A 55,292-nucleotide genomic window follows, 5' to 3' on the forward strand; every position below is an offset into this window, starting at 1 on the left:
CAATGCATCCGGTATCTGGCTGGTCGCCGAGCGTCTGCGCGATCCGGGCAATCTGGGGACCATCCTGCGCACCGGCGATGCGGTGGGGGCAGGAGGGCTGATCCTGATCGGCGAATGCGTCGATCCCTTTTCCGTCGAGGCAGTGCGCGCCAGCATGGGTGCGCTGTTCACCGTGCCGATCGTGCGGACCGAGTGGCAGCCCTTCCTGGACTGGCTGCGGCAGGGGCCGGGGCAGCTGGTCGGGCTCAGCCTCGATACCGACTCGGACTATCGCGCCGCGCGCTATACCGCGCCGACCTTCCTGCTGACCGGCAACGAGGCGCAGGGGATGCCGCCCGAATATGCCGAGGCCTGTGACACGCTGGTAAAGATTCCGATGCTGGGCAAGGCAGACAGCCTGAACGCGGCCGTGGCGACGGCAGTCATGGCCTATGAGGTGTTGGCGCAGCAGCGGGGCTGAGCGGCCGGTTAAACCTCGGGCTCGATCGGCTCGACGAGCAGCGTCCCGCCATCGACATGCGCGACTCTCAAACGCGTCCCGCTGACCGTATCGGGCCCGCGCACCGGCCATTCGCCGTCACCCAGCCGGGCGCGGCCCTCACCACCGATGATCGGGGTGGTGACGGTGACAATCTGCCCGCGCAGCCGCCGGGCGGGTTCGTTGAGGACGGGGGCGTCGCTTTCCACCGGAAAGTCGCGATACCAGCGCCGCCCGATGACAACGCACACCATGCTCCAGACCGCGAAATCGGCCAGTTGCAGCCCGACCGGCAAGTCTGGCAGCGCCCAGGTCGTCAGCGCGGTCACGCCCGCGGCCACGGCAAGAAAGACCAGGAATACACCCGGCACCAGCAATTCGGCGATCCCGAGCGCCAAGGCCCCCGCCAGCCAGAGTGCGGCGGGGTCGATGTCTCCGATCGTCATGACGGTGACTGGTCGAACGGCCCCTGCTTGGTGGTGACGCGTGGGGTAGCGGCGTCGGACTTGCCGCTGCCCAGCGCCTCCTTGGCCAGTTCGCCGATGCCGCCCAGCGTCCCGATCAGCTGGGTCGCCTCGACGGGGAACAGGATCGTCTTGGCATTGGGGCTGGTCGCGAACTTGCCGACCGCTTCGACATATTTTTGCGCGATGAAATAGTTGATGGCTTGGGTGCCGCCCGACTCGATCGCCTCGGACACGACACGCGTCGCCTTGGCCTCCGCCTCCGCTGCGCGCTCGCGAGCTTCGGAGTCGCGGTACGCCGACTCGCGACGGCCTTCGGCCTCCAGAATGCGCGCCTGCTTCTGGCCCTCGGCGCGAAGGATTTCCGAGGCGCGCGAGCCTTCCGCCTCCAGAATATTGGCGCGCTTCTCGCGCTCTGCCTTCATCTGGCGCGCCATGGCGTTGACGATATCGACCGGTGGGCGGATGTCCTTGATCTCGACGCGGGTGATCTTCACCCCCCAAGGCGTCGTCGCGTGATCGACGACGTTGAGCAGCCGGGCGTTGATCTCGTCACGCTTCGACAGCGTCTCGTCCAGATCCATCGAACCCATGACGGTCCGCAAATTCGTCGTGACCAGGTTCAGCAGCGCGACATAGAGGTCCGACACCTCATAGGCCGCCTTGGGCGCGTCCAGCACCTGAAAGAAGACGACCCCGTCGGTCGAGATCATCGCATTGTCTTTCGTGATGATCTCCTGCCCCGGAATGTCGATCACCTGCTCCATCATGTTAACCTTGCGGCCGACACGATAGAAAAAGGCGGGGTAGAAGTTGAAACCGGGGATCGCCGTGCCCGTATAGCGGCCGAAATGCTCGATGGTGTATTGATAGCCCTGGCGGACGATCTTGATCGACATCATCAGATACATCAGCACCAGCAGGACGGCGAGCGCGGCGATAATCAGGCCCATGGACGGCTTCCCCCATAATCGGTCCGCCGGTGTTCTAGCATGGCGATGCACCAAGGGCCTAGCGGGAACGGCTTGCTTTGGTTACATGGCCCGCCACTTGTTCCCTCCGCAGGATTTGGCAGCCCCATGGATATCCGCCTCGGCCTCACCTTCGACGACGTGCTCCTCATACCCCAGGAGTCCGACGTTTTGCCGAGCACCGCAGACACGCGGACGCAACTGACCCGCTCGATCGCGCTCAACATCCCCGTCCTGTCGGCGGCGATGGACACCGTGACAGAGGCCGACATGGCGATCGTCATGGCGCAGCTGGGCGGCATGGGTGTTCTCCACCGCAACCTGACCGTCGAGCAGCAGGTCGCCGCCGTCCGTCAGGTCAAGCGGTTCGAGAGCGGCATGGTCGTCAACCCGATCACCATCTCGCCGACCGCGACGCTGGCCGAGGCGCAGGCGCTGATGGCGCGGCACCGGATCAGCGGCATTCCCGTCGTCGAGTTCGACGGCCGCCTAGTCGGCATCCTGACCAACCGCGACGTGCGCTTCGCCGAGAACCCGCAGCAGCCCGTGTCCGAGCTGATGACCCATGAAGACCTGGCGACCGTCAAGGTCGGCGTCGGCCAGGACGAGGCGCGCCGCCTCCTCCATGCCCGTCGGATCGAGAAGCTGCTGGTCGTCGACGACAGCTATCGCTGCGTCGGCCTGATCACCGTCAAGGACATCGAAAAGGCCGTTACCTATCCGTCGGCCACCAAGGATGGCTCGGGCCGCCTGCGTGTCGCGGCGGCCTCGACGGTCGGCGAGAAGGGTTTCGAGCGCACCCGCGCCCTGATCGAGGCCGAGGTCGACTGTGTCATCATCGACACCGCACATGGCCATAACCGTGACGTTGCGCGCGCGGTCGAGGCCGCCAAGAAGCTGTCCGACACGGTGCAGGTGATTGCCGGTAACGTCGCGACCGCCGCCGCCACCCGCGCGCTGATCGATGCGGGTGCGGATGCGGTCAAGGTCGGCATCGGGCCGGGTTCGATCTGCACGACCCGCGTCGTCGCGGGTGTCGGCGTGCCGCAGCTGACCGCCGTCATGGACTGTGCCGAGGAAGGCTGGAAGGCCGGTGTACCGGTGATCGCCGATGGCGGTCTGCGCACCTCGGGCGATATCGCCAAGGCGCTGGCGGCGGGTGCTGGCGCCTGCATGGTCGGCTCGCTGCTGGCTGGCACCGAAGAGGCACCGGGCGAAACCTTCCTGTATCAGGGTCGCGCCTATAAGTCCTATCGCGGCATGGGCTCGGTCGGGGCGATGGGGCGCGGTTCGGCGGATCGCTATTTCCAGGGCGATATCAAGGACCAGATGAAGCTGGTGCCCGAAGGCATCGAGGGTCAGGTCGCTTACAAGGGCCCGGCGCGCGACGTCATCCATCAGCTGGTCGGCGGCATCAAGGCGGCGATGGGCTATACCGGTTCGGCGACGCTGAAAGATCTGCGCGAGCGGGCGCAGTTCGTCCAGATCACCGGCGCGGGCCTTAAGGAAAGCCACGTCCATGACGTGACGATCACGCGGGAAGCTCCCAATTACCCGACCCGCTAAGCTGACGGAGCGCTTCGCATGACCCCCGGCGCCCGCACCCAGGCGGCGATCGAGTTGCTGGACGAGATCGTCGCCGCGGCCGCCAGCGGCGGCGCAGCCGCCGATACACTGATCGCACGCTATTTCGCCACGCGCCGCTATGCCGGATCGAAGGATCGGCGTGCGGTGCGTGAGCTGGTCTATGCCGCCATCCGGCAGGCCGGGCCGGTGCCGTCGTCCGGACGTGCGGCCGTGCTCGCGGTGGCGGATCTGGATCCGTCGATTGCCGCAACGTTCGACGGGACGGGGCATGGGCCTGCGCCGATCACTCCTGACGAACCGCGCGCCGAGGGCGGCGTTGCTCCCGCCTGGTTGGTCGATGCTCTGACCGCCTCCGGGCTGGATGCCGCGCAGCAGGCCGCCCTGGTCGATCGGGCCCCGCTCGACCTGCGGGTCAACGGCCTGGCGACGACCCGGGACGCGGTTTTGGAGCAATGGCCCGACGCCACTGTGACGCCGCATGCGCCGATGGGCATCCGCCTGCCCAACGGAACGCCGGTCGAACAGTCCGACCTGTACCGCGCCGGGTTGGTCGAGGTGCAGGACGAAGGCAGCCAGCTGGTCGGCGAAGCGCTGGCGGCGAAGCCGGGTGAATGGCTGGTCGATCTTTGCGCCGGGGCTGGGGGCAAGACCCTTCAGCTGGCGGCGGCAATGAACAATCAGGGTGCGCTGCTCGCCTGCGACATCGACCGTGCCAGGCTGCAGAGACTGGCGCCGAGAGCCGAGCGGGCCGGGGCGACGATCATCGAGAGCCGCCTGCTCAACCCCGGTCGCGAAGCCGAGATGCTTTCGGACTGGGCGGCCAAGGCGGATGGCGTCCTGATCGACGCCCCCTGTTCCGGAACCGGGACCTGGCGGCGCAATCCCGAGGCGCGCTGGCGTCTGACTCCAGAGCGGCTGGCCCGGCTCGGTGCGATGCAGTCGCAGGTGCTGGAAATCGGCGCCGGTCTGGTCAAGCCCGGCGGACGGCTGGTCTATATCGTCTGTTCGCTGCTCGATGCAGAAGGGAGCGGGCAGGTCGTGGCCTTCCTGTTGCGCCATCCCGGCTGGTCAACCGCGCCGATTGAACCGGGGATCGGGACACCGCATGGCCTGGGCCAGCGGCTCGATCCGGCCACCCATGGCACGGACGGCTTTTTTGTCGCCTGCCTCCGGGCGCCATGCTAGCATTCGGCTTAGTGCCACGTCCGGAGTTCCTCATGCGTTTGTCGTCCCTGGCTGCTGCCGCCGCATTGGCGGTGGTCTCGCTTTCCACTTCGCTCAGCGGTCAGCGCCCGGACAGCCAGATCGATGCTCGCTCGATGCAGTTGCTCGAACAGGCGCGCGGGCTGAAGGCGGCGGGCAATCTGGACGGCGCGACCGACATGCTGGAGACGGCCGTGACGGTCGATCCGCGCAATCGGGCGGCGTTCATCCTGCTCGCCGAAGTCGCGGATGCGCGCGGCCTGCCGGGCAAGGCGATCCGCCTGTATCGGGAAGCCTTGTTGCTCGATCCCAACGACACGCGGGCGCTGCGGGGGCAGGGCGAGGCGTTGGTCCAGCGCGGCGCGGTGGCGCGTGCCAAGGACAATCTTGCCAAGATCAAGACGCTCTGCAAAACCGACTGTGCCGACGCGACCGCGCTCTCTGCGCAAATCGCCAAGGGGCCGCCCGCGCCGGTGACGACGGCGCAGGTCGACAGCAAGACGCCGCCGACACCGTAAGGCTATTACCCCTCACCAGTGGGGGGCTTAGATCGGGATGACATAGGGTTGACCCAAGTCGAGCCCCTCCCCTTCAGGGGAGGGGTTGGGGTGGGGCATCACCACAGGCACGGCGTTTGCGGAAGCGCCCCACCCCCGGCCCCTCCCCTAAAGGGGAGGGGTGGATCAACCTGACATCATCCTGCTCTCGCCCGCGTCATTGGGGTGAGCATTCCTCCCCGAAACGGGGAGGGTTGTTCACCCCAAAGCGCGGGCGAGAGCGACGAACTCGTCCACCGACAGCGTTTCGGCCCGACGGGCCGGGTCGAGGCCGATGGACTCCATCGCCTCCACGGCCCCGGCAACCGGCTTCAAACTCTGGCGCAGCATCTTGCGGCGCTGGCCGAAGGCGGCCGCCGTCAGGCGTTCCAGCGTGCGGAAGCTCACCCCCTCGGGCGCAGGCTTGGGCGTGATGTGCACGACCGCCGACATGACCTTGGGCGGTGGCGTGAAGGCCGAACGGTGGACCGGCATCGCGATCCGCGATTCGCTCCGCCATTGGGTCAGCACGGCCAGGCGTCCATAGGAGGACTGGTCGGGCGCGGCGACGATCCGCTCCGCCACTTCCTTCTGGAACATCAGCGTGCAGGACTGCCACCAGGGTAGCCACGCGCCCGACAACCAGCCGACCAGCAGCGGCGTGCCGACATTATAGGGCAGGTTGGAGACGATATGCGGCTTGGTCTCGAACAGCTCGGGCGCGTTGATTCGCAGCGCATCGCCCTCGATCACCTTGAGCCTATCCGGAAAGGCTTCCGCCAGTTCGGCCAGCGCCGGAATGCAGCGACGGTCGCGTTCGATCGCCGTGACCTTGGCTCCCGCCATCAACAGCGCGCGGGTCAGGCCGCCGGGGCCGGGGCCGATTTCCAGCACCGGCCTGTCGGTCAGGTCGCCAGGAATGGCGGCGATCCGGGCCAGCAACTGGCCGTCGAACAGGAAATTCTGACCCAGCGACTTGGCGGCGGACAGGCCGTGGCGCGCGATGACGTCCCGCAAGGGGGGAAGCGGCGTGATGGGATCCATGTCAGGCGGCCGCTTCGGCCCGACGCTGCGCGGCGTCACCGGCCATCGCGATGGCGGCGATCATCGCACCGGGATGCGCGGCATCCTGCCCCGCCAGGCCAAAGGCCGTGCCGTGATCGGGCGAGGTCCGCACGATCGGCAGACCCAGGGTGATGTTGACGCCTTCGTCGAAATGCAGCGTCTTGATCGGCACCAGCGCCTGGTCGTGATAGCAGCAAAGCGCGGCGTCGTAACAGGCACGGGCACGCGGATGGAACAGCGTGTCGGCCGCGAACGGGCCGGTCGCGTCGATCCCTTCGGCGCGAAGCTGCGCGATGGCGGGTTCCAGCAAGTCGATTTCCTCGCGCCCGATCGCGCCGCTCTCGCCCGCATGGGGGTTCAGCCCGGCAAAGACGAGCCGGGGTTCGCGAATGCCGAAATTCTTGCACAGCCCGCGCGCAGTGGCACGGCCTTTGGCGACGATCAGCTCCACCGACAACAGGCTCGATACCGCCGCCAGCGGGACATGGGTGGTGATCGGCACGACCCGCAAGGACGGGCCTGCCAGCATCATCACCGCATTCTCGCCCGCCACGCCGCAGCGTTCGGCGACGAACTCGGTCTGGCCGGGATGGGTGAAGCCGATATCATAGAGCTGCGACTTGCTGACCGGCCCGGTCACGAGCGCACTGGCCGCGTCCGAGCGTACCAGCCCGACCGCCAGCTCCAGCGCGTGAAGCGCGCACCGTGCGCCCTCGACATCGGGCTGGCCGGGGCGGATTTCGCCCGCATCGTCGACCGACAGGATCGGCAGTGCCTCGTCGAACGCGGCCACCGCGGCCGCCATGTCCGAGACACGGACGGTCGGGCCGTTCCAGACGCGCGCGATCGCACGCGAGTCCCCAACCGCGAGGAAGGGCGGCAGCCGTGCCTCCCGGCGCGCGGCCCAGGCCTTGGCGATGATCTCCGGCCCGATCCCGGCCGGGTCGCCCATCGAGATCGCAAGCGGCCGGATCATCTTAACGATATTCGATCACCGCGTCGCGACGAAGGTCGCGCATCTTCTGGTTCGCGCGCAGGTTCACCCGCTGCTGCTCGACCTGATTCTGGATCTGGTCGTTGGTCGGCAGGTTGCCCGAACGCGGTTCCTCGCGGCCGCACAGGACCAGCGAGCGGACGCCCTGTTCCGGCGAGCCGAAGGGCGGCGTCGCTTCACCGACCTGCAGCTTCAGCAGGATCTCCTGAAGTGGGGCGGGCAGCTGGCGGATCGTCACCTGATCGTTATCGACCACCTCGGCCTTCAGGGCGGTCGCGACACGCTGTACGTCGCCGCAGCCGCGGATCGCCTGGGTCGCCTTGGCAAACTCAGCCGCGCGGGCGCTGGCCTGGGCCTGGGTGGTGCCCGCCGGGAACTTGACTGTCAGCTGCTTGAGCGACAGGCGCGAATCGCGCGGATCGGCGGTCAGGACCTGACGCTTGTCGGTCAGATACAGGATCGAGAAGCCGCCCGGAATCTGGATCGGCCCGGCGACCTGGCCGACCTGCATCTGGCCCACGGCGGCCTGAAGCTCGGGCGGCAGCTGCGCCGCGCGGACCCAGCCCAGATCGCCGTTCACTGCGCGGGTCGAGGCCTCGGAAAAGCTGCGTGCGAAATATTCGAAAGGCTGCTGGCCCTTCTGGATTTCGCCGATGATCTGGCGGGCGTTGTTGAACACCTGCTGCCCGGTCGCCTCGTTGGCGGAGAGGAAGATTTCCTTGAGGTTATACTCCTCAGTGCCCTTGGCGGCTTCCAGGCGATTGCGGATCGCGGTCACTTCCTCGTCGCCGACATTGACGAACGGCTCGACCCGCTTGCGCAGATAACGGCTCCAGGCCAACTCGCCCTCGATCTGGCGGCGCATCGACTTTTCGGATGAGCCGACCTGACGGAGGAACGTGTTCATCGCCGCGGGCGTCTTGCCGAACTGCTGCGAGAAGCGGGCATAGGCCTGGTTGATTTCGTCCGGCGTGACGGTGATCTCGGCGGTCTTGGCCTCCTGGATCTGCAACGTCTCGTCGATCAGCTGGCGCAGGATCTGCATGCGCAGACGGTCGCGATCCTCGGCCGACAGATTGTTCACATTGTTCAGCGCCATGGCCAGTGCCATGCGCTGGTCGATATCGGTCTGGGTCAGCACCGTATCGTTGACGATCGCGGTCGGCTTGCGGACATTGGGGTCCAGCTTGCCGAACAGCTGCATGTTCGAGGGGATGTTCAGCCCGCCGGTGTCCGGTACGGCCTGATCCGGAACGGTCTGCGCCAGCGCGCCGGTTGCCAGTGCAACCAGCATCAGCGTTGCGCCCGCGCGGATGCCGCGGCCCTTGGTACGAATGTCGTGCTTCACCGTGTCTGTGATCCCCATCGCGCCTGACGAAGGCGCGTAACCGTCGCGATATGCTTCGCCCATGCTGAATACCGGCTTAGCGACCGAGATTGGTGAAGGCCAGAGTCAACAGAAAGCTGTTGCCCGCCCGTGCGTCGCCCGTCTGCACATAGTCGCGCCGCCAGGTGAAGCCGAGCCGCAGGCAATCATCCTCATATTGTACACCGACCCGGTGCCGAATCGGATCGAAGCCGTTCGACAGCGACAGTGCATCTTCCGACCGGTCGGTCAGGTCGATGACGGTCGATCCGAACGCCGACCAGAAGCGGGCGAACTGGACCCGGCCTGCCAGACGCACTTCCTCGCGGTCCTGCAAATCCTCGATCGAAGTGAAGATATTCCGCTTCAGGCGAAGATAGCCGATCTGACCATAGGTAGTGCGCGATCCGACCGTCGCGTCGATCTCGTTGCGACGGACCGCGAAGCTGTCCTTGTCGAGCCGGAAGCGATGGGTCAGCGAGACGAAGTCGCGGAACCGCATCTCCGTCCGCCCCACGATATCCGACCAGCGATCCGACAGGCCGGTGCCCGGATAGAGGATGGTCGGCCGGTCGTTCAGGCGGAAGCTCTGTCCGACGATCGTATCGAAGGTGAAGCCCGGCAGGGTCAGTGCCCATTGCGCGCCGTAGGTGATGCGCGTCGAATCCTCGAATCGATCGTAACCGGGGAAGCGGTTCAGCGCGAAGAGGTTGGAGTCCTCCAGATCGACCGAGCGCGCGTCTTCGTTGGGAATTTCGATATTCTTGATCTTCGGGCTGGCGACGATCTGCACACGCGGGGTGAAGCGCTGGCTACCGCCCCAGAGTTCGCCGACGAACGGCCATTTGACGTCCACTGCCAGCGCACCGATGCCGCGCCCCTGGAACCCGGCCAGTCCCTGATAGACCAACGGCGTCGAGGCGATGTTGTTGGCATTATAGGCGTCGGCGCGGCCATAGGCGGTGAAGGTCACCTCCTGGCCCCAGTTGGTCAGGCGGCGCAGGTCCCAACGCATGCTGGCAAAGGCGCGCTGCGTATCCTGTCCTGCCGTCCGGCTGATTGCCAGCGTGTTGAGCTGTACCTCGAACTTGCCGCCGAGCAGCCCGTCGTCGAACCGGCGACGATAGTCGAGTTCGGGCAGCGCGATCGGCTGCTGCCCCTGCGGATCGTTGACGCGCAGCGTTTCGACATACCAGCCGGTCAGCGAGAAATAGCTGTTGGCGTCGATATGCTCCAGGCTGGCGGTGGTGCGCAGCCGGTCGTCGCGTGAAATGTCATAACGACGCAGGAAGGTGCGGTCGGTGGTGATCCGCATCGATCCCGACAGGCTCCATTCCGGCGAGAACTGATAGCGGCCGACCGCATCCAGATAGCCGCGAAAGGCCTGGCTGGTATCGGTCGGGTTCAGTGTGTTCAGGTCGTCGCTACGGCGGCTGGCCGTGCCATAGCCGGTGATGCGGAATGCGCCCTTGGTGGTCAGCGCTTCATACTGCGCCTCCAGCATCGGCAGCACTGCCGTGAAGACGTGCGGCGTGACGGTCAGGCCCTTGTTGGGGGCCAGACGCCAGTAATAAGGAACCGCGACCTCGACCCCGTTCACCCGGTCCAGCCGGATGTCGGGCGTCAGGAACCCGCTGTCGCCGCCAGGGCCGACGGGCGCGGACAGGCGCGGCAGCGGAATGGTCGGCAGGCCGAACAGGTTGAGCTTGGCGCCGTTGAAATAGACGCGCTCGCGATCGGGGCGATAGGTGACGCGGACGGCGGTGATCTTCCAGGACGGCTCCTTGGGGCAGCCCTCCGACGTCTCGACCGCGCAAGGGGTATAGGCGGCGCGTTCCAGATTGACCGTACCGTCCTGCTGGCGGGTGCCGCGAACGGCGGCTAGGCGACCACCCTGTTCCAGCACGACGAGCATGTTGTCGACCACGCCGTCCTTCAGCGAATCGGTCAGCTCGATCTGGTCGCCATAGGCGATGTCGCCCTGTGGGTTGGTGACGGCGATGTTGCCGGTCGCCAGCACCTTTCCGGTCTTGCGGTTCCATGTGACCTTGTCGGCGCGCAGCCGCTCGCCCTCGCGCAGCATCCGGACTTCGCCGGTCGCCGTCACGATATCGGCGTTGATGTCATATTCCAGCTGGTCGGCGCTGAAGCGGACCTGATCGGGATTGGCCGGAGCCGGGCCTTCGCTGGGCGGCGGCGAGACGGGGCGATCCTGAAGGTCCTGTGCGACGGCAGGCATGGCCATGAACAGGGCGAAGGGCAGGGCGCTGCCGGTCAGAAGCGTCATTCTGCGCACGATGATAGCTGTTCCGTCCTTGCCGACACGATGATGAAGCCTCCCCCGGCAGGGCGACGCCTTGAAAGGCCTGCCTATCGCATCACCGGCGGCTTGCTGCAATCGCGCGCTTGCCACCACGGTCCAAGAGCCTAGATGATAGCAACTGTTACCAGTTCAGCAGAGGGTTTCCATGCAGATCGCCTTTACCTCCACCGTCGAAGCCGGTGACGTGCTCGTCCTTCCCTTCCCGAAGGATGCGGTCGATACCGGCCGGATCGAAGGGGAGGGTGCGGCCGCGCTCGCCAAGGTGGCGGTCGACGCCGCGCGCTTCAAGGGAGAGGCCGGTTCGATCGTCGAACTGTTCGCCGCAGTCGGCGGCACGCCGCGCCGCGTCCTGCTGCTGGGCGTCGGTGAAGGCAAGGAGGCCGATTGGCGCAAGGCGGGCGGGGCGGTGACCGCCAAGCTGCTGACCAACGCCTCCTCGGCGTCGGTCGACCTGAGCGGCCTGTCGACCAAGCCTGCCGCCGATGCGGTGGCGAGCTTTGCCGGTGCCGCCGTGCAGCGCGGCTGGCGGCATGACGTATACCGCACCAAGCTGCCCGAAACGTCGAAGCCGACCTTGACCCGTATCGCCATCGTCGGCGCGGGTGACGAGGCCGAGGCGGCCTATACGCGTATCCATGCGGTCAATGGCGGGCTGGAGCTGACCCGCACGCTCGTTTCCGAGCCGCCGAACAAGCTCTACCCGGAAACCTTCGTCGAACGCGTCCTGAACGACGTGGAAGGACTGGGCCTGGAAGTCACTGTGCTGGACGAGGCGCAGATGCGCGATCTGGGCATGGGCGCGCTGCTGGGCGTCAGCCAGGGTTCGGTACGCGAAGGGCGCCTGCTCGTCCTGAAGTGGAATGGCGGCGCGGCCGATGCGGAAACGTTGGCGCTGGTCGGCAAGGGTGTGACCTTCGACACCGGCGGCATCTCGATCAAGCCGGCCGCCGGCATGGAAGACATGAAGTGGGACATGGGCGGCGCTGGCGCGGTCGCGGGGGCGATGAAGGCCATCGCCGCGCGCAAGGCCAAGGCCAATGTCGTCGGCGTCATGGGCCTGGTCGAGAACATGCCCGACGGCAATGCGCAGCGTCCCGGTGACGTGGTCACCTCCATGTCGGGGCAGACGATCGAGGTCATCAACACCGATGCCGAAGGCCGCCTGGTCCTGTGCGATGCGCTGACCTGGGTCCAGAAGACGCATTCGCCCTCGACCATCGTCGATCTCGCCACGCTGACCGGCGCGATGATCATCAGCCTGGGCAGCGAGCATGGCGGTTTGTTCGCCAATGACGACACGCTGGCCGAATCGCTGCTGGCGGCGGGCACCGCGACGGGTGAGAAGCTGTGGCGCTTCCCGCTGGCCGATGCCTATGACAAGCTGATCGACAGCCAGATCGCGGACATGAAGAATGTCGGCCCGCGCGGCGCCGGTTCGATCACTGCGGCCCAGTTCCTGAAGCGTTACATCAACGAAGGCGTTGCCTGGGCGCATCTGGATATCGCGGGCATGGTCTGGTCGGACAAGCCGGGCGTCAATCACGACAAGGGCGCAACCGGTTACGGCGTTCGCCTGCTCGACCAGTTCGTCGCGGACCGGTTCGAGGCGTAACTCGGGTAAGGGGCGGCGCGATGCAGGTCGATTTCTATCATCTGACGATCGCGCCGCTCGACCGTCTGCTGCCCGTCATCGCAGATCGGGTGATGGCAGGCGGCGGCCGGTTGCTGATCGTCAGCGGTGACGCGGACCAGCGCGCCGCGCTGGACCGGCAGCTCTGGATGATCCCGGCGGATGGTTTCCTTCCCCATGCCCAGGCGGGTGAGGGCGACGATGCCGCCCAGCCGGTGCTGATCGCGGGCGAGGTTCAGCCGACCAATGGCGCCCGTCATGTCGCGCTGGCCGACGGCGTGTGGCGCGACGAGGCGCTGGCCTTCGACCGGGCGTTCCACTTCTTCGACGGCGATCGCATCGGTGAGGCGCGTACCGCATGGAAGGCATTGGCCGACCGGGAAGGCGTCGAGCGGCGATACTGGAAGCAGAACGACCAGGGCCGCTGGGAACAGGCGGCCTGATCCTCCCCGGTACAGGGAGGGGGACCAGCGAAGCTGGTGGAGGGGGTTAGCTGCAGGGGCGTCCTATGCGGAAGCCCCCCTCCGTCAGACCTGCGGTCTGCCACCTCCCCGTGCCGGGGAGGATCAGCTTACCATAAGACATTGCATTGGCGTTCCGCCCCGACTAGGGCGGCGCCACTTCCAGCCAACTCATTTATTCAGGAGCTGCGTGACCATCATGGCCGCGAACCGTACCTTTTCGATCATCAAGCCCGACGCGACCCGCCGCAACCTGACCGGCGCCGTCACCAAGATGCTGGAGGAAGCCGGCCTGCGCGTCGTCGCCTCGAAGCGCATCCAGATGACCCGCGAGCAGGCCGAGGGCTTCTATGCGGTCCACAAGGAGCGTCCCTTCTTCAACGATCTGGTCGAGTTCATGATCTCGGGTCCGGTCGTCGTGCAGGTGCTCGAGGGCGAGAACGCGATGCAGCGCAACCGCGACATCATGGGCGCGACCAACCCGGCGAACGCCGAGCCGGGCACGATCCGCAAGGAACTGGCCGAGTCGATCGAAGCCAACACGGTCCACGGTTCGGACTCGGACGAGAATGCCGAGATCGAGATCGCGTACTTCTTCAAGCCGGAAGAAATTGTCGGCTGATGGAATGGCGGCTGCGACGGGCCGGGCCGGGCGATGCGCCCGCGCTGTCGCTCGTCGCGGCCGCCACCTTCCTCGAGACGTTTGCTGGGACCATCGCCGGTCCCGACATGGTGCGTCATTGCACCCTGAACAGCTCGCCCACCAAGTTCGACGCCTGGATTCCGGATCCGGCCTGCGTGGCGACCCTGGCGGAGCATCCCGACGGCGCGGCGCCGGTCGGCTATACGCTGCTCACATCCCCTGATCTGCCGGTCGAGACGGATGCGCGGGATATCGAGCTTCGCCGCATCTATACACTGTCCCTGACGAGCGGCACCGGTCTTGGTCACAGGCTGATGACCATGGCGATCGATGACGCACGTGCCTTGGGCCGCCGCCGCATACTTCTGGGCGTACTCGGCATCAACGAACGCGCGCGTGGCTTTTACGAGCGGGAAGGCTTCAGGCTTGCCGGGACGCGGCAGTTCCGGGTCGGCGATACCGTCTTTGACGATGTTATTTATGCGCGGGAGTTGTAAAGGCGCGCCAGCCTCTCATTCCTCCCCTGCAAGGGGAGGGGGACCAGCGAAGCTGGTGGGGGGTGTCCGGCTATCGAGAGGGTGACACCCCTCCGTCAGGGCTGACGCCCTGCCACCGCCCCTGCAAGGGGAGGAATGTCGCGTCCTTAACCTCGGCGCGCCGCCCAGGCATTGTCGAGCTTGGTTTGCGTGCCGTTCCGGTCGCGCAGCCGCAATCCTTCCACTCGCAGCGTCCGCCCGCGTAGCAGGCGGCCATGGGTGCTCCAGATGATGTCGTAAAGGCCGGTGACGGTCCGTGAAGTATCGCCGTCCCAGTATCGCACGGTAATCAGCGCGGGCAGGCGACCCTCGCGAGTATCGGCTTTGCCGTCGGTCAGGGCGAGGATCGGCCCGGCGATCGGCTCCGCCTCGATGGCCGGATCGCCGACGGGAGCCTGACGTCCGATGCCCGACGCCTTGGGGAAGTCGATCACGACATCCTGAAGGTCATGATTCGGATCGCGCAGCAGCAGGCGGCGGCCATCCCCCTCGACCGTGGCGGTCAGGTCGAGCCGGGCGCGCTCCTGCCGCTGGGCGGTGGCGGAGGCGGCCTTATCCTCGGCATCGCTGCGCCGCTGCGACCAGTTCAGGTACAGCGTCAGCGCAGCCACCATCAACCCGGCGACCGCGACGAACTCCGCCAGCGTCAGCAGACGCCGCCGCGACTTGGCGCGCTCGGCGGCTTCGGTGCCCGCCGGTTCGCTCATCGCCCGCCCGCCTCCAGCAGCTCGGTCGGCGCGACCAGTTCCCAGCTGCGCGCGATACGATCCTCGATCAGCGTCCAGTCGCTGTCGGTCTCAAGCGCCACATCGCTCCAATGCGGTTCCTGTCCTTCATCGGCGACGCACAGATGGATGGCCGACGACGTGCCGCTCACCCGGAGGAAGGTCGAACCCTCGACCAGAAAGCGGGTTTCGCCGTGCCCAGCCTGCTCGGTCGTGCCGGGCAGCAGCAGTGCGATGTCGCGGATGCGGGACAGGAAATCGGTCATCGACGCACGAACTCCGTGAGTATTTGCGGGTACAATCGATGCTCTTCAACGAGCACCCGCGCCGCAAGTGCCGCTGCGTCGTCGCCGGACAGGATCGGAACCTCCGCCTGGCCCAGCACTTCGCCGTCATCCAGTTCCTCGGTCACGACATGGACCGAGCACCCCGCCTTGGCATCGCCCGCCGCGATGGCACGCTCGTGCGTGTCGAGGCCCTTGTAGAGCGGCAGCAGAGAGGGATGGATATTGAGGATTCGCCCCTGCCAGCGCGAGACGAAATCGCCGGACAGCAGCCGCATATAGCCCGCCAGTGCGATGACCTCGACACCCGCATCGCGCAGGGCCTGGTCGATCGCCGCCTCATAGGCGGGCTTGCCGATCCCCTTGGGCGACAGGGCGAAGGTGGCGATCCCCTGTTCCTGCGCCCAGGCCAGTCCGGCCGCCTCCGGCTTGTCGGAGGCAACCAGGGCGACGGTATAGGCAGTGTCTGCTTTTTGAGACGCCGCCACCAGCGACTGCATGTTGGAGCCGCGGCCGGAGATCAGGATGCCGACCTTGACCGGCTCCTTAGCCGACATGGGTCGCGGTCCAGTCCGCCTTGGCGCTCCACGTACCCGCGGAACCCTTGACGGTGCAACCGCGCTCGCCCGCTTCGACGCGGCCGATGGTGACGACCGTCTCACCCGCCGCGCGCAGCGTTTCGGCCAGTGCCTCCGCCTGCTCGGCTGCGACGATCACCGCCATGCCGATACCGCAGTTGAAGGTCCGTGCCATTTCCTCGGGCTCGATCCCGCCCTGCGCCTGGAGGAAGGCCATCAGGCGCGGCTGTTCCCAACCATCCGCATCGACCACGGCATGGGCACCCTTGGGCAGGACGCGCGGAATGTTTTCCAGCAGGCCGCCGCCGGTGATATGGGCGAGGCCCTTGATCGTGCCGGCCTTGAGCGAGGGAAGCAAAGAGCGGACATAGATCCGAGTCGGCGCCATCAGCGCCTCGATCAGTAGCACGTCCTGATCGAACAGCGCCGGGCGATCGAGCTTCCAGCCCTTGTCGGCGGCCAGGCGGCGAACCAGCGAGAAGCCGTTGGAATGCACGCCGGACGAGGCCAGACCCAGGATCACGTCGCCGTCGCCGATCGTCGCACCGGTCAGCACCTGGTCGCGCTCGACCGCCCCGACGCAGAAGCCCGCCAGGTCGTAGTCGCCCGGTGCATACATGCCCGGCATCTCGGCCGTTTCGCCGCCGATCAGGGCGCATCCGGCGATGCGGCATCCTTCCGCGATCGAGGCGATCACGCGCTCCGGCACATCGCCTTCCAGCTTGGCGGTGGCGTAATAGTCGAGGAAAAACAGCGGCTCGGCGCCCTGCACGACGAGGTCGTTGGCGCACATGGCGACGAGGTCGATGCCGACCCCGTCATGGCGGTCATGCTCGATCGCGAGCTTCAGCTTGGTGCCGACGCCGTCATTGGCCGCGACCAGCAGCGGATCGGTGAAACCGGCGGCCTTCAGGTCGAAGAAACCGCCAAAGCCGCCCAGGTCCGCATCCGCGCCCGGCCGCCGCGTCGCCTTGGCTAGTGGGCCGATCGCGCGGACCAGCGCGTTACCGGCGGCGATCGAAACGCCAGCATCGGCATAGGTGTAGGACGCGCCCTTTTCGGAGGGCGAAGGGCTGGCGGACGGCGTGCTGTTGTCGGTCATGTTTGCCCGTTAGCTATATCGCGCTTGGATTTCCACGCCTGCTTCGCCAAAAGGCCGCGATGCGTTTGCGATTGCCCTCCATCATGGCCGGTCTGGCCGCCCTTGCCGGGCTCGGCATCGGGGGCGGCGCGGTGCTCGCCCAGATCGAAGGGCAGACGCGCGGCGTCGCGCCGGTCGACAATGGCGGGTCCTACGAAGTCACCGGCGTCGCGGTCGACGTGTCGGGCAAGACGCCTGAGGCCGCGCGGCTCGGCGGCTGGCGGATCGCCCAGCGCAAGGCATGGGCGATATTGGCGCAGCGGCTGGGGCGCGGCGGCACCGCGGCGTCGGACGGGCTGCTCGATTCGCTGGTCAGCGGCATCGTGGTCGAGAATGAACAGATCGGCCCGACCCGCTATGTCGCCAAGCTGGGTGTGCTGTTCGACCGGGTTCGCGCCGCCTCGGTGCTGGGCGTGTCGGCCTATGCCGATCGCTCGCCGCCGATGCTGGTGATGCCGCTGCAAGTTTCGGGCGGCGTGTCGCAGATGTTCGAGGCGCGCACCCCCTGGCAACAGGCCTGGGCCCGGTTCCGCACCGGCAACAGCACGATCGATTATATCCGCCCCTCGGGCACCGGTGCAGAGCCGCTTTTGATGAATGCCGGGCAGATCGGGCGGCGCCCGCGGGGCTGGTGGCGCTCGATCCTCGACCAATATGGTGCGTCGGATATCCTGATCCCCGTCGTGCACCTCTATCGGCAATGGCCCGGCGGTCCGGTGATCGGTGTGTTCGAGGCCCGACATGGGCCCGACAATACACTGCTCGGCACGATCACCCTGCGGGTCGGCAGCACCGATGGACTGTCGCAGTTGCTGGATACCGGCGTCGCGCGGCTCGATGGGCTGTATCAGAAGGCGCTGGCCAGCGGTGCGCTGCACCCCGATGCGACGCTTGCCCCGCCGCCCAAGCCGCAGGCCGTGGTCATCGACGATACGACGCCGGGCGAGGAGCCGATTGCGGGGCTGGATGCCACCATTGCGTCGTCGCCGGGCGCGGGGATCGCCGTCACGCTGCAATATGATGCGCCGACCGCCAGCGCTGTCGCCAATGCCGAAAGTCTGATCCGGGGCATCCCGGGCGTGGTGCGCGCGGGCACGACCAGCCTGGCGCTGGGTGGCGTGTCGATCATGGCCGTCACCTATGACGGCGACCCCGATCAGCTTCGCCGCGCGCTTGAGCAGCGCGGTCTTCAGGTGTCCGGATCGGGCACCACCCTTCGCATCCGGCGCGCACCGCAAGTGCCCGCGCCGGTGCCTCCTGCGGATACTGTGATTACCGGATGAACCAGATGGCGTTGCCGCTGCAATGGCCGGCGGACCCCCGATCCGATGCGTTCCTGCTGACCGATTCCAACCGATTGGCGGCACGGATGCTCGAACAATGGGAAGCGTGGCCGACCATGGCCGCAATCCTCACCGGCCCGCGCAAGTCGGGACGGTCTCTGCTGGCGCGAATCTTTGCGGCCAAGAGCGGGGGCACGATCATCGACGATGCCGAGCGCGTCCCCGAGGTGCAGATCTTCCACGCCTGGAACCGGGCGCAGGCCGACCGGTTGCCGTTGCTGATCGTTGCCGATTCGCCGCCGCCGCGCTGGCAGGTGAAGCTGCCCGACCTCCGCTCGCGCCTGGCGAACAGCAGCCTGGCGGAGATCGGCGCGCCCGATGACGAACTGGTCGCCGGACTGTTCGAGCATCTGTTCGAGCGGCGTGGCCTGGATGCCCGCCCCGATCTGATCGAGTGGCTGACGCTTCGGATCGAACGGAGTCACCTTTCTGTCATCCGCGCAGTGGATATGCTGGACCAGGGGGCGATGGAACGGCGCGCGCGCTTGTCCATTCCCCTTGCACGATCCACTCTGATCGCGGCCGGTCTGATCGCCGAGCCGTAAGCCCTAAGCGAGACATGATGACCCGTCCTGCCCATATCGCGCAAATGTCAGAACCCGACGACGATCATTTCGCGACGGAGCCGAACGGGCGGTACTTCAACCGCGAGCTGTCATGGCTGGCCTTCAACCGCCGCGTGCTGGAAGAGGCGTGCAATACGGCGCACCCGCTGCTGGAGCGGTTGCGCTTCCTGTCGATTTCGGGATCGAACCTCGACGAGTTCTTCATGGTCCGCGTGGCGGGCCTGAAAGGGCAACAGGCGCAGGATGTCGAACAGCGGTCGGTCGATGGCCTGACACCGGGGCAGCAGCTGAGCGGCATCGTTGCCGAGGCGGATCGCCTGATGGCCAGCCAGCAGGAGGTCTGGGGCGACCTGCGCAACCTGCTCGACGAGGCGGGTATCTTCGTTCTGCGACGCGATGCCATCGACCAGGAGGCGAGCACCTGGCTGGAAACGCATGTCCGTGAACAGATTTTCCCGATCCTGACCCCGCAGGCGCTAGATCCGGCGCACCCGTTTCCGTTCATCCCGAACAAGGGTCTGTCGATGATCTTCGACCTGACCCGCGTGTCGGACAAGGCGCCGATTCGCGAGCTCGTCATGATCCCGTCGACCATGCCGCGCTTCGTCCGCCTGCCGGGCGAGGGCGCCCGCTATGTCTCGATCGAGACGATCCTGCGTCGCTTCTCCGGGCTGCTGTTTCCAGGGTATGTCGTCAATGGCGCCGCGACATTCCGCGTATTGCGCGACAGCGATATCGAGATCGAGGAAGAGGCGGAGGATCTGGTCCGCTATTTCGCCAACGCCATCAAGCGGCGGCGGCGCGGGCGGGTGATTCGGCTGGAGCTGGAGACCGGCATGCCCGACGAACTCGCCGATGTGCTGCGCGGGGAACTGGGCGGGTCCGATGCGATCATCACCGAGAGCGGCAACCTGCTGGGTATCGGCGATCTCGACATGTTGGTCGACGAGGATCGGCCGGACCTGAAATTCCCGCCTTATTCCCCCCGTTTCCCCGAGCGTATCCGCGAATTCGCGGGCGATTGCTTTGCCGCGATCAAGGCCAAGGACATCGTCGTCCATCACCCCTATGAGACGTTCGAGGTGGTGATCGCCTTCCTGAAACAGGCGGCGGTGGATCCCGATGTCGTGGCGATCAAACAGACGCTCTACCGCGCGGGCAAGCAGTCGGCGATCATCAACGCCCTGATTGCGGCGGCCGAGGCGGGCAAGTCGGTCACCGCGATCGTCGAACTGAAGGCGCGGTTCGACGAAGAGCAGAATCTGTACTGGGCCTCCGCGCTGGAGCGGGCGGGGGTGCAGGTCGTCTATGGCTTCATCGACTGGAAGACGCATGCCAAGGTGTCGATGGTCGTCCGGCGCGAGGGCAGCGACTTCCGCACCTACTGCCATTTCGGCACGGGCAATTATCACCCGATTACCGCGCGCATCTATACCGACCTGAGCTTCTTTACCGCCGACCCTCTGCTGGGGCGCGATGCGGCGCAGATGTTCAATTACATCACGGGCTATGTCGAACCCGTGGCCATGAACCGGGTCAGCCTGTCGCCGCGCGATCTGCGCCACAATCTGATGGCGCTGATCGATGCCGAGATCGCCCATGCCCGCGCCGGACGGACCGGCAGCCTGTGGGCGAAGGTCAACTCGCTGGTCGATCCGCAGGTCATCGAGAAGCTCTACGAGGCGAGCGGCGCAGGGGTCGAGATCGACCTGATTGTACGCGGCATCTGCTGCCTGCGCCCCGGCGTGCCCGGCATGTCGGAGAATATTCGGGTGAAGTCGGTCATCGGCCGCTTTCTGGAGCATAGCCGTATCTGGGCGTTCGGCGACGGCAAGGCGCTGCCCCATGACGCGGCCAAGGTTTTCATCTCCTCGGCCGACTGGATGCCGCGCAATTTCGACCGGCGGGTCGAATATATGCTGCCGATCCTCAACCCGACCGTCCATGACCAGATCCTCGACCAGGTGATGGTCGCCAATCTGCTCGACAACGAACAGAGCTGGGAATTGGAGCCGGACGGCAGCTATGTCCGCGATCAGCCCGGCGATCAGCGCCCCTTCAACCTGCATCGGTATTTCATGACCAATCCCTCGCTTTCGGGGCGCGGCGCCGCGCTCGACACCAGCAAGGCGGTGCCGACCCTGTCGCTCCGGCGGCAGCGTTGACGGGCGCGCGCTGAGAGATGGCAGGTTCCCGCTCGCCGCGCACGGCGATCATCGATATCGGCTCCAACTCGGTCCGTCTGGTCGTCTATCAGGGGCCACCGCGCCTCCCCGCGATCCTGTTCAACGAGAAGGTGATGGCGGGTCTGGGGCGCGGATTGGCGGCGACCGGGGCGATCGATCCGGCTTCGCTCGGCAAGGCGCAGGTCGCGCTGGCCCGTTTCGCCAGTCTCGCGCGCGAAATGGGCGTCACCACGCTCCGCACGGTCGCAACGGCGGCGGTGCGCGATGCGGCCAATGGCGGCGAACTGATCGCCTGTGCCGAGTCGCTGGGGCTGGAGGTCGAGCTTCTGTCCGGAGAACAGGAGGCTAAGGCGGCCGGGGAGGGTGTTCTCTCGGCCATTCCCGATGCCGATGGGATCGTCGGCGATCTGGGCGGCGGCAGCCTGGAACTGGTGCGGGTCCGGGACGGCGGCGTCGAGGACCGCGTATCCTTCCCGCTCGGCGTGTTGCGTATCCCGGCGCTGCGCGAAAAGGGCAGCAAGGCATTCGAGCGGCTGATCGGCCGCCTGATCGAGGAGGCCGGCTGGGAAGGGCGCGGGCGTGGTTTGCCCTTCTACCTCGTCGGCGGATCGTGGCGGGCGCTGGCGCGGCTGGACATGACGCTGGCCGATTATCCGCTGCCCATCATCCATCATTATGAACTGACGCCGCTCGACATTTTGCGCCTGTCGCGGACCATTCCGCATCTCAGCAAGGCCCGCCTGCGCGAGGTGAAGGGGCTGTCGTCCAGCCGCGCCGCAACGCTGGCGGACGCGACCGCGCTGCTCAGCGTGCTGCTCAAGCATCTGGGCAGCAGTACGACCGTGGTGTCCGCCTTTGGCCTTCGGGAGGGGCTTCTCTATGGCGGGCTGGATGCCAAGACGCGAGCGCTCGATCCGCTGATCGTCGCGGCGCGCGAGGAAGGGCGGCTGCTGGGTCGCTTCCCCGAGTATGGCGATCTGCTGGAAAGCTGGATCGCGCCGCTCTTCGCGGGCGAGGCGACGGCGGAGGCTAGGCTGCGTCACGCGGCCTGTCTGCTGGCCGATGTGGGCTGGCGGGCGAACCCGGAATTCCGCGCCGAACGCGGTGTCGAGATCGCGCTTCACGGCAATTGGGTCGGCATCGATGCGGAGGCGCGGGCGATGCTGGCGCAGGCACTCCACACCAGCCTGGGCGGCGGCCTGGACGTGCGGTCACCGCTCGCCGAACTCGCCAGCCCCGCGCAGTTGAAGTTGGCGACCAGCTGGGGTCTGGCGATCCGGCTGGGCCAGCGGCTCAGCGGCGGATTGGCCGGGCCGCTGGAACGGACGGGGCTCGTGCTGGACGACACCCGTCTCGGCCTGGAAATGCTGGAAGCAGATCGGGGCTTTTATGGCGAAGCCGTGGAGCGTCGCCATGCAACGCTCGCCACTGCCCTGGGCAAGACGCCGGTGCGGCTTACCCGCACTTGAGCCGAACGACCCGGCCCTCGGCATCGGTTTCGATGTTGAGCCGGTCGGGTCGATAATCCATCGTCACGGCATCGCCAGGCGCGATGACCCGGAGGTCCCGCGCACCGGTGCGCTTCTGCGTCGGCGCGCGGAGCGCCTCGGTCCAGCGTTTGCCGATCAGGTCGGCTGCCTTGCCGTCACCGCATCCCGACACATCGGCAGGCCCCTGGGCTTTCGGCGTCGTCACGCAGGCGGCGAGCGGCAGTATGGCGAGTAGGATAGCCCAGCGGGTCATGCCGGGTCCTCGGCGGTACGGACCATCTTCAACTTGCCGCCCTTTACGACGAAGCCGGTGCGGCCCTCGACCAGATCTAGCGCGTCGCGCCCGAACTGCTCGAACCGCCAGCCGTCGAGCACCGACAGGTCGGAGCGAACCCCCGCCGCCAGCATTTCCAGATCGTCGGCGCGGGCGAGCAGGCGCGGTGCCACATCGATGTCGCGCGCCCGGATCTTCAGCAGCAGCTTGAGCAGATCGGCGACCAGCGCACCCTCGCGCCCCAGTCCCGGCTTGCGATCGTCCCGAGCGGGCAGTTCGTCGGCGCTCAGCGGTTCGGCACCGTCCAGCGCGTCCATCAGGCGCGCGCCGATGTCGTTGCCCGCCCAGGTCGCGGACAGGCCACGGACCTTGGCCAGATCGGCCTGCTTGCGCGGCGGATGCCCGGCGAGGTCGGCCAGCGTCTCATCCTTGACGATGCGACCGCGCGGCAGGTCCTTGGCCTGCGCCTCTAACTCGCGCCAACGGGCCAGAGCCTTCAGGCGGCCGAGCATGTCGGGCTTACGGCCCGAGACGCGGACGCGCTTCCACGCTACATCGGGATCGTTGGCATAGTGCGCCGGGTCGGCCAGCCGCTCCATTTCCTGGTCCAGCCACGCCCCCCGCCCGGTCTTGCGCAGACGCTCCAGCATCTTGGGGAAGATCGCGGCGAGATGGGTAACGTCGCCGATCGCATAGTCGACCTGGCGCTGGTCGAGCGGGCGGCGCGACCAGTCGGTGAAGCGCGCGCCCTTGTCGACCGAAATGCCCAGCCAGCTGTCGACCAGATTGGAGTAACCGATCTGCTCGCCCTGGCCCAGCGCCATCGCCGCGATCTGCGTGTCGAACAGGGGATGCGGGGTCTTGCCGGTCAGGTTGTAGATGATCTCGATATCCTGGCCGCCCGCGTGGAAGACCTTCAGCACCTGATCATTGTTGACCAGCAGGTCGAGCAGCGGGGTCATGTCCAGCCCCGGCGCCTTGGGGTCGATCGCGGCGGCCTCTTCGGTATCGGCGATCTGGATCAGGCAAAGCTCGGGCCAATAGGTGCTTTCCCGCATGAACTCGGTATCGACCATCACATAGTCGGCCTGCGAGAGACGGGCGCAGAGATTGGCGAGCGTGGCGCTGTCGGTAATCAACGGATGAACGTGCATCGCATGCACATAGCCCGACCCGCGCGGGTTGACAAAGAGGAACGCACGGGCGGCTCGTCCGGGCACATTAGGATTGACAAAAACCGGTCGGGCGGGGAAGCGGCAGCACTTTCCCCAGACGTACAGAGAATGTCCGCCATGCACGCCTATCGTACCCACACCTGCGCCGCGCTGACTGCTGAAGCGGTCGGCGAGACGGTCCGCCTGTCCGGCTGGGTCCATCGCAAGCGCGATCATGGCGGCGTGCTGTTCGTCGATCTGCGCGACCATTACGGCATCACCCAGATCGTCGCGGACAGCGACACGCCCGCGCTCGCCATCCTGGAAAGCGTTCGCGTCGAGTCGGTCGTGACGATCGACGGCGTGGTGAAGGCGCGCTCGGCGAGCACCGTCAACGCCAATCTGGCGACCGGTGAGATCGAGGTGTTCGCACGCGGCGCGACCGTGCTGTCGGCGGCCGAGGAGCTGCCGATGCCGGTGGCGGGCGAGCAGGAATATCCGGAAGATATCCGCCTGCGCTATCGGTTCCTCGACCTTCGCCGCGAGACGCTGCACGCCAATATCGTGCGCCGCACGCAAGTGATCTCCGACATGCGTCGTCGCATGGAGGCCGGTGGCTTCACCGAATATTCGACGCCGATCCTGACCGCGTCGTCGCCCGAGGGCGCGCGCGACTTCCTGGTGCCGAGCCGCATCCATCCGGGCAAGTTCTACGCGCTGCCCCAGGCGCCGCAGCAGTACAAGCAGCTGTTGATGGTCGCGGGCTTCGACCGTTATTTCCAGATCGCACCCTGTTTCCGCGACGAGGACCCGCGCGCCGACCGTCTGCCGGGTGAGTTCTACCAACTCGATCTCGAGATGAGCTTCGTGACGCAGGAAGAGGTGTGGGAGACGATGGAGCCGGTGATCGGCGGCATCTTCGAAAAGTTCGCCGATGGCCGCACCGTCACGCCGATCGGCCAGTTCCCGCGCATCCCGTATTCGGAGTCGATGCTGAAGTACGGCAACGACAAGCCCGACCTGCGCAATCCGCTGATCATCACCGATGTCTCGGAGCATTTCACGACCTCGGGCTTCGGCCTGTTCGAGAAGATCGTCGGCTCGGGCGGGGTCGTCCGCGCGATCCCCGCGCCGAAGACCGCCGAGAAGAGCCGCAAGTTCTTCGACGAGATGAACGAGTGGGCGCGCGCCGAAGGTCATGCGGGCCTGGGCTATGTCACCCGCAAGGGCGGCGAGTTCGGCGGACCGATTGCCAAGAACCATGGCACCGAGGGCATGGAAGCGCTCTACGCCGCCCTGGGCCTCGGCCCCGATGACGGCCTGTTCTTCGCGGCGGGCAAGGTCGAGGCAGCGGCCAAGCTGGCAGGGCTCGCACGCACCCGCGTCGCCGAGCAGCTCGGCCTGATCGAGGAGGGCGCGTTCCGTCTGTGCTGGATCGTCGACTTCCCCTTCTACGAGTGGGACGAGGACGAGAAGAAGGTCGAATTCGCGCACAACCCCTTCTCGATGCCGCAGGGGGGCATGGAGGCGCTGAACTCCGCCGATCCGCTGTCGCTGAAGGCCTATCAATATGATCTGGTCTGCAACGGCTTCGAAATCGCGTCGGGTTCGATCCGCAACCAGTCGCCCGAACTGATGGTCGCCGCCTTCGAGAAGGTCGGCCTGTCCAAGGCGGATGTCGAGGAGCGCTTCGGTGGCCTGTACCGCGCCTTCCAGTACGGCGCACCGCCGCACGGTGGCATGGCCGCCGGTGTCGACCGGATCGTCATGCTGATCTGCGGTGCGCAGAATCTCCGTGAGATCTCGCTGTTCCCGATGAACCAGCGCGCCGAAGACCTGCTGATGGGCGCGCCCAGCCTGCCCAGCAACAAGCAGATGCGCGAATTGTCGCTCCGCTCGACCGCGGAAGCCAAGAAGGACGTGGACCAGGTCGTCGCTTCGGCCGGTTGATCCCGGATCACAGGATAACAAAAAGGGCGGGCGCCGGATGCGGCGTCCGCCCTTTCGCGTGTCGTGTCCGGGCCAGGGGCCCGGACCGACTTCCTTACGCCGCGACCAGCGCCGGGGCGGCAGGTTTGAATTCGCCGCTCTCGTCCATCAGGTGCAGCACGCCGTCGGCGATTGCGAAATAGGCGCCGCGCAACGTCAGCGTACCGGCTTCCTCACGCTTGGTGACGAAGGGGAAGGTGCGCAGGTTGGCGATTGAGGTGCGGACCGATTCGAGTTCCATTTCACGCATCGCGTCCGGACCGTCGCCATGCTTGGCGATGACCTTCTCACGCGCGCCGTCGAGTAGGCTGACCCAGTCGGACACGAAGCCGCCTTCGCCCTGCGGGGCATGCGCGAACCCTTGCGTCAGCGCGGCCTTGCAGCCGCCGCAGGCGCCATGGCCCATGACGACGACGTCGGTCACTTCCAGCTGCGTCACCGCGAATTCCAGCGCGGCCGAGACACCGTGATGACCGCCGCCCGTCTCGAACGGGGGGACGAGGTTAGCGACGTTGCGCACGACGAAGATTTCGCCGGGCAGCGTGTCGAAGATCTGCGCCGGATCGACGCGGCTGTCCGAACAGGCGATGACCATCACCTTGGGGCTCTGGCCTTCCTTCAACTCGGCCCAGCGGTCGCGCTGGCGACGCCAATCGGAGGTCCGAAAGCGCTGATAGCCATCCACGAGGTCGTTAAAGTCGGTCATTGCTCTCTCTTATCCAATGAAGGAAACGATGCTGTAGCAGGCGAACCCGAGCATGGCCGTTTCGGTTCCATATCAAAATGTGTCTGTCCACCCTTATGTTCGCCGTGGTCGTGGGCATTGTGTCGAGCGGACAGCATCGCTATTTCGCGGGCATGAACGAGTTGACACCGTTGGCCGCGCCGGTGCGCGCGCGCAAGCCGGACTGGATCCGCGTCAAGGCCCCGACGAGCGCCGGTTTCGCCGCGACCCGCGAGCTGATGCGTGCCAAGAGCCTGACGACCGTCTGCGAAGAAGCGGCCTGCCCGAATATCGGCGAATGCTGGTCGAAGAAGCACGCGACCGTCATGATCCTGGGCGACACCTGCACCCGCGCCTGCGCCTTCTGCAACGTAAAGACGGGCATGCCGCGCAAGGTCGACGCGATGGAGCCGCAGAACGTCGCCGATGCTGCCGCGCAGATGGGGCTGAAGCATATCGTCGTCACCTCGGTCGACCGCGACGACCTGCCCGATGGCGGTGCGTCGCAGTTCGTGAAGGTGATCGAGGCACTGCGCCGTACGACGCCCGACACGACAATCGAGATCCTGACGCCGGACTTCCGCAACAAGGCGCAGGCCGCGATCGAGTCGATCGTCGAGGCGCGTCCGGACGTCTACAACCACAATCTGGAGACGGTCCCCCGGCTCTATCCGACGATCCGGCCCGGTGCGCGCTATTATGCCTCGCTTCGACTGCTGGAGAGCGTGAAGCGGCATGATCCGTCGATCTTCACCAAGTCCGGCGTCATGCTGGGTCTCGGCGAGGAGCGACTGGAGGTCCATCAGGTGATGGACGACATGCGCTCGGCTGATATCGATTTCCTGACCATGGGTCAGTATCTCCAGCCGACGCCGCGCCATGCGAAGGTCGCGGAGTTCGTGACGCCCAAGGCGTTCGATGCCTATGCCGCGATCGCGCGGGCCAAAGGCTTCTTGCTGGTCGCCAGCTCGCCGCTGACCCGCTCCAGCTATCATGCCGGCGACGATTTCGAGCGGCTGCGGTCGGCCCGCGAGGCGAAGCTCGCAAGCGCGCGCTGATGCCCAAGCATAGCGAGACGCGGCATCTGCCCTATACGCCGGAGCAGATGTTCGATCTGGTCGCGGATGTCGCCCGCTACCCGGAGTTCCTGCCCTGGGTGTCGGCGATGCGGGTCCGATCGGACACGCCGACCGAGACGGTCGCCGATATGATCGTCGGCTTCAAGGGGCTGCGCGAGACGTTCACCAGCCGTGTTACCAAGGACCGGCCGGGATCGATCGATGTCGAATATCTCGACGGCCCACTGAAGTATCTGCGCAACAACTGGCGCTTCCGGCCGGAGGAGCAGGGCTGCGCGGTCGACTTCACCGTCGACTTCGCGTTCAAGAACCGGGTGTTCGAGATGCTGGCGGGACAGGTGTTCGGCACCGCACTCCGCCGCATGATCGGCGCGTTTGAGGATCGCGCCGCCAAGCTCTACGGCAGCAGCAACTCCAGCGCCAACAGCGCCGCCTGAAGCCGGATACCGCCGCGACCGATATCGCCGAACTCGTGGCGCTCGGCCTTCACATCCTCAGGGTCGCCGCCGCGTAGCGCCTGAGCGAATACGACGGTGCCGACCGGCTTCTTCGCCGTGCCGCCACCCGGGCCCGCGACGCCGGTGATCGCAACCGCCACGTCCGCCTCGCTGGCGGCCAGCGCACCCTGCGCCATGCCCCAGGCGGTGGCGGTCGAGACGGCGCCGAAGGTCTCGATCACTTCCGGATTGACCTTCAAAAGGCTGATCTTGGCCTGGTTCGAATAGGTCACGAACCCCGCCTCGACGACATCGGACGATCCGGGGATCTCGGTCAGCGCCGCCGCGACCAGACCGCCGGTGCAGCTTTCCGCCAGCGCCACGCGCCGACCCGCCGCGCGGTTGGCGACAACGACGCGCTCGGCCAGTTCGATCAGCTCGCGGGGAAGAAGGACGTCCATATCAGTTTCCGTTGGTGCAGAGCGGCAGGTCGGGCACGGCCACCTGCCGCCCCCGAGCCTTTTCGGTCTTGAGATATTGCAGGGCGGTCACGACCACCCCGGCCATGTTGCGCGGGGGCAGGGGAGCCAACTGCGTCACCAGCCGGTCGATCGTCCCGCAATCCTCCAGGCCGATACGCCCGACGATGAACGGCACCAACAGCGAGGTCAGCAGCGGCCGGGCATAGTCCGACTGAAGCAGCGTATCGATCGCGGGATCGGACAGCTTGACGATCGCCGCCCGTGCGGCGGGCCATGCCTGGTCGGCCGCACTTTCATATTTCGGGATCAGCGAACCGCCGCCCCGGATCAGGCTGTTGGCGGGCAGCCGTGCGCCGCACACCCGGCCGGTCTCGCGCAGGATGTCGGGCATGGCGACCAGCGTCATCGCCTCCGCCTCGGGCGCGGTGATGCAGGCCCGCTGCGCCGTCGCGACCTCGGGGGCGACCAGTGCGGCCAGCGCGACGATCAGGCTCAGCCGCTTCATGCCGCCGCCCCGCCGGGCAGGCGGACGGTCGCCACCGCCTGGGTCGCGATCCCCTCGCCACGCCCGGTAAAGCCCAGCCGTTCGGTGGTCGTGGCCTTCAGGCTGACCCGGCTCTGGTCGATGTTCAACAGCCCGGCGATCCGCTCCACCATGGCGGCGCGGTGCGGGCCGATCTTCGGCGCTTCGCAGATGATCGTCAGGTCGACGAAATCGATCCGGCCGCCCTTGTCGGCGATCAGCCTGGCGGCGTGCGCGAGGAACTGGCCCGACTCGGCACCCTTCCACTGCGGATCGCTGGGCGGGAAATGCGTGCCGATATCGCCCGCCGCGATCGTGCCGAGCAGCGCATCGGTCAGCGCGTGGAGCGCGACATCGGCGTCGCTATGCCCCGACAAGCCCTGATGATGGGGGATGAGCACGCCGCCCAGCCACAATTCCTCGCCATCCTCCAGCCGGTGGACGTCATAGCCCATCGCGGTCCGGGTTTCCCAGGTCAGGCGCATATCGGCTCCGGTCATGTCGTCGGGATAGGTGATTTTCTCGAGCATGGCATCGCCCTGCACCAAAGCGACGCGCCCGCCAAGCCGTCGCACCATCTGTGCGTCGTCCGTAGCTTCCGCTTCGGCGGGCCAGGCGGCGTGGGCGGCGATCACGGCTTGCAGGTGGAAACCCTGCGGCGTCTGGACACGGACCACGCCGTCGCGGGGGACGGTCTCGCCCAGGGTATCGTCCAAGGACCGGGCAAGTGTGTCGGCCACGGGCAGGACGGGCATCGCCCCACCGGCCGAGCCAAGCCCCGCCAGCACACGGCCGATGACGTCCGCCGACAGGAAAGGGCGCGCGGCGTCATGGATCAACACCTGCGTGACACCTGCCAGCGCCAGATGGCGCAGGCCACGTGCCACCGATTCCCGACGACTGGCACCGCCCGCCTCCACCCAGGCGCCCGGTAGCAACGACCGTGCATGATCGATCTGCTCTTCCGCGACCATCGTCAGGACGATGTCGACCGCCGGGTGCGAGGTGAAGGCGGCGTGGCTCCAGCCGAGCATCGGCCGACCACCGAGATCGCGAAACTGCTTCGGCACGCCGCCGCCCATGCGGGAACCCCCGCCCGCCGCGACGATCAGTGCGGCGATCTTTCCATCCTGGCTCATAGGGTCCGCCTAGCGGCTTTTGGGCTCAGTCGCCAATCTTGCCATGGCGGCCCACTTCCCGTATGGCGACTGCTTAATTTTCAGGCAGTATGATGCGTAATCTCGCTCCCATCCAGGTCGGTCCGGTGACGATCGACAGCCCCGTCGTGCTGGCACCGATGACCGGCGTCACCGACATGCCGTTCCGCACGCTCGTTCGCCGTTACGGCTCGGGCCTCAACGTCACCGAGATGATCGCCAGCCAGGCCGCGATCCGCGAAACGCGCCAGTCGATCCAGAAGGCCGCCTGGCATCCGCTCGAAGAGCCGGTGTCGATGCAGCTTGTCGGCTGCACGCCCTATGAAATGGGCGAGGCGGCCAAGTTGAACGCCGATCGTGGGGCCGCGATCATCGACATCAACATGGGCTGCCCGGTGCGCAAGGTCGTCAATGGCGATGCGGGCTCGGCACTGATGCGCGACCTGAAGCTGGCCTCGGCGATCATCGAGGCGACGGTGAAGGCGGTCGACGTGCCGGTGACGCTGAAGATGCGGATGGGCTGGTGCCATGACAGCCTGAACGCGCCGGAACTGTCGCGCATCGCCGAGGATATCGGCGTCAAGATGATCACCGTCCACGGCCGCACCCGCAACCAGATGTATAAGGGCAGCGCCGACTGGGCTTTCATCCGCAACGTCAAGGACGCGGTGTCGATCCCAGTCATTGCCAATGGCGACATCTGTTCGATCGACGACGCCGACAAGGCGCTTGAGCAGTCGGGAGCGGATGGCATCATGATCGGGCGCGGAGCCTATGGCCGTCCCTGGCTGCTGGGGCAGGTGATGCACTGGTTCGCCACCGGCGAACGCCGCGAGGACCCGGCGCTTGACGAACAATATCGCGCCGTTACCGAGCATTACGACGCAATGCTGGATCATTACGGCACCGAGACGGGCGTCAACATGGCCCGCAAGCATATCGGCTGGTACACCCGTGGCCTGCATGGCTCGGCCGAGTTCCGCAACACGGTGAACCACGAAGCCAGCGCCGAGCGGGTCAAGGCGATGCTGTACGATTTCTACATGCCGCAGATCGAGCTTGCAGCGGCTGCCTGACACGGCCGGTCACGGTCGGCCCGGTTTCGGCGCGCTGTTCGGGGCGCTGCCGGTCGCCGTGGTCGTGGTCGATCCCGACGATCGTATCGCCCATGCCAATGGGCTGGCCGAGCAACTGCTCAACCTGTCCGAGCGGTTGATGACCGGGCAGCCGCTCGCCGCGATCCTGCCGCCGCCCGATGCGCCGCGCAGTCGCGACGGGCACGGCTTTGCCGTCTACGACACGGTGATCGCCATACCGCACGGTCCGAAGATCAGGGTCGATTTCGTCGAGGCGCAGATCCCCGACTATCCCGGCTGGCGCGCCATCACCTTGCATAGTGCAGGACCTTCGCGTCGGTTGGCCCATGCTTCGGATCGCAGCGCGGGCGCGCGGGCGGCGGTGGGGGCCGCCGCGATGCTGGCGCATGAGATCAAGAACCCGCTGTCAGGTATCCGAGGCGCGGCGCAGCTGCTCAATGGCGGCGAACTGACCACGCTCATCACGACCGAGGTCGACCGCATCGCCGCGCTGATCGACCGGATGCAGGATTTTAGCGATACCCGGCCGCTGCCGTTGGCGTCGGAGAATATCTATCCGCTGCTCGGCCATGCCCGTGGCGTTGCCCTGGCAGGCTTTGCGCGGGGCATTCCGATCGAAGAGCGGTTCGACCCTTCGCTGCCGCCGGCACGGATCAATCGCGACGCGCTGCTCCAGATCGTCATTAACCTGCTGAAGAATGCGCGCGAGGCTGTCCGTGCGGTTCGCAACCCGCATATCGTGCTGACCACCGCCTATCGTCACGGCATGTCGGTCAGCGCAGGAGAGGGGCAGCCCCGTCTGCCGCTGCCGATCGAGATTTGCGTGATCGACAATGGCCTCGGCGCCCCAGTCGATATCGTCGACCATTTGTTCGACCCGTTCGTGTCGGGGCGGCGCGAGGGGCAGGGGCTTGGCCTCGCACTCGTCGACAAGCTCGTTCGCGACATGAACGGGATCATCCAATATGCCAGGGAGGGCACGCCGGAGATGACCGTCTTCCGCCTGCTTCTGCCCAGAGCCCACCCATGAGAGCCCATCCATGAGCCCCCAATCATGAGTCACGTCCTCGTCGTCGATGACGACGCCGCGATCCGGACCGTCGTCGGCCAGGCCCTACGGCGGGCTGGGCACGAGGTGACGACAGTCGAGACGCTGGCGCGGCTGGACCGTATCCTTGCGGGCGGCGCGCCGGACGTGCTGGTCACCGACGTGATTCTGCCGGACGGCGACGGCATCGATCATATCCGGGGCGTGGCCGAGCGGTTTCCCGCCCTGCCGATCATCGTCCTGTCGGCGCAAAACACGCTGACCACCGCCGTCCGCGCGGCAGAGGTCGGGGCGTATGAGTATCTGCCGAAACCCTTCGACCTCGATGCGCTGACCCATGCGGTTGCAGGCGCGCTCGCCCGGCGCGGCGTGCTGGTCGAGGACGGGCTGGGCGAGGATGACCGCGCCCTGCCGCTGATCGGCCGGTCGCAGGCGATGCAGGGCGTGTACCGCGTGATCGCCCGTGTCGTGTCGACCGACCTGACCGTCCTCGTCTCGGGCGAGTCGGGAACCGGCAAGGAACTGGTCGCGCGGGCGATCCATGACCTGGGCCCCCGCCGCGCCGCGCCCTTCGTCGCGCTGAACATGGCCGCCATCCCCCGCGAACTGATCGAGGCCGAGCTGTTCGGGCACGAACGCGGCGCCTTTACCGGCGCGGCCCAGCGCAATGCGGGCCGGTTCGAGCAGGCGGCTGGCGGTACGCTGTTCCTCGACGAGATCGGCGATATGCCGATGGAGGCGCAGACGCGCCTGCTCCGCGTCCTGCAATCCGGCGAGTTCACGACGGTCGGCGGCGCGCGGACGATCCGCACCGATGTCCGCATCGTGGCGGCGACGAACCGCGATCTCAGCCAGCAGGTCGCATCTGGGCAATTTCGCGAAGACCTGTTCTACCGCCTGAACGTCGTGCCGATCGCCTTGCCGGCTCTTCGCGAACGACGTCAGGATATCCCGCTTCTTGCCCGGCACTTTCTGGAGAATGCCGCGCTGCAGGGACTACCCAAGCGCCGGATCGATACCCATGCGCTCGACGTACTGGTCACCCATGACTGGCCGGGCAATGTGCGTGAGCTCGAGAATATGATGCGGCGCCTCGCCGTACTCGCGCGCGACGAGGTGATCGATGCCGAAGCGGTGCGGACGATGTTGGGGGAAGCGCGTTCGTCTTTCGCAGCGGTCGGCGTCGCGGCTGCGGACGGAAACCTGTCGGCGGCGGTGCGCGCCTACATCGCACGGCTCGCCATGGCGCAGCCGACATCGCTGGACGACGGCACGCTCTATGACCGTATCATCGGCGAGGTCGAACGTCCCCTGATCGAAGCGATGCTCGCGCGTCACGGCGGTAACCAGCTTCGTGCGGCACGCGCGATGGGGATCAACCGCAATACCCTGCGCAAGCGCCTCGATACACTCAACATCCCCGTCAACGGCGATGACGAGGGTGGAGAGGCGCTGGCATAATTTTCACGAATTGTGGCTTGCAGGACACGCTTCACGTTGTACGATTGCAACGATGTTGGCGTCCGTGAAGCCCGCTGAACCTGCCGAAGGGCCGCGCTCTCGCTTCGCGGTCACTCCGGTCATGGAGGTCGCGGTCATCCTCGGGGCGGTCGCAGTCGCGGTCGGGACCTATGTCTATATCGACAGCCGCCATGATGCGCAGGGGTTGATCGCACCGCCGGTGATGGCGGGGTTGCTCGCGCTCAATCTGGTGCCTGGCGTCCTGCTGTTGATGCTGCTGGGTCGGCGGGTCGCGATGCGACGGGCGGCTCAATCGCCGGTCGGCGGTGGCGGACGGCTCCATGTGCGGCTGGTCGCGCTGTTCTCGCTGACCGCAAGCATCCCGATCCTGTTGACCGTCGTCACCGCTTCGGTGCTGTTCCAGTCCTCGGCCGAATTCTGGATTTCCGACCGTGCCCGACAGGCGTTCGGCGACGCCATGGACATTGCCCGGCAGTCGCAGCAGCAGATCATCAAGCGTTGGGTCGACACAGGTCGTGCCATGTCGCAGGACCTGGGCCGGAACCTGCCCGCACTGCGCGAGAACCGGCGCGATTTCCACGACTATCTCGTCCAGCAGACGGTCGTGCGTGATACGGTGGAGTCGGTCCTGTTCTCCTACGATCGGAAGCAGGGCTTCAAATTCTACGACTTCTTCAACCAGCCTTCGGACACGACCTTTCGCGAGTTGGTGACGCCGGAAATGATCCAGCAGGCGAGCAAGCTGAGCCGTCCCGAAGTGGGGATCAACGAGCAACGCGTCTGGGTGGTCACGCCTTTGCCTGAGGGCAATGGCCTGATGCTCTATATCGGAACACCGGTGAATGCCGAGTTCCTCAGCAAGCAGCATTTTGCCGCCGAGGACGTGTTCGACGATTATCGCGCGCTTCAGGGGCGTGCCCGATCGCTCCAGTTGAAGTTCAACCTCGTCCTGTTCGCGATCGCGCTTTTGATCGTCGGCATTGCGGTCTGGATCGCGCTCGCGGTGGCGGACCGCCTCGTCCGCCCCGTGGGCGAGCTGGTCGACGCTGCGCGGCGGATCGCGGGCGGTGACCTGACCGCCCGCGTGCCCGATCCCAAGACCCGTGACGAGGTCGGGACCCTCGCCAACGCCTTTAACCAGATGACCGGCCAGTTGGAGCGTCAGAACACCGAATTGGTCACCGCCAATGCCCAGCTCAACAATCGCCGCGCGCTGATCGAGGCGGTGATGGCGGGCGTTTCCGCGGGCGTCGTTGCGATCGGACGGGATCGGCAGGTGCGGATCGCGAACAATTCCGCGGATCTACTGCTCGGTGCCGATCAGGGCGGTTTGGTCGGGCGCAAGCTGGGCGAAGTCGCACCCGAGCTCGACGAACTGCTCGACCAGGGACGGCGTGAAGCGACGGTTCAGGTGGCGCTCCACGGCGACATGCGGACCCTTGCGGTGCGCATCGCCCAGACCGGCGACGGCCCGATCCTGACCTTCGACGACATCACCCAGCAATTGCTCGACCAGCGCCGCGCCGCCTGGTCGGACGTCGCGCGCCGCATCGCGCATGAGATCAAGAACCCCCTGACCCCGATCCAGCTTGCCGCCGAACGGCTCCAGCGCCGCTACGGGAAGGTCGTCGGGCCCGAAGACCCGACGTTCGGTCGCCTGACCGAGACCATCGTCCGTCAGGTCGGTGACCTTCGCCGTATGGTCGACGAGTTCTCCTCCTTCGCGCGGATGCCCAAGCCCGTGTTCCGCGAAGAGGCCATCGCCGATATCTGCGCCCAGGCGATGTTCCTGCACGAGGTCGCGCATCCCGAAGTCCGCTTCCAGCTGGATCAGGAGGAGCCCGCCCCGACCCTTGTCTGCGACCGTCGTCAGATGAGCCAGGCCCTGACGAACATCGTCAAGAATGCGGTGGAAGCCATCGAGTCCCGTCCGGAAGGCCTGACGGGCGGAGAGGTTGTGATGATTGTCGGCCAGCAGGGCGGCATGGTCACGATCACGGTGACCGACAATGGCATCGGCCTACCACCGGAGCGAGACCGCATCATCGAGCCTTATATGACGACGCGCGCGCGCGGGACAGGACTGGGCCTCGCCATCGTCAACAAGATCATTGCGGAACATGCCGGCACGATCGGCTTTTCCGACAATCCCGCCGGTGGGACCATCGTTTCGATGATGTTCGACGCCGGTGCCCTGGCGGCACTGGATCAGGGGGGCGCCGAACCCGAACTGGCTGGGGAGGGCCAGCTCACCGCATTGACTCGTACCCGGACGTAAAAAGATCATGGCTTTGGACATCCTCGTCGTCGACGACGAACTCGATATCCGCGAACTCGTCGCGGGCGTGCTGGAGGACGAGGGCTATGATGCCCGCGTCGCAGCCGATAGCGACTCCGCGTTGGAGGCGGTGGCGGTGCGACGGCCGTCGCTCGTCCTTCTCGACGTATGGCTACAGGGGTCGAAGCTCGATGGGCTGGAGCTGCTCGACGAGATCAAGCGGCGCGATCCGTCTATTCCGGTCCTCGTCATCTCCGGTCATGGCAATCTCGACACGGCCGTCGCCGCGATCCGAAAGGGCGCGGCCGACTTTATCGAAAAGCCGTTCGAGGCCGAACGCCTGCTCTTGATGGTCGCGCGCGCAACCGAGACCGAAAGGCTGCGTCGTGAAAACGCCTCGCTGCGGGCGTCGGCCGGGCGGGAGACCGATCTGACCGGATCGTCGAGCGCCATCAATGGCATTCGCGCGACCCTGAAGCGTGTGGCCGCAACGGGCAGCCGGGTGCTCATCATGGGTTCGGCAGGCGTCGGCAAGGAAGTCGCCGCACGCCTGCTCCACGGCTGGAGCAACCGCGCCGATGCGCCATTCGTGGTGGTCAGCGCCGCACGCATGACGCCCGAGCGGGTCGAGGAAGAATTGTTCGGCGTGGAGGAGGGGGGCGATCTGGTCCGTACCGGCCTTCTCGAACAAGCGCATGGCGGCACGCTGTTCCTCGACGAGATCGCGGACATGCCGATCGCGACCCAGGCACGTATCCTGCGCGTGCTGACCGACCAGAGTTTCACCCGCGTCGGTGGCACCCGCGTCGTCAAGGTCGATGTCCGTGTCGTCTCCGCCACCGCGCGGGACCTGACTCAGGAAATCGCCGAGGGGCGCTTCCGGGAGGATCTGTACTACCGCCTCAATGTGGTGCCCGTGACCATCCCGTCGCTGGCGGAACGGCGCGAGGACATCCCCCCGCTGGTCGAGCATTTCATGGCCCATTACGCCAGCGAGCGCCGCGTCCGCACGCCCGAGATCGCGGCCGACGCCATGGTTGCGATGCAATCTTATGATTGGCCGGGCAATGTTCGCCAGCTCCGCAATGTCGTCGAGCGGACGATCATCCTGGCGCCGGGCGACCGGGTCGGGCGGATCGACCTGGACCTGCTGCCCGCCGAGGTGCTGGGGGAGGGGGCCGATATGGGCGGCGGCGGTGCGACGGCGATCATGGGCGCTCCGCTCCGTGAGGCCCGCGAAAGTTGGGAGCGTGAATATCTGCGTGTCCAAATCCGGCGTTTTTCCGGTAATATCTCACGCACGGCCAGTTTCATCGGGATGGAGCGCTCGGCATTGCACCGCAAGCTGAAGCTGCTGGGGATCAGCGAGACGCGAGAGGATTGATCGCTGCCTCTGGACGAATGCCTGTCGAGACCATAGATATCGGTCGCGCCCGGTACACGGGCGCAATTCCGACGCCGGGAAACGGCGCTACTCGCGGGCACGGACCCGCCAAGAACAAGGGCTCGACCATGGCCGACAAATCGGGTTCGCTACAGGACCTGTTTCTGAATGCACTGCGCCGCTCCAAGGCGCCGGTGACCATGTTCCTCGTGAAGGGCGTGAAACTCCAGGGTATCGTCACCTGGTTCGACAATTTCTCGGTATTGCTGCGCCGCGACGGTCAGTCGCAGCTGATCTACAAGCATGCCATCTCCACCATCATGCCCTCGGGCCCGCTGGACGTTGCCGCGATCGTCGACGGCGTGAACGAACAGCAGCGCAAGAACCCGCTTTTGCAGGAAATCTTCCTGAACGCGGTGCGCAAGTCCGAAGACCCCGTCACGATGTTCCTGATCAACGGCGTCATGCTGCAGGGACAGATTGCGGGCTTCGACCTGTTCTGCATGCTGCTCCAGCGTGAGGGCATGGCCCAGCTCGTCTACAAGCACGCCGTCTCGACCATTCAGCCGGCCCGTCCGCTGAATCTGGCCGAAGAGCAGGCGGGATCGGCCGAGGATTGAGTACGGGTTTCGATCGCGACCGCGGTGAATTCGCCCGTGGTGCCCGCACGGTCATCGTCCTGCCTGATCAGGGCGATGCCGCGCGTGACGCCGAGGCGCGGCTGGAGGAAACCGCCGGACTTGCCATGGCGATCGGCTTGGACGTGGTCGAGCGCGTGGCGCTGCGTGTCCGTGCGCCCAAGCCCGCCACGCTGATCGGCAGCGGACAGGTGGAGCAGGTCGCCCAGCAGGTGCGGATGGAAGAAGCCCAGCTGGTGGTCTTCGACGCCTCGCTGACCCCAGTGCAGCAGCGTAACCTCGAAACCGCGCTGGAGGCCAAGGTCATCGACCGCACCGGCCTGATCCTGGAAATCTTTGGCGAGCGCGCCGCCACCGCCGAGGGGCGGTTGCAGGTCGAACTCGCGCATCTTGACTATCAGGCCGGTCGTCTGGTGCGCAGCTGGACCCACCTCGAACGGCAGCGCGGCGGTTTCGGCTTCCTCGGCGGTCCCGGTGAAACGCAGATCGAAGCCGATCGCCGGATGATCCGCGATCGCATGGCGCGACTTCGGCGAGAGCTGGATCAGGTCAGCCGGACGCGTGGGCTTCATCGCGAGCGGCGTCAGCGCGCGCCGTGGCCGGTCATTGCGCTGGTCGGCTACACCAATGCCGGAAAGTCCACGCTTTTCAATCGGTTGACCGGCGCTCATGTCATGGCGAAGGACCTTCTTTTCGCCACGCTCGATCCGACCTTGCGCCAGATTTCATTGCCCGGCATCGACAAGGCGATCCTGTCCGACACGGTGGGCTTCGTCTCCGACCTGCCGACCCAATTGGTTGCCGCATTCAAGGCGACGTTGGAGGAAGTGGTATCGGCCGACCTGCTGATCCACGTCCGCGACATTGCGCATCCCGACACGGAGGCGCAGCGCGCCGACGTCGAGGCCGTGCTGACCGAGATCGGTGTCGATCCCGAAACGCCTCGGTTCGAAGCGTGGAACAAGATCGACCTGATCGAAGGCGATGCGCGTGAGGATGTGCTGGTCGACGCCGACCGCCGTCCCAACATCGTCGCAGTTTCGGCGATGACGGGGGAGGGCATTGACGACCTGATCGAGCAGGTTGCGGCTGCGCTGACCTCCGGGCATCGGCGGTATCGCGTCACGCTGGACGCAGGCGACGGGGCGGGGGCCGCTTGGCTTCACGCGCATGGCGAAGTGCTGGATCAGGTCATTGAGGGCGATCAGGCGGTCTATGATGTCCGCCTGGCCGAGTCCGATTATGAGCGGTTCACCCGTCGCGACGCTTGACGGCCTGCCATAGCGCTTCCTTCGCTTCCAGTTCGAGTGCGGGGAAACCATCGCCCGCCTCGGCTTCCATCGCGCGAAAGCGGCGCTCGAATTTGCCATTGGCATAACGGAGCGCCGCTTCGGCATCGACGCCGCAATGGCGCGCCCAGTTGACGACCGAGAATAGCAGATCGCCAAATTCCTCCGCCAGTGTCTCGGGCGGTGCTTCGGTGATCTCCTGGATTTCCTCGTCGACCTTCGCTCGCGATCCTTCGGCATCCGGCCAGTCAAAGCCGACCCGGGCGGCACGCTTCTGAAGCTTGTCCGCCCGCATCAGGGCGGGGAGGCCAAGCGCGACGCCATCCAGCGTACCGCCCGCCGCCTTGGCCTGACGCTCCTCGGCTTTGATCTGCTCCCATAGGTGATGACCACCTTCGGCCTGATCGCCAAAGATATGCGGGTGACGCCGCTCCATCTTGTCGCTGATCGCCGTGACGACATCGGGAAAGGCGAACTGCCCATGATCCTCGGCGATCTGGGCATGGAAGACCACTTGCAGAAGGAGATCACCGAGCTCGTCCTTGAGATCCGCCATATCACCGCGTGCGATTGCGTCGGCGACTTCATGCGCTTCCTCGATGGTGTAAGGCGCGATGCTCTCGAAGCTTTGCGCCACATCCCATTCGCAGCCGGTCCGGGGGTCGCGGAGGCGTTTCATGATGGTCAGCAGGCGTTCCAACTCGGCATTCCTTCAAATTGATAATATATATTATGTAAAAAAGTGCTTAGGGCGCGGTGTTCAGGATCAGTAGCCCTTGCTCCACTTGCCATGAACGCAACCGTTTCAGCACGTTCATGCCGATGATATCCTGGTCGCCGAAGTTCGATGACACGTCGGCGCCGACATTCCTCAGTTGGATCGGTCCGATGGACAGTTCGGCGATGGTGACATGCGATGCCGTGACGCGACCATTGGCGGTTTCGATCAGGCTGCCGAACGGACTTTCGTTGAGATCGAGCCCGGCGGCCCGGGCGGTTGCCTCGGACAAGGCGGTCGTGGTCGCACCACTGTCGACAAGCATCCGACGCTCGATCCCGTTGATGCGGACGGTGGCGTAGAAATGCCCGTCAGCCGCTACCGGAATGCGCACAATCCCGTCCGGCATAGCCTCACGAGACCAAAGGCCTGTCAGGCGGTCCCGTTGTGCAACGACCAAGAAAGCGGCGCCGAATATCCCGATCCAGATTAGCGACATTCGTACCGTTTGACCGATGGGAATGCGCCGGGCCGCCAGTGCGCTCAGCGGTAGCAAAAGGATCAGGCCATAATAGACGATGTCCATGGCCCGATCGCCGCTCAAGGGATCAATTCCATGCCGTCATAGGCAGGCTCAACACCTGCGGGCAGTTCGCGGCATAGGGTCGCATAGTCCATCGACTGGTCCATATGGATCAGCACGCTGCGGCGTGGCTTGAGCCCCGCGATCCAATGCAGAACCGATGGCAGATCGGCATGCGCCGGATGCGGATGCCGGCGGAGTGCATCGACAACCCAGAGGTCGAGGCTGCTATAAAGTTCGGCCATTTCCGGCGTTAATTCATGAAAATCGGTGGCGTAGCCGATGCTCTTGCCGTCACATTCGAAGCGCAGGCCTGCCGACAAGATGCGACCATGTGGCTGGTCCACTGTCCGTATGCGGATCGGGCCGATCATCAATTCGCCATCGATCGGCTTCATGGTCGCGGTCGGCGGGTATCCCGTCTTTCCCCGGAACACATAGCCGAACCGCGCTTCCAGCGACGCCGCAGTGTTGGGCCGCGCATAGCCCGCCACCGGCTCGCCCAAGGCGTGGAAGATTTGCCGGAGGTCATCGATACCATGGCAGTGATCGGCATGATCATGGGTCCAGATGACCGCATCGACCGTACCGATATCGGCCGCCAGCAACTGCTGGCGCATGTCGGGGCCAGTGTCGATCAGGATGCGGGTGCCGTCATGCTCGATCAGTGCCGAACAGCGCATTCGTCGGTTGCGAGGCTCGGTCGGATCGCAGGCCCCCCAGTCGTTGCCGATCCGGGGCACGCCCGAAGACGTGCCGCAACCGAGAATGCGGATTTTCACGCGCGGGTCTTCGCGAACAGCCGATGGAAGTTTTCAGCGGTCGCTTGGGTCAGTTGTTCGACCGTTTCGCCGCGCAGATCGGCGAGGAACTTGGCGGTGTCGGCGACGAAGGACGGCTCCCCCGTCTTGCCCCGATGGGGTACCGGCGCCAGGAACGGCGCGTCGGTCTCGACTAGCAACCGATCCAGCGGCAGACGTGCAGCGGTTTCCTGCAGATCCTTCGCGCTCTTGAACGTCACGATACCCGATATGGATATATAAAAGCCTAACGCCAATGCTTTATCGGCGAAATCTCCACTGGCCGTGAAGCAGTGGATGACGCCGGGATAGGCCCCCTTCCCCATCTCCTCGGCCAGGATGGCGGCGGTATCCTGCTCGGCGTCGCGGGTATGCACGACGAGCGGCAGACCGGTTTCACGGCAGGCGGCGATATGCGCGCGGAAGCTGGCCTGCTGACGCGCACGATCGCTATGATCGTAGTAATAGTCCAGCCCGCTCTCGCCGATGCCGACGACACGCGGATGACGCGCCCGCTCGATCAGTTTGGCGGTGTCGATATGCGGGTGCGCATCGGCCTCATGCGGGTGGATGCCGACCGTCGCCCAGACATCGGGCTCACGCTCGGCGGTGGCGATCACCGCATCCCATTCGCTTTCCCGCGTGGCGATGTTGAGCATCGCGGTGACGCCCCGATCCCGCGCGCGGGTCAGGATCGCCGCCTGCTCCTCGACCAGCCCCTTATAGTTCAGGTGGCAATGGCTGTCGGCCAGCATCAGGCGTCGGCCTCTGCCGGGATTTCCAGACGCGGGAATGCCGGGGTCGGAGTGGCCAGCGGTACGCCGTTGCCGGCGCGGCGGGCATACCAGCCGTCATCGTCGATCGCGGCGTGATCGCGTTCCTCTGCCCCCAGCGTGTCGAGCACCAGTCCGGCGCCACGCGGCGTCACCGGCAGGATCGCGATCGCCAGCATACGGATGGCGCGGACCAGCGTGCCGAGCACAGCGTGCATCCGCTCCGGATCGGTCTTACGCAAGGACCAAGGCGCCTGCACGTCGATATACTGGTTGCAGGCATAGACACCCCGCATCCACGCCTCGATCCCCTGGCTGAGCGCCAGATCGTCAAAGGCGGTCTTCAGCGCGGCACAGGCGACGACCACTTCCTCGAGCAGCACCGCATCGGCCGGATCGCTGCGTCCGGCTTCGGGCAGTTCGCCGCCCAGATTCTTGGCAATGAACGACAAGGTCCGCTGGGCTAGGTTGCCGAAGCTGTTGGCCAGTTCGGCATTGACGCGGGTAACGATGGCTTCGGCCGAATAGGAACCGTCCTGCCCGAAACTGACCTCGCGCAGGAAGAAATAGCGCAGCGCATCCACGCCGAAGGCGTCGGCCAGTCCCATCGGATCGACGACATTGCCGACCGACTTGGACATCTTCTCGCCCCGGTGGAGCAGGAAGCCATGACCGAACACCGACTGCGGCAGCGGCAGGTCGGCGGACATCAGGAAGGCGGGCCAGTAGACGGTGTGGAACCGCACGATGTCCTTGCCGATCAGGTGCAGATTGGCGGGCCAGAAGCGCGCCAAATCGCTGTCCTTGTTCGGATAGCCGGTGCCGGTCAGATAATTGGTCAGCGCATCGACCCAGACATACATGACATGGCCCGGGCTGTCGGGCACGGGCACGCCCCAGTCGAAGCTGGTCCGCGACACCGACAGGTCGGACAGGCCGCCTTCGACGAAGCGCATCACCTCGTTGCGGCGGCTTTCCGGGCGGATGAAATCGGGATTGTCGCGGTACAGGTCGAGCAACGGCTGCTGATATTTGGACAGGCGGAAGAACCAGGTTTCCTCGGCGGTCCATTCGACCGGCGTGCCTTGCGGCGACAGCTTGGTGCCGTCTTCAGCGGCCGTCAGTTCGCTTTCGTCATAGAACGCCTCGTCGCGGACCGAATACCAGCCCTCATACCGGTCGAGATACAGGTCGCCCTTGTCCTGCATCGCCTTCCAGATCGCCTGGCTGGCGGCATAGTGATCAATGTCGACGGTACGGATGAAACGGTCGTAGGAGATATCAAGACGGTCGGCCATCGCATGGAAATGGCTGGACATTTCATCCGCGAACTCGCGCGTCGAAATGCCGCGCGCACGCGCCGCCTGGGCCATTTTCAGCCCATGCTCGTCGGTGCCGGTCTGGAACAAGACATCGCGGCCCGCCTGACGCTGGAACCGGGCGATGACGTCGGCCGCCACCATCTCATAGGCATGGCCGATATGCGGGCGGCCATTAGGATAGTGGATGGCGGTGGTGATATAGAATGGATCGGCCATGGCCGGTCCCTAGAACATCCCCAGGCGCAGGTGAAGCCCGGCGTGTAGCCTCAGCGCAGCGACCAGGCGAGCCACAGCCAGCCGCCGATCAGGAGCGTACCGCCGATCGGGGTGATCGCTCCGAACCAGCGCGGGGCGCCAAAGGCCATGGCGTAGAGCGTCCCGGCAAAGATCGCCGCGCCGATGACGAAGGTCCATGCGACCCCCCTCGCCTCCATACGCAATGCGACGAGCGCGGCGACGGCATGGATCAGCTGATATTGTCCACCGGTGCGCAGCCATTCCACCGCCACGCCTTCGGCCCGGTGTGCGCCGAAGGCTCCCGCTGCGATCGCAATCGCTCCCGAGAGCGCCGCTAGGATTGCCACCAGTCCCATGGGTCAGCCGTTCCTTTCGTCCTGCGTGATGATCCGATCGCTCGCCGCCCGCAGGTCGCCCGCAGCCGCCTGCGCCGCCAGCCGTTCCTTGTCGCGGGCACGATACATGGTTTCCACCCGGTCGATCTCGGCATGGTCGATCTTCAGGCTGCCCAGTGCCAGGCGGGCCATCTTGACCGCCGATTCCAGCACTTCGCGCACCACATAGGATGCGGGGCCGCCCTTGAGGCGGAGGACCGCGCGTCGATCATAGGCGCGGACGAAGATCGAGGCGTTGGGGAAGGCCGCATGAACGCTTTCCAGCAGCTCCAACGTGATCTGGTCGTCATCCAGACAGAAGAGAATCAGTTCCGCTTCCGCCGCGCCCGCCTGGCGCAGCAGGTCCAGCCGGGTGCCGTCGCCATAATAGACCTTCGCTCCGAAGGATGCGGCGATGTCGATCATCTCGATATCGCGGTCGATCAGGGTCACGGGTATGTCGCTGGCGATCAGCATCTGCGCGACGGTCTGGCCGAAGCGACCATAACCGACGATCAGAGCATTGGCCCCGTCGGTCACCGGCCCCTCGCGCTGGCCGCCGCGGGTGATGACCGGCTCTTCGCGGATACGGCGGGTTGCGCCCATCAGGAACGGAGTCGTCGCCATCGACAGGGTGATGATCGCCCCGAACAGGCTCGCCGCCTCCGGCGCGATCAGATAGCCTTGCTGGGCCTGGGCGAACAGCACGAAGCCGAACTCGCCGCCCTGGCTCATGAGCAGGCCGAGCGCGAGGGCGGAGCGCCAGTTCATCTTGAACGCCAGCCCGATCAGCGTGATGACCAAAGTCTTGGTGGCGATCAGCGCCATCGCCATGATCGCGACGAAGACCGGCCGCTCGGCGATAGCGGGCAGGTCGAGCATCATGCCGACCGCCAGGAAGAACAGGCCCAGCAGGATCGAGCGGAAAGGCTCGACATCCGCTTCCAGCTCATGCCGATACGGACTGTCGGCCAGCATGACGCCCGCGATGAAGGCCCCCAGCGCGGTCGACAGGCCGAGCAACTCCATCACCGCCGCGCTGGCGACCACGGTGAACAGCCCGGCAAAGACGAACATCTCCCGCTCGCCCATATTGCCGATCAGGCGGAACAGGGGCCGCAGCAGGAAGCGCCCCGCCAGGATCAGGCCGATGATCGCACCGATCGTCTCTAGCGCCAGGATCCAGCCCGGCGGCCCGGTATGATCGGCCGGGTTGCGCGACATGGCCGCGACGATGGTGATGAGCGGGACGATCGACAGGTCCTGGAACAGCAGGATCGAAAAGGCCCGCTCGCCGAAGGGCGTGCGCATCCGCCCTGACGACTGCAGCATCGGCAGCACCTGCGCGGTCGAGGACAGTGCGAGCGGCAGGCCGAGCGCGAGAGCCGCTTCTGGCGAGAAATGCGCGAGGATGACGATGCCGGTGATCGCCAGCCCGCAAATCGCGACCTGGAGAAGCCCCAGGCCGAAAATCTCATGCTTCATCCGCCACAGCCGGGCGGGGTTCAGTTCCAGCCCGACGATGAACAGGAGGAGCGTAATGCCGATCTCGGCGATGCCCAGCTTGGACTCGGCGTCCCCGACCAGCCCCAGGACGTGCGGGCCGACGACCGCACCCGCGACGAGATATCCCAGCGTCGCACCCAGTCCCAACCGCCGAAAGATCAGGACGAAGGCCAGTCCGAACCCGAATAGGATCGCACCGTCGCGCAGCAGCGATACCTCGCCGTGCATCAGTTCCTGGCTCCGGCCGCCGCATCCTCGGCGGCCTGCGCCGCCGCCTCGAACGCCAGCCGGATCGAGGGGTGGCGGGCGGTGTAGGACAGCGCCGGGGCGAAGATGTCGACGCCGGGCCAGGCGGGGGCATCCCCCTGCCCCGACGCCAGCCAGGCGGTGAGTTCGTCGCGCGCGGCGGCCAGTTCGGTCACGCTGCGCCCGACGACATGCGCCAACAGCAGCGCCGCCGACGCCTGCCCCAGGGCACAGGCACGGACCAGCATTCCGACCTCGGCCACCCGGCCCGCTTCATCGAGATTGACGTCCACCGTCACCCGGCTGCCGCAAATGGGCGAGCGGCGCTCGACACTGGCCATCGGATCGGTCAGGCGCTGATCGTGCGGGATCGCCGTGGTCAGGCGCAAAATCTCTGCATTGTAGAGGGGCGCATTCATCACGGGGTCTCGCTGCTATTGGTCGGGCCGGAGGCGGTGGCGGAAGTGGGCGCGCCGAAGACGGGCAGGCCCCGGCGACGGCGATCGACAAAATCGGCGATCCCGGCGCTGGTTGCATTCAGCAGCTTATAGGTGCGGCTCTTGACCATCCATTCGGGCCGCCGGGCGGGGCCGCCGCCGACCGTATCGACCATCAGGGCGACGACCAGGAAGACGAGGCTGGCGAGGATCAGGCCCTTAAGCGCGCCGAAGCCGAAGCCCAGGGCACGATCGACCGGACCCAGGATGGAGGTACGTGTCCGCGAACCGATGGCCCGCGCGATCATGCGCCCGCCCAGATAGGTCACGCCGACAATCAGAGCAAAGGCCAGCACGGCCGCGCCCGATACGGTGCCGACCACGCCGGTCAGCGCCTGCGCCAATGCGATATGGAACATCTTCAGCGCGGCGACGATCGCGACCCAGGCGAACAGCGCGAGCACTTCGGTGACGAAGCCCCGCATGAATCCCTGTATCGCCGCACCGAACACCGCGATCAGGACAAGAATATCTAGGGCCGTCAACGCCTGTTATCCCATATCTCAACCAGCCCATGAGCCACGATCACCGGGGCATGGCGCCATCAGCCCCTTCGCTACCCGCGCCCCAGCATATGGTCAACGAACTCGGCCAGGGTGCGAAAGCCGGTCATGCGCAGGCCGCCTTCATCATTGGCCATGGCGCGCGGCACGATCGCCTTTTCAAAACCGAGCTTGCCCGCCTCCTTCAATCGCAACGGGCCATGCGCGACAGAGCGGATTTCGCCCGACAGCGCTATTTCGCCGAAGACGATGGCGTCGGTCGGCACCGGCCGTTCGGACAGGGCCGAGATCAGCGCCGCCGCCACCGCCAGATCGGCGGCCGGGTCCTGCACGCGGTAGCCGCCCGCGATGTTGAGATAGACTTCGGCGGACGAGAAACTCAGCCCGCACCGCGCCTCCAGCACCGCCAGGATCATGGCCAGGCGTCCGGTATCCCAGCCGACAACGGCGCGTCGTGGCGTCGCACCCGAAGCCAGCCGCACGGTCAGTGCCTGAATTTCGACCAGCACCGGCCGCGTGCCCTCCAGCGCTGGGAAAACGGTGGCGCCGGTGATCCCTTCCTCGCGATTGGTCAGGAACAGCGACGAGGGATTGCCGACTTCGGTCAGCCCCTCGGTCTGCATGGCGAAGACGCCGATCTCATCGGTGCCGCCGAAGCGGTTCTTGATCGCGCGGAGGATGCGATACTGGTGGCTGCGCTCGCCCTCGAAAGCGAGGACGGTGTCGACCATATGCTCCAGCACGCGCGGGCCCGCGATCGAGCCGTCCTTGGTGACATGGCCGACCAGCACGACGGCAGTGCCGCGTTCCTTGGCGAAGCGGATCAGCTCCTGTCCCGACGCGCGCACCTGGCTGACGGTGCCCGGCGCACCCTCGATCAGGTCGGAGTGCATGGTCTGGATCGAGTCGATGATGAGCAGCGCGGGCGGCGTTCCGATCGACAGGGTGGTCAGGATGTCGCGAACCGAGGTCGCTGCCGCCAGTCGTACGGGGGCCTGCCCCAGCCCCAGTCGCCGTGCGCGCAGTCGGACCTGATCGGCGGCTTCTTCGCCCGAGACATAGGCGACCGGCTTGCCCGCCATCGCCAGCTTCGCCGCTGCCTGGAGCAGCAGGGTCGACTTACCGATCCCCGGATCGCCGCCGATCAGCGTGGCTGATCCCTCGACGAAGCCGCCGCCCAGGGCGCGGTCGAGTTCGGCGATGCCGGTCGCCATCCGGTCGGGCAGCGGGATATCGGCGTCCAATCCGACCAATTGAATCGCCCTACCGCCGCCTTGCAGGTTATGCTTGGCGGCAAAGGGCGTCAGCTGGACCGGCGCTTCCTCCAGCATCGTGTTCCATTCGGAGCAATCGGGGCATTGCCCCTGCCAACGGGAGGACACCGAACCGCAGGATTGGCAGACATAGCGCTTCTGGATCTTGGCCATGCCGATGCTCTAGCCGGAGCGGAACGAAAATGGAACGGATTTGATCGGGCGGCGGGAGTGGTCTTTGGGGTCCCGCGCGGCTATGGGGCGAACTCCATGATCCCAGAACAATTTCGTGTCGCGCTGTTCAGCGGCAACTATAATTATACGCGCGACGGCGCGAACCAGAGCCTGAACCTGCTGGTCGGCCATCTGCTGGCGCGGGGCGTTGCCGTGCGGGTCTATTCGCCGACCTCCTCCACGCCCGCCTTTCCGCCGGTCGGGGATCTGGTCGATGTCCCCGCCATCCCGATGCCGTTCCGCGCCGATTACAAACTGGCGCGCGGGCTTCCGGCCAAGGTGCGGGCCGATCTAGAGGCGTTTGCGCCCAACATCGTCCATGTCTCCGCGCCCGAATTTCTGGGTCACGCCGCCGTGCGCTGGGCACGGGAGAACGGCGTGCCGTCGGTCGCCTCGGTCCATACCCGGTTCGAGACCTATCCGGCCTATTACCATCTGGGTTTCCTGGAACCGGCGATCATCAAGCTGCTGACCCACTTCTACAACAAGTTCGACCGGATCGTGGCGCCCAGCCCCAGCATGATCGCGCTGCTGCGGGGATGGGGGGTGACGCCGCCCATGGGCATCTGGTCGCGCGGGATCGATCACGACCGTTTCCGCCCCTCGCGCCGCAGCCTGGAATGGCGGCGTTCGCTGGGCATCGCCGACCATGAGGTGGCGATCGGGTTCCTGGGGCGTCTGGTCAAGGAAAAGGGCCTCGACGTCTTTGCCGAGGCGCTGGCGGAGCTTCGGCGGCGCGGCGTGGCGCACAAGGTGCTGGTCGTCGGCAAGGGACCCGCGCAGGAGTGGTTCGCCAAGGCGACACCCGATGCCATCTTCGCGGGCTATCAGACCGGCGACGATCTGGGCCGTGCGGTCGCGTCGATGGACATCTTCTTCAACCCCAGCGTGACCGAAACCTTCGGCAACGTCACGACCGAGGCGATGGCGGCGGGCGTGCCCGTCGTGGCCGCCAACGCGACCGGCGCGATGGACCTCGTGGCGGATGGCGAGACCGGCTATCTGGTCGGCGCGCGCGATATCAGCGGCTATGCCGATGCGCTGGAGCGGATCGCCACCGATCAGGCCCTGCGCCACCGGTTCAGCGAGGCGGGACAGGCCCGCGTCGCCGATTACCGATGGGACAAGGTCAACGACGCGGTGCTCGACGCCTATCGCGCCCTCTTCGCTTAACCTTCGCGCCAGTCGAAGGTCAGCGGCGCTTCGCGAAAGGCGAAGCGGTCGAGATGGCTGGCGACCACCTGCCGCATCTGCGTGACATCGCCGTCCTCGGGAACGGTCAGCACGATGTCTAGCGTCTCGCTGGCGGCGCGCATTTCCAGTTTCGATCCGTTGGGAAACAGGATCGTGCCCTCCTCGGCGGTGAAGGACACCTCCATCTTATGGCTCCAGTGCTTGGCGAGTTGCTGAAGATAGCGGCTGGCCGAAGGGGTCGGCACACGGGCGATGGACAGGCTCATTTCAGGCGTTCCACTTTCTGTGCGAGTTCGTCGATCATCGCGGCGACCTCATGCACCATCTCCTGCGGCGCGTCGCCGCCGCCGAAGCGCTCCATCACCGCCATCTTCAGGCCGCCCATGGCACGCCGGATCGGCGCCGCATCGACCCGCTGGCGATGTTCGCCCAGGGCCCGCAGCCGAGCCAGCAGCGCTTCGACCTGTTCGGCATTTTCGGTCAGGTGCGTGCGGCCGGTTTCGGTCGCGGCGAAGCGCTTCTTGGCCCCCTCGGAACGCTGTTCCTCGATAAAGCCCATTTCGTCGAGCAGGGTGATCGTCGGATAGATGACACCCGGGCTGGGGGCATAGGCGCCGCCGGTCATCGCCTCGACCTCGCGGATCAGGTCATAGCCGTGGCGCGGTTCGTCGGCGATCAGCTTCAACAGGACGAGCCGCAGCTCGCTGCCGTCGAACATCCGTCCCCGGCGGCCACCGCCCGGCCCTCTCCGTCCGCCGCGTGGGTCTTCGAAATCCCATTGCACTTCCAGCGGCCCGAAACTCCACCGGCCGCGCCGTTGGTGATGATCCTGGCCATGTCCGTGCCCGTGAAAATGTCGCATTCTGATACTCCAGATTGGGTTTTGATACGCTCAAGATATATCGCGCAGAAAGTTCGTCAAGATGACTCAAGATATATCTTTGATAGGAAAGGTGACGGGGGGCTTCGGCGCCCCTACATGACGGCCATGGCCGATCTATTCGCGGGTATGGACCCCGCCCCCGCCCAGCCCTCTCTCTCGGCCGATGCGCCGCTGGCCGATCGTTTGCGCCCGATGAAGCTGGCCGAGGTCGTCGGGCAGGATCACCTGACCGGCCCGGAGGGTGCCATCGGGCGGATGGTCGCGGCCGGGCGTCTGTCCTCGATGATCCTCTGGGGACCGCCGGGCACGGGCAAGACGACCATCGCCCGGCTGCTCGCCGCCGAAGTAGGCCTGCGCTATGCCGCGATCTCGGCGGTCTTTTCCGGCGTCGCGGACCTCAAAAAGGTCTTTGCCGAGGCGCGGGACCATGCCCGGCTCGGCCAGCGGACATTGTTGTTCGTGGACGAGATCCACCGCTTCAACCGCGCGCAGCAGGACGGCTTCCTGCCCTTTGTCGAGGATGGCACGGTCACGCTGGTCGGCGCGACGACGGAGAACCCCTCGTTCGAACTCAACGCCGCGCTTCTGAGCCGGGCGCAGGTGTTGATCCTCCACCGGCTCGGGCAGCCAGCGCTGGAACAGTTGCTCGAGCGGGCCGAGGCGTTGATGGAGCGCCCCCTGCCCCTGCAACCGCCAGCCCGCGATGCGCTGCTCGCCAGCGCGGACGGCGACGGGCGGTTTCTGCTCAACCAGGCCGAGACATTGTTTGCGGTCGACCTGCCCGAACCGCTCGACGCCGCCGGGCTGTCGGCCTTCCTGCAACGCCGGGTCGCGGTCTATGACAAGGACCGGGAGGGGCATTACAACCTGATCTCGGCGCTGCATAAGTCGATCCGGGGATCGGACCCGCAGGCGGCCCTCTACTATCTTGCGCGGATGCTGACGGCGGGCGAGGAACCGCTCTATCTGCTGCGTCGCCTGACCCGGACGGCGATCGAGGATATCGGGCTGGCCGATCCGCAGGCGCTGACCCAGTGTCTTGCGGCCAAGGACGCCTATGAGTTTCTGGGCTCTCCCGAAGGAGAGCTGGCGATCGTGCAGGCATGCTTGTATCTCGCCACCGCACCCAAATCGAACGCGGCCTATAAAGCGCAGAAGCAAGCGTGGCGAACCGCCAAGGACACCGGATCGCTGATGCCGCCCGCCAACATCCTGAACGCGCCGACCAAGTTGATGAAGCAGATCGGCTATGGTGCAGGCTACCAATACGACCACGACGCCGATGGCGGTTTTTCAGGCGCGAATTACTGGCCGGACGAGTTGCCGCCGCAGAGCTTCTACGAACCGTCGGGGCGCGGTCTGGAGAAACGTATCGCCGAGCGTATGGCCTGGTGGGGCGAGCGCCGCCGTGCCTTGCAGGATGGCGGCGATGACCGTCACGGCTGACCGTTTCAGCGGCTTCGTCGCGATCGACTGGTCCGGTGCGCATGGTGTTGCGCATCCGGGTATCCAGGTCGCCCTTTGCCGTTCGGGAAACGCCGCTCCCGTCATCATCGCGCCGCCGGGCCGGGCCTGGTCGCGCGAAGGCGTGGCCGAGTGGCTGCTGGCACGGGCGGACGAACCGCTGCTGATCGGCTTCGACTTCAGCTTTTCGGCCCCGTTCGTCACGCGCGGGGCACATCTGCCGGGGGATAGGCCGACTGCGGACGCGCGGGCGCTCTGGGCCTATGTCGATGACAGTTGCGACGATCCCGATCTGGGCGCGCGCAGTTTCCTGGAGGCGCGGCGCGGGCGGCATTTCTATTTCGGGGCGGCGGACGGGCGCAAGGCGGACTTCCTCCATTGGCGAACCTGCGAGATCGCGACCGATGGCGCGCGCAAGCCTTCGACCGTCTATGACGCGATCGGCGCGTCGCAGGTGGCGAAGGCAAGCTTTGCCGGAATGCGGCTGCTCCGGCGTCTGGACGGGCGCATGGCGATCTGGCCGTTCGACCCGGTGCCGCCCTCCGGCGCACTGGTGATCGAAATCTATACCTCCATCGCCGCCCGTGACGCCGGCCGCCCGCGCGGACGGAGCAAGATGCGGAGTGCCGAGGCGCTGGATGCGGCGCTGGTGGCCTTGGGCAGCGAACCGCACGATTCGCTCCATCGCTATGACGATCACAGCACCGACGCGATCCTGACTGCCGCCTGGCTCCGCACCATGGCGACGCGCGACGACCTCTGGCATCCGGTGGGCCTCACCCATCAGGTTGCGCAAACGGAGGGCTGGACCTTCGGCGTGTCTTGACGCTAGGGGGATCGCAACGCCGGATTAGCACAGCGGTAGTGCAGCGGTTTTGTAAACCGAAGGTCGGGGGTTCGATCCCCTCATCCGGCACCATTTCCATCCCGCTTTGGAATTGGCACCAAAAGCCCGTCGCTGCGTTACAGCGGCGGAATGATCAAGGTCGCCAGCTACAACATTCGGAAAGGGATCGGCGCCGACCGGCGACGCAATCCCGATCGCATCCTGGACGTGCTGCGCGAGGTCGATGCCGATGTGATCGCCCTTCAAGAGGCGGATCGTCGCTTCGGTGAACGCGAAGGCGTGATCCCGCTCCATCTGCTTGACGACCATAGCGACTGGAAACCCATCGTCTATGGGATGAAGGCTCGCTCTATGGGCTGGCATGGCAACACGATCCTGGTGCGCAAAAGCATACAGGTCGTGGATTTCGAGGCGATCCACCTGCCCTCGCTGGAACCGCGTGGTGCGGTGATGGCGGATCTGCGGACCAAGGCCGGAATGATCCGGGTAGTGGGCATGCACCTCGACCTGTCGGGGCTGTGGCGGCGGCGGCAGGCGGCGGCGATCCTGGCGCATCTGACGAGTTGTGCGCACTGGCAACCGACGGTCATGATGGGCGACCTGAACGAATGGACCCGCGCCGCCGGGTGCCTGAAGGACTTTACCCGCGATTTCACCGTGGCGGAAACCGGGCCGAGCTTCCACGCGATGCGGCCGATCGGACGGCTCGACCGGATCATGGTGTCGCCGGACTTGAAGATCGGTGCCTGCGGCGTTCATGCGACGCCGATGTCGCGCCGCGCCTCCGACCATTTGCCCATCTGGGCCACGATCGGGCCTCGCTGATGCGCGAAAAGGAGCTGCGGCTGGCGCTGGTCTGCTATGGCGGCATTAGCTTGGCGGTCTACATGCACGGCATCACCAAGGAGATCTGGCGGGTCGTGCGCGCCAGTCGGGCCTCGCATGAGGGCGATCCCCCGGCGTCGGCGGTCGATGCGGTTTATCACGATCTGCTCGACGACATGGCGGAGCGCGGCGGCGTGCGCGTGCGCATCTTGGCCGACATCATCGCGGGTGCCAGCGCGGGCGGGATCAACGGCATATTCCTGGGTCATGCCATGTCGACCGGCCAGTCGCTCGATCCGCTGACCGACCTCTGGCTGGAAGCGGCCGATATCGAATCGCTGATCGCCCCCGAAGCCGCGCCGACCTCGCGCTTTTCCAAGATGTGGGCACTGCCCATCGCCTGGATGGCTGCGGGGCGCAGTGGCGAGAAGGTCGCGGCGCTCGACGAGGATACGCGCGAGGAGGTGCGCTCTAAGCTCGGTCACCTGATCCGCTCGCGCTGGTTCGAGCCGCCCTTCGCCGCCGACGCCTTTACCGGACGATTGCTCGAAGCCTTCGATCGAATGGCGGACGGTCCGGTCGGCAAACGACTGATCCCGCCGGGCCAGCCACTGGATCTGTTCGTCACCGTCACCGACTTTACCGGCCAGCCGCAGCGGTTGCGGCTCCATTCGCCGGGCGAGGTGGTCGAGACCGAACATCGCATGGTCGTCGACTTCACCGACACCGGCGGCGGCAAGCTGGCGGCGATCCCCGAACTGGTCTTTGCGGCCAGGGCGACGTCGAGCTTCCCCGGCGCCTTCCCGCCCTTCACCGTCGCCGAGTTGGACCGGGTGCTGGCGGCGCGCCAACAGGACTGGCCCGAGCGCGACGACTTTCTGCGCCGCGTGCTCCCCCGCCATCATGCGGCGGGTGCGGCGGACAAGGCGGTGCTGATCGACGGATCGGTGCTGGTCAACGCGCCCTTCCGCCCCGCCATCGACGCGCTCGGACGCCGCCCCGCCCGGCGTCAGGTCGACCGTCGCTTCGTCTATATCGACCCCTTTCCGGGCATGCATTTCCGCCTGCCCGGCGGCGGCGGGCATCCGGGCTTTTTCCAGACGATCATCGGGGCGATCAGCGAACTGCCCCGCCAGCAGCCGATCCGCGACAATCTGGAGGCGATCGCCGCCCGGTCCGGCCGGATCGATCGGATGCAGGCCATCCTCGCCGCCATTCGCGAGGAGGTGGAGCAGGAGATCGAGCAGCTGTTCGGCGGCACCTTCTTCCTCGACCGCCCCACCGCCGCGCGACTGGCGTCGTGGCGGGTTCGCGCGCAAGCTGCCGCCGCCGCGAAGGCAGGGTTCAGCTATGCCGCCTATGGTCATCTGAAGCTCGCCAATGTCATCGACGGCATGACGACGATCCTGACGGAGGCCATGGGCGACG

The 55,292-nt window shown here is 66.2% G+C and carries 55 protein-coding genes and 1 tRNA gene (2 of these 56 running past the window's edge); 28 read left to right on the forward strand and 28 right to left on the reverse strand.

Annotation, left to right across the window (positions count from 1 at the left end):
* Positions 1-460, forward strand: partial view of a TrmH family RNA methyltransferase gene (locus ASF14_RS11130; RefSeq protein ID WP_056434863.1) — the 3' portion only. It extends 341 nt beyond the left edge of the window; only the last 460 of its 801 coding nucleotides appear in the window; its start codon lies beyond the left edge, outside the window; it ends in the stop codon at positions 458-460.
* Positions 461-468: 8 nt separating this feature from the next.
* On the opposite strand, the gene ASF14_RS11135 is transcribed toward ASF14_RS11130, so the two are convergent.
* Together ASF14_RS11135 and ASF14_RS11140 are read right to left on the reverse strand one after the other, a co-directional pair.
* The gene (locus ASF14_RS11135) at positions 469-924 is read right to left on the reverse strand and encodes an NfeD family protein (protein ID WP_056434864.1); all 456 of its coding nucleotides are present in this window, start codon (positions 922-924) and stop codon (positions 469-471) included.
* Positions 921-1,895, reverse strand: a complete 975-nt coding sequence (locus ASF14_RS11140) for an SPFH domain-containing protein (protein WP_056434865.1) — start codon at positions 1,893-1,895, stop codon at positions 921-923. Before ASF14_RS11140 ends, ASF14_RS11135 begins: the two co-directional genes overlap by 4 nt.
* A 126-nt stretch (positions 1,896-2,021) precedes the next feature.
* On the opposite strand from ASF14_RS11140, the gene guaB reads away from it, so the two are divergent.
* The 3 genes from guaB to ASF14_RS11155 are packed head-to-tail and all read left to right on the forward strand — an operon-like array spanning position 2,022 to position 5,221.
* On the forward strand, positions 2,022-3,479 hold the full coding sequence (gene guaB / locus ASF14_RS11145; protein ID WP_056434866.1) for an IMP dehydrogenase: 1,458 nt from the start codon (positions 2,022-2,024) through the stop codon (positions 3,477-3,479).
* Positions 3,480-3,497: 18 nt separating this feature from the next.
* On the forward strand, positions 3,498-4,685 hold the full coding sequence (locus tag ASF14_RS11150) for an RsmB/NOP family class I SAM-dependent RNA methyltransferase (RefSeq protein WP_056434867.1): 1,188 nt from the start codon (positions 3,498-3,500) through the stop codon (positions 4,683-4,685).
* A gap of 32 nt (positions 4,686-4,717) precedes the next feature.
* The gene (locus ASF14_RS11155) at positions 4,718-5,221 is read left to right on the forward strand and encodes a tetratricopeptide repeat protein (RefSeq protein WP_156361155.1); all 504 of its coding nucleotides are present in this window, start codon (positions 4,718-4,720) and stop codon (positions 5,219-5,221) included.
* A gap of 237 nt (positions 5,222-5,458) precedes the next feature.
* Here the strand turns inward: ASF14_RS11155 and rsmA are convergent, their stop codons facing one another.
* The 4 genes from rsmA to ASF14_RS11175 are packed head-to-tail and all read right to left on the reverse strand — an operon-like array spanning position 5,459 to position 10,951.
* Positions 5,459-6,283 carry a 16S rRNA (adenine(1518)-N(6)/adenine(1519)-N(6))-dimethyltransferase RsmA gene (rsmA, locus tag ASF14_RS11160; protein ID WP_056435319.1) on the reverse strand — a complete coding sequence of 275 codons (825 nt, stop codon included), beginning with the start codon at positions 6,281-6,283 and terminating at the stop codon, positions 5,459-5,461.
* A gap of 1 nt (position 6,284) precedes the next feature.
* Positions 6,285-7,280 carry a 4-hydroxythreonine-4-phosphate dehydrogenase PdxA gene (gene pdxA / locus ASF14_RS11165; protein ID WP_082442201.1) on the reverse strand — a complete coding sequence of 332 codons (996 nt, stop codon included), beginning with the start codon at positions 7,278-7,280 and terminating at the stop codon, positions 6,285-6,287.
* A 1-nt stretch (position 7,281) separates the two neighbouring features.
* Complete coding sequence (locus ASF14_RS11170; protein WP_168371524.1) at positions 7,282-8,664, reverse strand: peptidylprolyl isomerase; 1,383 nt, start codon at positions 8,662-8,664, stop codon at positions 7,282-7,284.
* A 58-nt stretch (positions 8,665-8,722) separates the two neighbouring features.
* Complete coding sequence (locus tag ASF14_RS11175) at positions 8,723-10,951, reverse strand: LPS-assembly protein LptD (RefSeq protein WP_201780578.1); 2,229 nt, start codon at positions 10,949-10,951, stop codon at positions 8,723-8,725.
* A 181-nt stretch (positions 10,952-11,132) separates the two neighbouring features.
* Here ASF14_RS11175 and ASF14_RS11180 point away from each other — a divergent pair, with 181 nt between their 5' ends.
* The 4 genes from ASF14_RS11180 (at position 11,133) to ASF14_RS11195 (ending at position 14,218) form a co-directional block, all read left to right on the forward strand.
* Complete coding sequence (locus ASF14_RS11180; RefSeq protein WP_056434870.1) at positions 11,133-12,599, forward strand: leucyl aminopeptidase; 1,467 nt, start codon at positions 11,133-11,135, stop codon at positions 12,597-12,599.
* A 20-nt stretch (positions 12,600-12,619) separates the two neighbouring features.
* Positions 12,620-13,060, forward strand: a complete 441-nt coding sequence (locus tag ASF14_RS11185) for a DNA polymerase III subunit chi (protein WP_056434871.1) — start codon at positions 12,620-12,622, stop codon at positions 13,058-13,060.
* A 217-nt stretch (positions 13,061-13,277) separates the two neighbouring features.
* Positions 13,278-13,700 carry a nucleoside-diphosphate kinase gene (gene ndk, locus ASF14_RS11190; protein ID WP_007403624.1) on the forward strand — a complete coding sequence of 141 codons (423 nt, stop codon included), beginning with the start codon at positions 13,278-13,280 and terminating at the stop codon, positions 13,698-13,700.
* The gene (locus tag ASF14_RS11195) at positions 13,700-14,218 is read left to right on the forward strand and encodes a GNAT family N-acetyltransferase (RefSeq protein WP_056434872.1); all 519 of its coding nucleotides are present in this window, start codon (positions 13,700-13,702) and stop codon (positions 14,216-14,218) included. Before ndk ends, ASF14_RS11195 begins: the two co-directional genes overlap by 1 nt.
* A gap of 146 nt (positions 14,219-14,364) precedes the next feature.
* Here ASF14_RS11195 and ASF14_RS11200 read toward each other — a convergent pair whose 3' ends face one another.
* Genes ASF14_RS11200 through purM form a run of 4 tightly spaced genes read right to left on the reverse strand, consistent with a single transcriptional unit; the run spans position 14,365 to position 16,946 of the window.
* A complete protein-coding gene (locus tag ASF14_RS11200; protein ID WP_056434873.1) occupies positions 14,365-14,964 on the reverse strand; it encodes a hypothetical protein in 600 nt (199 codons plus the stop codon).
* Entirely contained in the window at positions 14,961-15,248 is a 288-nt protein-coding gene (locus ASF14_RS11205; protein ID WP_056434874.1) for a hypothetical protein, read from the reverse strand. Before ASF14_RS11205 ends, ASF14_RS11200 begins: the two co-directional genes overlap by 4 nt.
* Positions 15,245-15,823 carry a phosphoribosylglycinamide formyltransferase gene (gene purN, locus ASF14_RS11210; protein ID WP_056434875.1) on the reverse strand — a complete coding sequence of 193 codons (579 nt, stop codon included), beginning with the start codon at positions 15,821-15,823 and terminating at the stop codon, positions 15,245-15,247. Before purN ends, ASF14_RS11205 begins: the two co-directional genes overlap by 4 nt.
* Positions 15,813-16,946, reverse strand: a complete 1,134-nt coding sequence (gene purM / locus ASF14_RS11215) for a phosphoribosylformylglycinamidine cyclo-ligase (RefSeq protein ID WP_056434876.1) — start codon at positions 16,944-16,946, stop codon at positions 15,813-15,815. The genes purN and purM overlap by 11 nt, the downstream gene beginning before the upstream one ends.
* A gap of 59 nt (positions 16,947-17,005) precedes the next feature.
* Between purM and ASF14_RS11220 the strand changes: the two genes are divergently transcribed.
* The 4 genes from ASF14_RS11220 to ASF14_RS11235 are packed head-to-tail and all read left to right on the forward strand — an operon-like array spanning position 17,006 to position 22,549.
* Entirely contained in the window at positions 17,006-18,268 is a 1,263-nt protein-coding gene (locus ASF14_RS11220) for a hypothetical protein (RefSeq protein ID WP_056434877.1), read from the forward strand.
* On the forward strand, positions 18,265-18,873 hold the full coding sequence (locus ASF14_RS11225) for an HdaA/DnaA family protein (RefSeq protein ID WP_056434878.1): 609 nt from the start codon (positions 18,265-18,267) through the stop codon (positions 18,871-18,873). Before ASF14_RS11220 ends, ASF14_RS11225 begins: the two co-directional genes overlap by 4 nt.
* 17 nt (positions 18,874-18,890) lie before the next feature.
* Entirely contained in the window at positions 18,891-21,059 is a 2,169-nt protein-coding gene (locus ASF14_RS11230; protein WP_056435330.1) for an RNA degradosome polyphosphate kinase, read from the forward strand.
* Positions 21,060-21,076: 17 nt separating this feature from the next.
* Positions 21,077-22,549: a Ppx/GppA family phosphatase gene (locus ASF14_RS11235; RefSeq protein WP_056434879.1), complete on the forward strand. Its 1,473-nt coding sequence runs from the start codon at positions 21,077-21,079 to the stop codon at positions 22,547-22,549.
* Here the strand turns inward: ASF14_RS11235 and ASF14_RS11240 are convergent.
* Positions 22,536-22,823: an I78 family peptidase inhibitor gene (locus ASF14_RS11240; RefSeq protein ID WP_056434880.1), complete on the reverse strand. Its 288-nt coding sequence runs from the start codon at positions 22,821-22,823 to the stop codon at positions 22,536-22,538. The two genes, ASF14_RS11235 and ASF14_RS11240, sit on opposite strands and share 14 nt — an antisense overlap.
* Positions 22,820-23,998 (reverse strand): ribonuclease D, encoded by a 1,179-nt coding sequence (gene rnd, locus ASF14_RS11245; RefSeq protein ID WP_056434881.1) that lies wholly within the window; start codon positions 23,996-23,998, stop codon positions 22,820-22,822. Before rnd ends, ASF14_RS11240 begins: the two co-directional genes overlap by 4 nt.
* Positions 23,999-24,136: 138 nt before the next feature.
* Between rnd and aspS the strand changes: the two genes are divergently transcribed.
* Entirely contained in the window at positions 24,137-25,948 is a 1,812-nt protein-coding gene (gene aspS, locus ASF14_RS11250; RefSeq protein WP_056434882.1) for an aspartate--tRNA ligase, read from the forward strand.
* 94 nt (positions 25,949-26,042) lie between these two features.
* Here the strand turns inward: aspS and ASF14_RS11255 are convergent, their stop codons facing one another.
* Positions 26,043-26,693, reverse strand: a complete 651-nt coding sequence (locus tag ASF14_RS11255) for a carbonic anhydrase (RefSeq protein ID WP_056434883.1) — start codon at positions 26,691-26,693, stop codon at positions 26,043-26,045.
* Positions 26,694-26,845: 152 nt separating this feature from the next.
* On the opposite strand from ASF14_RS11255, the gene lipA reads away from it, so the two are divergent.
* A complete protein-coding gene (gene lipA / locus ASF14_RS11260; protein WP_056435333.1) occupies positions 26,846-27,769 on the forward strand; it encodes a lipoyl synthase in 924 nt (307 codons plus the stop codon).
* Positions 27,769-28,227 carry a type II toxin-antitoxin system RatA family toxin gene (locus ASF14_RS11265; RefSeq protein ID WP_056434884.1) on the forward strand — a complete coding sequence of 153 codons (459 nt, stop codon included), beginning with the start codon at positions 27,769-27,771 and terminating at the stop codon, positions 28,225-28,227. The genes lipA and ASF14_RS11265 overlap by 1 nt, the downstream gene beginning before the upstream one ends.
* On the opposite strand, the gene ASF14_RS11270 is transcribed toward ASF14_RS11265, so the two are convergent.
* The 3 genes from ASF14_RS11270 to ASF14_RS11280 are packed head-to-tail and all read right to left on the reverse strand — an operon-like array spanning position 28,188 to position 30,371.
* The gene (locus tag ASF14_RS11270) at positions 28,188-28,688 is read right to left on the reverse strand and encodes a CinA family protein (RefSeq protein WP_056434885.1); all 501 of its coding nucleotides are present in this window, start codon (positions 28,686-28,688) and stop codon (positions 28,188-28,190) included. The genes ASF14_RS11265 and ASF14_RS11270 overlap by 40 nt on opposite strands.
* A 1-nt stretch (position 28,689) precedes the next feature.
* Positions 28,690-29,214 (reverse strand): hypothetical protein, encoded by a 525-nt coding sequence (locus ASF14_RS11275; protein ID WP_056434886.1) that lies wholly within the window; start codon positions 29,212-29,214, stop codon positions 28,690-28,692.
* Positions 29,211-30,371, reverse strand: coding sequence for a bifunctional 2-C-methyl-D-erythritol 4-phosphate cytidylyltransferase/2-C-methyl-D-erythritol 2,4-cyclodiphosphate synthase (locus tag ASF14_RS11280; protein ID WP_056434887.1), 1,161 nt, complete (start codon positions 30,369-30,371; stop codon positions 29,211-29,213). Before ASF14_RS11280 ends, ASF14_RS11275 begins: the two co-directional genes overlap by 4 nt.
* Before the next feature lie 92 nt (positions 30,372-30,463).
* On the opposite strand from ASF14_RS11280, the gene dusB reads away from it, so the two are divergent.
* The 7 genes from dusB to hflX all read left to right on the forward strand — a co-directional run bounded on the left by dusB (position 30,464) and on the right by hflX (position 39,587).
* The gene (gene dusB / locus ASF14_RS11285) at positions 30,464-31,465 is read left to right on the forward strand and encodes a tRNA dihydrouridine synthase DusB (protein ID WP_056435336.1); all 1,002 of its coding nucleotides are present in this window, start codon (positions 30,464-30,466) and stop codon (positions 31,463-31,465) included.
* Positions 31,449-32,516 (forward strand): two-component system sensor histidine kinase NtrB, encoded by a 1,068-nt coding sequence (locus ASF14_RS11290; RefSeq protein ID WP_056434888.1) that lies wholly within the window; start codon positions 31,449-31,451, stop codon positions 32,514-32,516. The genes dusB and ASF14_RS11290 overlap by 17 nt, the downstream gene beginning before the upstream one ends.
* Positions 32,517-32,540: 24 nt before the next feature.
* Positions 32,541-33,995 carry a nitrogen regulation protein NR(I) gene (gene ntrC, locus ASF14_RS11295; protein WP_056434889.1) on the forward strand — a complete coding sequence of 485 codons (1,455 nt, stop codon included), beginning with the start codon at positions 32,541-32,543 and terminating at the stop codon, positions 33,993-33,995.
* Positions 33,996-34,059: 64 nt separating this feature from the next.
* Complete coding sequence (locus tag ASF14_RS11300; protein WP_236697028.1) at positions 34,060-36,294, forward strand: sensor histidine kinase NtrY-like; 2,235 nt, start codon at positions 34,060-34,062, stop codon at positions 36,292-36,294.
* Between the two features lie 7 nt (positions 36,295-36,301).
* A complete protein-coding gene (ntrX, locus tag ASF14_RS11305; RefSeq protein WP_056434891.1) occupies positions 36,302-37,678 on the forward strand; it encodes a nitrogen assimilation response regulator NtrX in 1,377 nt (458 codons plus the stop codon).
* A 17-nt stretch (positions 37,679-37,695) separates the two neighbouring features.
* On the forward strand, positions 37,696-38,298 hold the full coding sequence (gene hfq / locus ASF14_RS11310) for an RNA chaperone Hfq (protein ID WP_269083248.1): 603 nt from the start codon (positions 37,696-37,698) through the stop codon (positions 38,296-38,298).
* On the forward strand, positions 38,295-39,587 hold the full coding sequence (gene hflX / locus ASF14_RS11315) for a GTPase HflX (RefSeq protein ID WP_056434892.1): 1,293 nt from the start codon (positions 38,295-38,297) through the stop codon (positions 39,585-39,587). The genes hfq and hflX overlap by 4 nt, the downstream gene beginning before the upstream one ends.
* Here the strand turns inward: hflX and mazG are convergent.
* The 10 genes from mazG to radA all read right to left on the reverse strand — a co-directional run bounded on the left by mazG (position 39,568) and on the right by radA (position 48,591).
* Positions 39,568-40,284 carry a nucleoside triphosphate pyrophosphohydrolase gene (gene mazG, locus ASF14_RS11320; RefSeq protein WP_056435337.1) on the reverse strand — a complete coding sequence of 239 codons (717 nt, stop codon included), beginning with the start codon at positions 40,282-40,284 and terminating at the stop codon, positions 39,568-39,570. The two genes, hflX and mazG, sit on opposite strands and share 20 nt — an antisense overlap.
* A 67-nt stretch (positions 40,285-40,351) precedes the next feature.
* Positions 40,352-40,927 (reverse strand): retropepsin-like aspartic protease family protein, encoded by a 576-nt coding sequence (locus ASF14_RS11325; RefSeq protein WP_056434893.1) that lies wholly within the window; start codon positions 40,925-40,927, stop codon positions 40,352-40,354.
* Entirely contained in the window at positions 40,924-41,688 is a 765-nt protein-coding gene (locus ASF14_RS11330; protein WP_056434894.1) for an MBL fold metallo-hydrolase, read from the reverse strand. Before ASF14_RS11330 ends, ASF14_RS11325 begins: the two co-directional genes overlap by 4 nt.
* Positions 41,685-42,461, reverse strand: a complete 777-nt coding sequence (locus ASF14_RS11335) for a TatD family hydrolase (RefSeq protein WP_056434895.1) — start codon at positions 42,459-42,461, stop codon at positions 41,685-41,687. The genes ASF14_RS11330 and ASF14_RS11335 overlap by 4 nt, the downstream gene beginning before the upstream one ends.
* Complete coding sequence (gene metG / locus ASF14_RS11340; RefSeq protein WP_056434896.1) at positions 42,461-44,017, reverse strand: methionine--tRNA ligase; 1,557 nt, start codon at positions 44,015-44,017, stop codon at positions 42,461-42,463. Before metG ends, ASF14_RS11335 begins: the two co-directional genes overlap by 1 nt.
* A gap of 50 nt (positions 44,018-44,067) precedes the next feature.
* On the reverse strand, positions 44,068-44,394 hold the full coding sequence (locus tag ASF14_RS11345) for a DUF423 domain-containing protein (RefSeq protein ID WP_056434897.1): 327 nt from the start codon (positions 44,392-44,394) through the stop codon (positions 44,068-44,070).
* A gap of 3 nt (positions 44,395-44,397) precedes the next feature.
* Positions 44,398-46,146 (reverse strand): cation:proton antiporter domain-containing protein, encoded by a 1,749-nt coding sequence (locus ASF14_RS11350; protein ID WP_056434898.1) that lies wholly within the window; start codon positions 46,144-46,146, stop codon positions 44,398-44,400.
* Positions 46,146-46,583 (reverse strand): iron-sulfur cluster assembly scaffold protein, encoded by a 438-nt coding sequence (locus tag ASF14_RS11355; protein ID WP_056434899.1) that lies wholly within the window; start codon positions 46,581-46,583, stop codon positions 46,146-46,148. Before ASF14_RS11355 ends, ASF14_RS11350 begins: the two co-directional genes overlap by 1 nt.
* Positions 46,583-47,086: a CvpA family protein gene (locus ASF14_RS11360; protein ID WP_236697055.1), complete on the reverse strand. Its 504-nt coding sequence runs from the start codon at positions 47,084-47,086 to the stop codon at positions 46,583-46,585. Before ASF14_RS11360 ends, ASF14_RS11355 begins: the two co-directional genes overlap by 1 nt.
* A gap of 131 nt (positions 47,087-47,217) precedes the next feature.
* Positions 47,218-48,591, reverse strand: a complete 1,374-nt coding sequence (gene radA, locus ASF14_RS11365) for a DNA repair protein RadA (protein WP_056434901.1) — start codon at positions 48,589-48,591, stop codon at positions 47,218-47,220.
* Positions 48,592-48,687: 96 nt separating this feature from the next.
* On the opposite strand from radA, the gene ASF14_RS11370 reads away from it, so the two are divergent.
* Entirely contained in the window at positions 48,688-49,824 is a 1,137-nt protein-coding gene (locus ASF14_RS11370) for a glycosyltransferase family 4 protein (RefSeq protein WP_056434902.1), read from the forward strand.
* Here the strand turns inward: ASF14_RS11370 and ASF14_RS11375 are convergent.
* Both ASF14_RS11375 and ASF14_RS11380 read right to left on the reverse strand, forming a co-directional pair.
* The gene (locus ASF14_RS11375; RefSeq protein ID WP_056434903.1) at positions 49,821-50,111 is read right to left on the reverse strand and encodes a DUF2218 domain-containing protein; all 291 of its coding nucleotides are present in this window, start codon (positions 50,109-50,111) and stop codon (positions 49,821-49,823) included. The two genes, ASF14_RS11370 and ASF14_RS11375, sit on opposite strands and share 4 nt — an antisense overlap.
* The gene (locus tag ASF14_RS11380; RefSeq protein WP_056434904.1) at positions 50,108-50,707 is read right to left on the reverse strand and encodes a PadR family transcriptional regulator; all 600 of its coding nucleotides are present in this window, start codon (positions 50,705-50,707) and stop codon (positions 50,108-50,110) included. The genes ASF14_RS11375 and ASF14_RS11380 overlap by 4 nt, the downstream gene beginning before the upstream one ends.
* 126 nt (positions 50,708-50,833) lie before the next feature.
* On the opposite strand from ASF14_RS11380, the gene ASF14_RS11385 reads away from it, so the two are divergent.
* The 5 genes from ASF14_RS11385 to ASF14_RS11405 form a co-directional block, all read left to right on the forward strand.
* Entirely contained in the window at positions 50,834-52,174 is a 1,341-nt protein-coding gene (locus tag ASF14_RS11385) for a replication-associated recombination protein A (RefSeq protein ID WP_056435340.1), read from the forward strand.
* Positions 52,158-53,018, forward strand: coding sequence for a hypothetical protein (locus ASF14_RS11390; protein WP_156361156.1), 861 nt, complete (start codon positions 52,158-52,160; stop codon positions 53,016-53,018). Before ASF14_RS11385 ends, ASF14_RS11390 begins: the two co-directional genes overlap by 17 nt.
* Before the next feature lie 18 nt (positions 53,019-53,036).
* A tRNA-Thr gene (locus ASF14_RS11395) sits at positions 53,037-53,111 on the forward strand.
* Positions 53,112-53,168: 57 nt separating this feature from the next.
* On the forward strand, positions 53,169-53,864 hold the full coding sequence (locus tag ASF14_RS11400; protein ID WP_056434905.1) for an endonuclease/exonuclease/phosphatase family protein: 696 nt from the start codon (positions 53,169-53,171) through the stop codon (positions 53,862-53,864).
* Positions 53,864-55,292: the 5' portion of a patatin-like protein gene (locus ASF14_RS11405; RefSeq protein ID WP_056434906.1), read on the forward strand. The gene runs 854 nt beyond the window's last position; the window shows 1,429 of its 2,283 coding nt (coding positions 1-1,429); its start codon is at positions 53,864-53,866; its stop codon lies beyond the right edge, outside the window. Before ASF14_RS11400 ends, ASF14_RS11405 begins: the two co-directional genes overlap by 1 nt.

Source organism: Sphingomonas sp. Leaf257 (assembly GCF_001422185.1).
Classification (GTDB): domain Bacteria; phylum Pseudomonadota; class Alphaproteobacteria; order Sphingomonadales; family Sphingomonadaceae; genus Sphingomonas; species Sphingomonas yabuuchiae.

What these genes read in the sequence shown, in the direction of transcription:
- ASF14_RS11270 (WP_056434885.1), bottom strand. Translation starts at nt 28,688, where the DNA reads ATGGACGTCCTTCTTCCCCGCGAGCTGATCGAACTGGCCGAGCGCGTC.
- ASF14_RS11200 (WP_056434873.1), bottom strand. Translation starts at nt 14,964, where the DNA reads ATGAGCGAACCGGCGGGCACCGAAGCCGCCGAGCGCGCCAAGTCGCGG.
- rsmA (WP_056435319.1), bottom strand. Translation starts at nt 6,283, where the DNA reads ATGGATCCCATCACGCCGCTTCCCCCCTTGCGGGACGTCATCGCGCGC.
- mazG (WP_056435337.1), bottom strand. Translation starts at nt 40,284, where the DNA reads ATGAAACGCCTCCGCGACCCCCGGACCGGCTGCGAATGGGATGTGGCG.
- dusB (WP_056435336.1), top strand. Translation starts at nt 30,464, where the DNA reads ATGCGTAATCTCGCTCCCATCCAGGTCGGTCCGGTGACGATCGACAGC.
- purM (WP_056434876.1), bottom strand. Translation starts at nt 16,946, where the DNA reads ATGACCGACAACAGCACGCCGTCCGCCAGCCCTTCGCCCTCCGAAAAG.
- radA (WP_056434901.1), bottom strand. Translation starts at nt 48,591, where the DNA reads ATGGCCAAGATCCAGAAGCGCTATGTCTGCCAATCCTGCGGTTCGGTG.
- ASF14_RS11345 (WP_056434897.1), bottom strand. Translation starts at nt 44,394, where the DNA reads ATGGGACTGGTGGCAATCCTAGCGGCGCTCTCGGGAGCGATTGCGATC.
- ASF14_RS11390 (WP_156361156.1), top strand. Translation starts at nt 52,158, where the DNA reads ATGACCGTCACGGCTGACCGTTTCAGCGGCTTCGTCGCGATCGACTGG.
- ndk (WP_007403624.1), top strand. Translation starts at nt 13,278, where the DNA reads ATGGCCGCGAACCGTACCTTTTCGATCATCAAGCCCGACGCGACCCGC.
- rnd (WP_056434881.1), bottom strand. Translation starts at nt 23,998, where the DNA reads ATGCACGTTCATCCGTTGATTACCGACAGCGCCACGCTCGCCAATCTC.
- ASF14_RS11205 (WP_056434874.1), bottom strand. Translation starts at nt 15,248, where the DNA reads ATGACCGATTTCCTGTCCCGCATCCGCGACATCGCACTGCTGCTGCCC.
- ASF14_RS11170 (WP_168371524.1), bottom strand. Translation starts at nt 8,664, where the DNA reads ATGGGGATCACAGACACGGTGAAGCACGACATTCGTACCAAGGGCCGC.
- ASF14_RS11155 (WP_156361155.1), top strand. Translation starts at nt 4,718, where the DNA reads ATGCGTTTGTCGTCCCTGGCTGCTGCCGCCGCATTGGCGGTGGTCTCG.
- ASF14_RS11240 (WP_056434880.1), bottom strand. Translation starts at nt 22,823, where the DNA reads ATGACCCGCTGGGCTATCCTACTCGCCATACTGCCGCTCGCCGCCTGC.
- ASF14_RS11360 (WP_236697055.1), bottom strand. Translation starts at nt 47,086, where the DNA reads ATGCGGGGCTTCGTCACCGAAGTGCTCGCGCTGTTCGCCTGGGTCGCG.
- ASF14_RS11385 (WP_056435340.1), top strand. Translation starts at nt 50,834, where the DNA reads ATGGCCGATCTATTCGCGGGTATGGACCCCGCCCCCGCCCAGCCCTCT.
- ASF14_RS11280 (WP_056434887.1), bottom strand. Translation starts at nt 30,371, where the DNA reads ATGAGCCAGGATGGAAAGATCGCCGCACTGATCGTCGCGGCGGGCGGG.
- ASF14_RS11185 (WP_056434871.1), top strand. Translation starts at nt 12,620, where the DNA reads ATGCAGGTCGATTTCTATCATCTGACGATCGCGCCGCTCGACCGTCTG.
- ASF14_RS11400 (WP_056434905.1), top strand. Translation starts at nt 53,169, where the DNA reads ATGATCAAGGTCGCCAGCTACAACATTCGGAAAGGGATCGGCGCCGAC.
- ASF14_RS11135 (WP_056434864.1), bottom strand. Translation starts at nt 924, where the DNA reads ATGACGATCGGAGACATCGACCCCGCCGCACTCTGGCTGGCGGGGGCC.
- ASF14_RS11375 (WP_056434903.1), bottom strand. Translation starts at nt 50,111, where the DNA reads ATGAGCCTGTCCATCGCCCGTGTGCCGACCCCTTCGGCCAGCCGCTAT.
- ASF14_RS11180 (WP_056434870.1), top strand. Translation starts at nt 11,133, where the DNA reads ATGCAGATCGCCTTTACCTCCACCGTCGAAGCCGGTGACGTGCTCGTC.
- ASF14_RS11235 (WP_056434879.1), top strand. Translation starts at nt 21,077, where the DNA reads ATGGCAGGTTCCCGCTCGCCGCGCACGGCGATCATCGATATCGGCTCC.
- ASF14_RS11380 (WP_056434904.1), bottom strand. Translation starts at nt 50,707, where the DNA reads ATGCGACATTTTCACGGGCACGGACATGGCCAGGATCATCACCAACGG.
- ntrX (WP_056434891.1), top strand. Translation starts at nt 36,302, where the DNA reads ATGGCTTTGGACATCCTCGTCGTCGACGACGAACTCGATATCCGCGAA.
- guaB (WP_056434866.1), top strand. Translation starts at nt 2,022, where the DNA reads ATGGATATCCGCCTCGGCCTCACCTTCGACGACGTGCTCCTCATACCC.
- ASF14_RS11335 (WP_056434895.1), bottom strand. Translation starts at nt 42,461, where the DNA reads ATGCTGGCCGACAGCCATTGCCACCTGAACTATAAGGGGCTGGTCGAG.
- ASF14_RS11225 (WP_056434878.1), top strand. Translation starts at nt 18,265, where the DNA reads ATGAACCAGATGGCGTTGCCGCTGCAATGGCCGGCGGACCCCCGATCC.
- ASF14_RS11150 (WP_056434867.1), top strand. Translation starts at nt 3,498, where the DNA reads ATGACCCCCGGCGCCCGCACCCAGGCGGCGATCGAGTTGCTGGACGAG.
- ASF14_RS11175 (WP_201780578.1), bottom strand. Translation starts at nt 10,951, where the DNA reads ATGACGCTTCTGACCGGCAGCGCCCTGCCCTTCGCCCTGTTCATGGCC.
- purN (WP_056434875.1), bottom strand. Translation starts at nt 15,823, where the DNA reads ATGTCGGCTAAGGAGCCGGTCAAGGTCGGCATCCTGATCTCCGGCCGC.
- ASF14_RS11195 (WP_056434872.1), top strand. Translation starts at nt 13,700, where the DNA reads ATGGAATGGCGGCTGCGACGGGCCGGGCCGGGCGATGCGCCCGCGCTG.
- hfq (WP_269083248.1), top strand. Translation starts at nt 37,696, where the DNA reads ATGCCTGTCGAGACCATAGATATCGGTCGCGCCCGGTACACGGGCGCA.
- aspS (WP_056434882.1), top strand. Translation starts at nt 24,137, where the DNA reads ATGCACGCCTATCGTACCCACACCTGCGCCGCGCTGACTGCTGAAGCG.
- ASF14_RS11255 (WP_056434883.1), bottom strand. Translation starts at nt 26,693, where the DNA reads ATGACCGACTTTAACGACCTCGTGGATGGCTATCAGCGCTTTCGGACC.
- pdxA (WP_082442201.1), bottom strand. Translation starts at nt 7,280, where the DNA reads ATGATCCGGCCGCTTGCGATCTCGATGGGCGACCCGGCCGGGATCGGG.
- metG (WP_056434896.1), bottom strand. Translation starts at nt 44,017, where the DNA reads ATGGCCGATCCATTCTATATCACCACCGCCATCCACTATCCTAATGGC.
- lipA (WP_056435333.1), top strand. Translation starts at nt 26,846, where the DNA reads ATGAACGAGTTGACACCGTTGGCCGCGCCGGTGCGCGCGCGCAAGCCG.
- ASF14_RS11265 (WP_056434884.1), top strand. Translation starts at nt 27,769, where the DNA reads ATGCCCAAGCATAGCGAGACGCGGCATCTGCCCTATACGCCGGAGCAG.
- ASF14_RS11275 (WP_056434886.1), bottom strand. Translation starts at nt 29,214, where the DNA reads ATGAAGCGGCTGAGCCTGATCGTCGCGCTGGCCGCACTGGTCGCCCCC.
- ASF14_RS11350 (WP_056434898.1), bottom strand. Translation starts at nt 46,146, where the DNA reads ATGCACGGCGAGGTATCGCTGCTGCGCGACGGTGCGATCCTATTCGGG.
- ASF14_RS11220 (WP_056434877.1), top strand. Translation starts at nt 17,006, where the DNA reads ATGCGTTTGCGATTGCCCTCCATCATGGCCGGTCTGGCCGCCCTTGCC.
- ASF14_RS11370 (WP_056434902.1), top strand. Translation starts at nt 48,688, where the DNA reads ATGATCCCAGAACAATTTCGTGTCGCGCTGTTCAGCGGCAACTATAAT.
- ntrC (WP_056434889.1), top strand. Translation starts at nt 32,541, where the DNA reads ATGAGTCACGTCCTCGTCGTCGATGACGACGCCGCGATCCGGACCGTC.
- ASF14_RS11140 (WP_056434865.1), bottom strand. Translation starts at nt 1,895, where the DNA reads ATGGGCCTGATTATCGCCGCGCTCGCCGTCCTGCTGGTGCTGATGTAT.
- ASF14_RS11230 (WP_056435330.1), top strand. Translation starts at nt 18,891, where the DNA reads ATGACCCGTCCTGCCCATATCGCGCAAATGTCAGAACCCGACGACGAT.
- ASF14_RS11355 (WP_056434899.1), bottom strand. Translation starts at nt 46,583, where the DNA reads ATGAATGCGCCCCTCTACAATGCAGAGATTTTGCGCCTGACCACGGCG.